At 71.0% G+C, this 57671-nt stretch carries 48 protein-coding genes (2 of these 48 only partly in view); 21 read left to right on the top strand and 27 right to left on the bottom strand.

The genetic code is table 11. The features are described 5' to 3' along the window. Positions 1–7544, top strand: the 3' portion of a protein-coding gene (locus tag B4N89_RS42045) for a type I polyketide synthase (RefSeq protein WP_078981897.1). 61 nt of this gene lie to the left of the window's left edge; the window shows 7544 of its 7605 coding nt (coding positions 62–7605); its start codon lies off the left edge, out of view; it ends in the stop codon at positions 7542–7544. After that, positions 7541–8854 carry a WS/DGAT domain-containing protein gene (locus tag B4N89_RS42040; RefSeq protein ID WP_078981896.1) on the top strand — a complete coding sequence of 438 codons (1314 nt, stop codon included), beginning with the start codon at positions 7541–7543 and terminating at the stop codon, positions 8852–8854. Before B4N89_RS42045 ends, B4N89_RS42040 begins: the two co-directional genes overlap by 4 nt. On the opposite strand, the gene B4N89_RS42035 is transcribed toward B4N89_RS42040, so the two are convergent. Both B4N89_RS42035 and B4N89_RS42030 read right to left on the bottom strand, forming a co-directional pair. After that, entirely contained in the window at positions 8802–10328 is a 1527-nt protein-coding gene (locus B4N89_RS42035; RefSeq protein ID WP_143658285.1) for a peptide ligase PGM1-related protein, read from the bottom strand. The two genes, B4N89_RS42040 and B4N89_RS42035, sit on opposite strands and share 53 nt — an antisense overlap. A gap of 49 nt (positions 10329–10377) precedes the next feature. Beyond that, positions 10378–11376, bottom strand: coding sequence for a serine O-acetyltransferase (locus tag B4N89_RS42030; protein ID WP_161501006.1), 999 nt, complete (start codon positions 11374–11376; stop codon positions 10378–10380). 195 nt (positions 11377–11571) lie between these two features. On the opposite strand from B4N89_RS42030, the gene B4N89_RS42025 reads away from it, so the two are divergent. After that, a complete protein-coding gene (locus B4N89_RS42025; RefSeq protein ID WP_078981893.1) occupies positions 11572–12030 on the top strand; it encodes a ribonuclease domain-containing protein in 459 nt (152 codons plus the stop codon). Positions 12031–12500: 470 nt separating this feature from the next. Here the strand turns inward: B4N89_RS42025 and B4N89_RS42015 are convergent, their stop codons facing one another. The 3 genes from B4N89_RS42015 to B4N89_RS42005 all read right to left on the bottom strand — a co-directional run bounded on the left by B4N89_RS42015 (position 12501) and on the right by B4N89_RS42005 (position 15762). Continuing rightward, positions 12501–13370, bottom strand: a complete 870-nt coding sequence (locus B4N89_RS42015) for a LysR family transcriptional regulator (protein WP_078981891.1) — start codon at positions 13368–13370, stop codon at positions 12501–12503. A 175-nt stretch (positions 13371–13545) separates the two neighbouring features. Next, positions 13546–14940 (bottom strand): serine/threonine-protein kinase, encoded by a 1395-nt coding sequence (locus B4N89_RS42010; protein ID WP_235619299.1) that lies wholly within the window; start codon positions 14938–14940, stop codon positions 13546–13548. Positions 14941–15039: 99 nt separating this feature from the next. Next, positions 15040–15762, bottom strand: coding sequence for a neocarzinostatin apoprotein domain-containing protein (locus B4N89_RS42005; protein WP_078981889.1), 723 nt, complete (start codon positions 15760–15762; stop codon positions 15040–15042). 266 nt (positions 15763–16028) lie between these two features. On the opposite strand from B4N89_RS42005, the gene B4N89_RS42000 reads away from it, so the two are divergent. The 4 genes from B4N89_RS42000 (at position 16029) to B4N89_RS41985 (ending at position 19182) form a co-directional block, all read left to right on the top strand. Then, the gene (locus B4N89_RS42000; RefSeq protein WP_078981888.1) at positions 16029–16571 is read left to right on the top strand and encodes a DUF2231 domain-containing protein; all 543 of its coding nucleotides are present in this window, start codon (positions 16029–16031) and stop codon (positions 16569–16571) included. Between the two features lie 161 nt (positions 16572–16732). After that, the gene (locus B4N89_RS41995; RefSeq protein WP_161501005.1) at positions 16733–17179 is read left to right on the top strand and encodes a DUF1360 domain-containing protein; all 447 of its coding nucleotides are present in this window, start codon (positions 16733–16735) and stop codon (positions 17177–17179) included. A gap of 114 nt (positions 17180–17293) precedes the next feature. Continuing rightward, positions 17294–17881: a hemerythrin domain-containing protein gene (locus B4N89_RS41990; protein WP_078981886.1), complete on the top strand. Its 588-nt coding sequence runs from the start codon at positions 17294–17296 to the stop codon at positions 17879–17881. Positions 17882–17976: 95 nt separating this feature from the next. Further along, the gene (locus B4N89_RS41985) at positions 17977–19182 is read left to right on the top strand and encodes a hypothetical protein (RefSeq protein ID WP_078982371.1); all 1206 of its coding nucleotides are present in this window, start codon (positions 17977–17979) and stop codon (positions 19180–19182) included. A gap of 177 nt (positions 19183–19359) precedes the next feature. On the opposite strand, the gene B4N89_RS52275 is transcribed toward B4N89_RS41985, so the two are convergent. Then, on the bottom strand, positions 19360–20259 hold the full coding sequence (locus B4N89_RS52275; RefSeq protein WP_235619298.1) for a TetR/AcrR family transcriptional regulator: 900 nt from the start codon (positions 20257–20259) through the stop codon (positions 19360–19362). Here B4N89_RS52275 and B4N89_RS41970 point away from each other — a divergent pair. Further along, complete coding sequence (locus B4N89_RS41970) at positions 20225–21142, top strand: endonuclease/exonuclease/phosphatase family protein (protein ID WP_078981885.1); 918 nt, start codon at positions 20225–20227, stop codon at positions 21140–21142. The two genes, B4N89_RS52275 and B4N89_RS41970, sit on opposite strands and share 35 nt — an antisense overlap. A gap of 468 nt (positions 21143–21610) precedes the next feature. Here the strand turns inward: B4N89_RS41970 and B4N89_RS41960 are convergent, their stop codons facing one another. The 4 genes from B4N89_RS41960 to B4N89_RS41945 form a co-directional block, all read right to left on the bottom strand. Beyond that, entirely contained in the window at positions 21611–21967 is a 357-nt protein-coding gene (locus B4N89_RS41960) for a hypothetical protein (RefSeq protein WP_143658283.1), read from the bottom strand. 1142 nt (positions 21968–23109) lie between these two features. Continuing rightward, entirely contained in the window at positions 23110–23982 is an 873-nt protein-coding gene (locus B4N89_RS41955; protein WP_414646472.1) for a helix-turn-helix transcriptional regulator, read from the bottom strand. A gap of 161 nt (positions 23983–24143) precedes the next feature. Beyond that, positions 24144–24728, bottom strand: coding sequence for a DinB family protein (locus B4N89_RS41950; RefSeq protein WP_078981881.1), 585 nt, complete (start codon positions 24726–24728; stop codon positions 24144–24146). 99 nt (positions 24729–24827) lie between these two features. Further along, on the bottom strand, positions 24828–25121 hold the full coding sequence (locus tag B4N89_RS41945) for a DUF1330 domain-containing protein (RefSeq protein WP_078981880.1): 294 nt from the start codon (positions 25119–25121) through the stop codon (positions 24828–24830). Between the two features lie 188 nt (positions 25122–25309). On the opposite strand from B4N89_RS41945, the gene B4N89_RS41940 reads away from it, so the two are divergent. Further along, on the top strand, positions 25310–26212 hold the full coding sequence (locus B4N89_RS41940; protein ID WP_078981879.1) for a LysR family transcriptional regulator: 903 nt from the start codon (positions 25310–25312) through the stop codon (positions 26210–26212). 307 nt (positions 26213–26519) lie between these two features. Here the strand turns inward: B4N89_RS41940 and B4N89_RS41935 are convergent, their stop codons facing one another. Continuing rightward, positions 26520–27485 (bottom strand): methyltransferase domain-containing protein, encoded by a 966-nt coding sequence (locus B4N89_RS41935; protein ID WP_078981878.1) that lies wholly within the window; start codon positions 27483–27485, stop codon positions 26520–26522. A 28-nt stretch (positions 27486–27513) separates the two neighbouring features. On the opposite strand from B4N89_RS41935, the gene B4N89_RS41930 reads away from it, so the two are divergent. Continuing rightward, a complete protein-coding gene (locus B4N89_RS41930) occupies positions 27514–29040 on the top strand; it encodes a PLP-dependent aminotransferase family protein (protein WP_078981877.1) in 1527 nt (508 codons plus the stop codon). Positions 29041–29191: 151 nt separating this feature from the next. Here B4N89_RS41930 and B4N89_RS41925 read toward each other — a convergent pair whose 3' ends face one another. Further along, complete coding sequence (locus B4N89_RS41925; protein WP_078981876.1) at positions 29192–30100, bottom strand: DMT family transporter; 909 nt, start codon at positions 30098–30100, stop codon at positions 29192–29194. On the opposite strand from B4N89_RS41925, the gene B4N89_RS41920 reads away from it, so the two are divergent. After that, on the top strand, positions 30099–31529 hold the full coding sequence (locus tag B4N89_RS41920; RefSeq protein WP_078981875.1) for a PLP-dependent aminotransferase family protein: 1431 nt from the start codon (positions 30099–30101) through the stop codon (positions 31527–31529). The two genes, B4N89_RS41925 and B4N89_RS41920, sit on opposite strands and share 2 nt — an antisense overlap. A 163-nt stretch (positions 31530–31692) precedes the next feature. Here B4N89_RS41920 and B4N89_RS41915 read toward each other — a convergent pair whose 3' ends face one another. The 5 genes from B4N89_RS41915 to B4N89_RS51000 form a co-directional block, all read right to left on the bottom strand. Next, positions 31693–32808, bottom strand: a complete 1116-nt coding sequence (locus B4N89_RS41915; RefSeq protein WP_235619297.1) for a bile acid:sodium symporter family protein — start codon at positions 32806–32808, stop codon at positions 31693–31695. A 96-nt stretch (positions 32809–32904) separates the two neighbouring features. Continuing rightward, positions 32905–33171, bottom strand: coding sequence for a hypothetical protein (locus B4N89_RS49280; protein ID WP_143658282.1), 267 nt, complete (start codon positions 33169–33171; stop codon positions 32905–32907). Between the two features lie 85 nt (positions 33172–33256). Continuing rightward, positions 33257–34120, bottom strand: a complete 864-nt coding sequence (locus tag B4N89_RS41910; protein WP_078981874.1) for an isocitrate lyase/PEP mutase family protein — start codon at positions 34118–34120, stop codon at positions 33257–33259. A gap of 340 nt (positions 34121–34460) precedes the next feature. Beyond that, positions 34461–35645 carry a serine/threonine-protein kinase gene (locus B4N89_RS41905; protein ID WP_078981873.1) on the bottom strand — a complete coding sequence of 395 codons (1185 nt, stop codon included), beginning with the start codon at positions 35643–35645 and terminating at the stop codon, positions 34461–34463. Positions 35646–35761: 116 nt separating this feature from the next. After that, on the bottom strand, positions 35762–37423 hold the full coding sequence (locus tag B4N89_RS51000) for a serine/threonine-protein kinase (RefSeq protein ID WP_201261157.1): 1662 nt from the start codon (positions 37421–37423) through the stop codon (positions 35762–35764). Between the two features lie 351 nt (positions 37424–37774). Here B4N89_RS51000 and B4N89_RS41895 point away from each other — a divergent pair, with 351 nt between their 5' ends. Continuing rightward, a complete protein-coding gene (locus tag B4N89_RS41895) occupies positions 37775–38356 on the top strand; it encodes a GNAT family N-acetyltransferase (RefSeq protein WP_078981872.1) in 582 nt (193 codons plus the stop codon). A 256-nt stretch (positions 38357–38612) separates the two neighbouring features. Here the strand turns inward: B4N89_RS41895 and B4N89_RS41890 are convergent, their stop codons facing one another. From B4N89_RS41890 to B4N89_RS53210, 7 genes are all read right to left on the bottom strand, one after another. Then, complete coding sequence (locus tag B4N89_RS41890; protein ID WP_143658281.1) at positions 38613–39497, bottom strand: hypothetical protein; 885 nt, start codon at positions 39495–39497, stop codon at positions 38613–38615. A gap of 47 nt (positions 39498–39544) precedes the next feature. After that, a complete protein-coding gene (locus B4N89_RS41885; protein WP_078981870.1) occupies positions 39545–40075 on the bottom strand; it encodes a SigE family RNA polymerase sigma factor in 531 nt (176 codons plus the stop codon). Positions 40076–40375: 300 nt separating this feature from the next. Further along, positions 40376–41308, bottom strand: a complete 933-nt coding sequence (locus B4N89_RS41880) for a hypothetical protein (protein WP_143658280.1) — start codon at positions 41306–41308, stop codon at positions 40376–40378. Between the two features lie 9 nt (positions 41309–41317). Then, on the bottom strand, positions 41318–42544 hold the full coding sequence (locus B4N89_RS41875) for a PP2C family protein-serine/threonine phosphatase (protein WP_235619296.1): 1227 nt from the start codon (positions 42542–42544) through the stop codon (positions 41318–41320). 501 nt (positions 42545–43045) lie between these two features. After that, positions 43046–45157, bottom strand: a complete 2112-nt coding sequence (locus B4N89_RS41870; RefSeq protein WP_078981868.1) for a trehalose-6-phosphate synthase — start codon at positions 45155–45157, stop codon at positions 43046–43048. A 551-nt stretch (positions 45158–45708) separates the two neighbouring features. Beyond that, positions 45709–45945: a hypothetical protein gene (locus tag B4N89_RS48430; protein WP_101897534.1), complete on the bottom strand. Its 237-nt coding sequence runs from the start codon at positions 45943–45945 to the stop codon at positions 45709–45711. A 1048-nt stretch (positions 45946–46993) separates the two neighbouring features. Beyond that, positions 46994–47911 (bottom strand): TetR/AcrR family transcriptional regulator, encoded by a 918-nt coding sequence (locus B4N89_RS53210; protein ID WP_201261156.1) that lies wholly within the window; start codon positions 47909–47911, stop codon positions 46994–46996. A 128-nt stretch (positions 47912–48039) separates the two neighbouring features. Between B4N89_RS53210 and B4N89_RS41850 the strand changes: the two genes are divergently transcribed. After that, the gene (locus tag B4N89_RS41850; protein ID WP_161501004.1) at positions 48040–48750 is read left to right on the top strand and encodes a siderophore-interacting protein; all 711 of its coding nucleotides are present in this window, start codon (positions 48040–48042) and stop codon (positions 48748–48750) included. Further along, complete coding sequence (locus B4N89_RS41845) at positions 48747–50018, top strand: MFS transporter (protein WP_078981864.1); 1272 nt, start codon at positions 48747–48749, stop codon at positions 50016–50018. The genes B4N89_RS41850 and B4N89_RS41845 overlap by 4 nt, the downstream gene beginning before the upstream one ends. Positions 50019–50135: 117 nt before the next feature. On the opposite strand, the gene B4N89_RS52870 is transcribed toward B4N89_RS41845, so the two are convergent. Together B4N89_RS52870 and B4N89_RS41840 are read right to left on the bottom strand one after the other, a co-directional pair. Next, on the bottom strand, positions 50136–50405 hold the full coding sequence (locus tag B4N89_RS52870; protein WP_107504212.1) for an RICIN domain-containing protein: 270 nt from the start codon (positions 50403–50405) through the stop codon (positions 50136–50138). Positions 50406–50562: 157 nt separating this feature from the next. Further along, on the bottom strand, positions 50563–51468 hold the full coding sequence (locus B4N89_RS41840) for a PhzF family phenazine biosynthesis protein (RefSeq protein ID WP_078981863.1): 906 nt from the start codon (positions 51466–51468) through the stop codon (positions 50563–50565). 252 nt (positions 51469–51720) lie between these two features. Between B4N89_RS41840 and B4N89_RS41835 the strand changes: the two genes are divergently transcribed. Continuing rightward, positions 51721–52278, top strand: a complete 558-nt coding sequence (locus tag B4N89_RS41835; RefSeq protein ID WP_078982368.1) for an SMI1/KNR4 family protein — start codon at positions 51721–51723, stop codon at positions 52276–52278. A 210-nt stretch (positions 52279–52488) separates the two neighbouring features. On the opposite strand, the gene B4N89_RS41830 is transcribed toward B4N89_RS41835, so the two are convergent. Continuing rightward, positions 52489–53421, bottom strand: coding sequence for a hypothetical protein (locus B4N89_RS41830; RefSeq protein ID WP_078981862.1), 933 nt, complete (start codon positions 53419–53421; stop codon positions 52489–52491). A 335-nt stretch (positions 53422–53756) separates the two neighbouring features. Here B4N89_RS41830 and B4N89_RS41825 point away from each other — a divergent pair, with 335 nt between their 5' ends. The 6 genes from B4N89_RS41825 to B4N89_RS41805 form a co-directional block, all read left to right on the top strand. Continuing rightward, positions 53757–54704, top strand: coding sequence for an alpha/beta hydrolase (locus B4N89_RS41825; RefSeq protein ID WP_078981861.1), 948 nt, complete (start codon positions 53757–53759; stop codon positions 54702–54704). Further along, positions 54701–55267 (top strand): hypothetical protein, encoded by a 567-nt coding sequence (locus tag B4N89_RS50350; protein WP_078981860.1) that lies wholly within the window; start codon positions 54701–54703, stop codon positions 55265–55267. The genes B4N89_RS41825 and B4N89_RS50350 overlap by 4 nt, the downstream gene beginning before the upstream one ends. Before the next feature lie 152 nt (positions 55268–55419). Continuing rightward, positions 55420–55617 (top strand): linaridin-like RiPP, encoded by a 198-nt coding sequence (locus B4N89_RS50345; RefSeq protein WP_161501002.1) that lies wholly within the window; start codon positions 55420–55422, stop codon positions 55615–55617. Between the two features lie 243 nt (positions 55618–55860). After that, entirely contained in the window at positions 55861–56742 is an 882-nt protein-coding gene (locus B4N89_RS41815; protein WP_235619295.1) for a hypothetical protein, read from the top strand. Positions 56743–56824: 82 nt separating this feature from the next. After that, a complete protein-coding gene (locus B4N89_RS41810; protein ID WP_078982366.1) occupies positions 56825–57580 on the top strand; it encodes a class I SAM-dependent methyltransferase in 756 nt (251 codons plus the stop codon). Continuing rightward, positions 57577–57671, top strand: the start of a protein-coding gene (locus B4N89_RS41805) for an ABC transporter ATP-binding protein (RefSeq protein WP_078981859.1). 1639 nt of this gene lie beyond the right edge of the window; only the first 95 of its 1734 coding nucleotides appear in the window; the start codon lies at positions 57577–57579; the stop codon falls past the right edge of the window. The genes B4N89_RS41810 and B4N89_RS41805 overlap by 4 nt, the downstream gene beginning before the upstream one ends.

Genomic DNA, 57671 nt, shown 5'->3' with positions numbered 1-57671 from the left:
TGCCCGGCGGGCTCGTGGACCTGGACGGTCTGTGGAGCGCGCTGGAACAGGGTCGGGACCTGGTCGGCACCGTGCCCGCCGACCGCTTCGACCCCGGCCGGTTCGTCGACGCCACCCGCCCTCGGCCGGGCAAGAGCCGTACCGCGGCCGGGGGTTTCCTGGACGACATCACCTCCTTCGACGCCGCCTACTTCGCGATCTCCCCCAAGGAGGCGGGCCAGATCGACCCCCAGCAGCGCCTGCTGCTGGAACTGACCGCCGAGGCCCTGGACGACGCGGCGCTGGCCCCCGAGTCGCTGGCCGGATCGGACACCGCGGTCTGTGTGGGCATCTGCGACAACTCGTACGGCTTCATGCAACTGAAGTCGGTGCGCCGGATCAACGCCTACACCATGACCGGCGCCTCCGCCGCGATCGCCGCCAACCGCCTCTCGTACACCTACGACCTGCGCGGCCCGAGCATGGCGATCGACACCGCGTGTTCGTCGTCGATGGTCGCCCTGGACCGCGCCTGCGAGACGTTGTGGAACGGGGTCAGCCGCACCGCGCTGTGCGGCGGCGCGAACCTGTTGTTGTCGCCCTACCAGTACATCGGCTTCTCCCAGGCCTCGATGCTCTCGCCGAACGGCCGATGCGCCTCCTTCTCCGCCGACGCCGACGGTTTCGTCCGCGCCGAGGGGGGCGTGGTCGTCGTCCTGAAGACCCTCCGGGACGCGCTGCGCGACGGTGATCGTGTGCACGGCGTGATCCTGGGCACCGCGACCAACAGCGACGGACGGACCCTGGGCCTGGCACTGCCCAACCCCCAGGCGCAGGAGGACCTGCTGCGCGGTCTGTACGCGCGGGCGGAGGTGGGACCCGACGAACTGGTCTACTTCGAGGCGCACGGCACCGGCACTCCCGTGGGCGATCCGGCCGAGGCCACGGCGGTGGGCCGGGCCCTGGGAATCCGGCGCGTCACCGGCGAGTTGCCGATCGGGTCGGTCAAGAGCAACCTGGGCCACCTGGAGCCGGTGTCGGGGCTGGTCGGGTTGTGCAAGGCGCTGCTGGTCCTCGAGCACCGGATGGTGCCCGCGTCGCTGCACTGCGAACGGCCGCACCCGGACATCGACTTCGCCGGTCTCGGCCTGCGCGTGCAGACCCACAACCTGGCGCTGCCCGAGACCGGGCGCCCCGTCGTGGGCGTCAACTCGTTCGGGTTCGGCGGAGCCAACGCGCACGCCGTCCTCACCGCCGCCCCCACCGTCGTCGAACCGGCCGCGCCCCCCATGCCGCCCGAGGGGCTGCCGATCATGGTCAGCGCGCGCACCGAGGCGGCACTGACCGCGGCCGCGACCGCCATGGCCGAGCGCGTGATCGCCGCTCCGCCGGACGAATTCCGCGCCATCGCCTACACCGCCTGCCGGCGCCGAGGCCGGCACGCGCATCGCGCGGTCGTGCTGGCGTCCGGGGGCGCCGACGCCGCCCACGGCTTCACCCGGCTCGCCGGCGCGGAACCGGAGGACGCGACCCGCGAAGCAGCGGCCGGTCGTCCGCCGGCCCACGGAGCCGGCCGGGCGGTGGCCGTCCCGCAGGGCCGCGTGGCGTTCGTCTTCGCCGGCAACGGAGCCCCATGGGCCGGCATGGGCGCGGACCTGGCACGCGAAGACCCGGCGTTCGCCCGCGCCGTGGCCCGCGTCGACGCCGAACTGACCCCGCTGCTGGGCTGGTCGGTGGCACACACACTGGCCGCGCCGGCCGACACCTGGGACCTGGACGCCACGGAGGTGGCCCAACCCCTGCTGTTCACCATCCAGGTCGCGCTCGTCGACGCCCTGGCCGATCGGGGCGTCGAACCCGACATGGTGCTCGGACACAGCGTCGGCGAGGTCGCCGCCGCCTACTGCTCCCGAGCCTTGACCCTCGCCCAGGCGGCGCGCGTGATCGTCGAGCGCAGCAGGGCGCAGGCCACCGCGCGCGGTCGCGGCCGGATGGCCGCCGTCGCACTGTCACCACAACAGGCCCGCGACGAAATCGCCGCCTACCAGGGTCGTCTGGAGATCGCGGCGCTCAACTCGCCGCACGACGTCACGGTCACCGGCGAGGCCGCGGCCCTGGCCGAGCTCCTCGCCGAACTCACCGCGCGCGGGGTGTTCGTACGCGACCTCGCCCTCGACTACGCCTTCCACAGTCGTTCCATGGACGACCTGGAACACCCCATCCTGACCGCACTGGCGGACCTGACGCCCGAGCAGCCCGCGATCCCGTTCCACTCCGCCGTCACCGGCACCGGGATCCGCGGCGCCGAACTCGACGCGCGGTACTGGTGGCACAACGTACGCCGGCCCGTGCTGTTCTCGGCCGCCGTCGAACGAGCCGTCGACGACGGTGCCGACATCCTCGTGGAGATCGGCCCGCACCCCGTGCTCGGGACCTACCTGCGCCGCGTCGCCGCCCGGCCCCCGCACACCGACACCGCCGTGCTGTCGACCCTGTCCCGCGACACCGACGGGCCGAGCGCCCTCGCCGACACGCACGCGACGCTGATCGCCGCCGGCGCCGACGTCGACTGGAGCAGGTACTTTCCCACCCCCGGCCGGGTCACCCACCTGCCCGCCTACCCGTGGCAGCGCGAACGCCACTGGAGCGGCACCGGCGAGGACTGGATCAGCTCCAGCGGCGACGCGGTGCTCCGCCACCCGCTCCTCGGCGAACGACTGCCCTCGCCGCAACCCCTGTGGCTCAACACCCTCGAACCCGCCCGGCTCCCGTGGCTGGAGGACCACAAGGTGGCCGGTTCGGTCCTGCTGCCCGCGACCGGATTCGTGGAAATGGCCGCCGCCGCCCACCAGGCTCTCGAACCGGGCCCCGTCGAACTCCACCACCTGCGCATCGACACCGCCCTCGTGATCCCCTGGGACGACCCCGCCCGCGTCCGCACCCAGGTGGGCGTGGACCCCGGCACCGGCATCGTGACCGTGACCAGCACCGAGGACCACGACGGCGAACCGCGCCGACACGCCCGCGCCCGGGCACGAACCCTCCTGGAGCCCCGCCCCGCCCCCCAGGATCCGACGGCACTGCGCGAGCGCTGCCCGCACACCGTCGACGCCGGCGAGCACTACCGCGCGTGCGCCGAAGCCGGCCTCGACTACGGGCCCTCGTTCCGGGGCCTGCGCGAGATGCACACGGGCGAACGCGACGTCCTCGCCCGCTACCACCACGACGCCCCCGGCACCCCCTACACCGCCCACCCCGCGCTCCTCGACGCCGCCCTGCAGGCGGGAGCCCCCCTGCTGCGCGCCCGGGGCCGCGACGCGGAGGCATTCCTGCCCGCGTCCATCGGCGCGGTGCGCATCTGGGACACCCCCGCCCCCACCGGCCACGTGTGGGTGCACGAACACTCTCGCGGCGACGACGAGGTGTGCTGGGACGTCACGGTCACCGACGACCACGGCACCGTCGCGATCCGACTGGACCGATGCCGCCTGCGCCGATTCGCCGCCCCCCGCGGCACCGCGTTGACCGTGCACCACACGGTGCTGCGCGCGGCACCGCGCCCGACCGCGCCCGCCGCCCCCTGCCCGCTGCCCCCCTCGCGGGACCTGGCGAAGACCGCCGCACCCCGCCTCGACGCGCTGCGCGTCGCCTGGCGACACTCGGGCTACGAGCACCTGGTGAACGCGTACAAGGACTACACCGCCCGCACGTTCGGCAACGTCCTGGCCGGACTGCTCACCGATCCCGCCGAACCCTTCGACGTCGACGACCTGGTCGACGCCGGCATGCTCGCGCGCCACCGCCGACTGATCACCATGCTCGCCCCCCAACTGGAACACCACGGGGTCCTCGCCGGCGAATCCGACGGCCGGTGGCGGCTGACCGCGCCGCGCTTCCCGGTCGAAACACTCGCCCGCGACACCGCCGCGAGCCTGCCCCACTTCGTCGTCGACAGCGCGTTGGGCATCCATCAGGCCGCGCACCGCGACCGCGTGCTGCGCGGCGCCCAGGACCCGCTCGATCTGCTCGTCTCGGACCCGGTGACCACCGTCCTGGAACAGTTCTACGACACCGCACCGGTGTGCCGCTTCCACAACCGCCTCGCCCAGGCACTCCTGCGCGAGATGGTGCGCCACTGGCCCGAGGACCGTCCGCTGCGCGTGCTGGAGGTGGGCGCCGGCACCGGCGGCACGACCGCCGCGCTGCTGCCGATCCTGCCCGCCGACCGCACCACGTACCGCTTCACCGACGTGTCCCCGACGTTCTTCTCCCGCGCCGCCACCCGCTTCCGGGCCTACGACTTCGTCGACTACCAGGTCCTCGACCTGAACGCCGACCCGGTCGAACAGGGCCACCCCGCACACGGGTTCGACCTCGTGGTCGCCGTCAACGCGCTGCACACCGCCGAGGACCTCCACGCGTCGCTGCGCCTGCTCACCCGCCTGCTCGCCCCCGGCGGCCGGCTCCTGGCCGGCGAGTCGCACGACCCGCAGATGCTCGCCCCCCTCTTCGGGACCCTCGAGAGCTTCCACGCCCACACCGACACCGCGCTGCGCCCGCTGTCCCCGCTGCTGCCGCGCGAGCGGTGGCCGGCGCTGCTGGAGCGCTGCGGCTACACCGACATCGTCCACACCGGAGACGACACCGCGCCCACCCGCGACCACCACTCCGTGCTCCTGGCCACCGCGCCGGAGGTCGCGGTCGCACCGGCGAGCACCCCCGCCCGCTCCGACACGCTCTTCCTCGTCGTCGCGCACACCCCCGACCGGGAAGAGGTCGCCCACGCCCTCGCGGAGCGACTGCGCGTCAGCGGCGCGGCCCGGGCACGCGTGGTGCCCGCCGAACCGGATCCGGCCGCGTGGGAACACCTGCTGCGATCGCCGACGACGCCGGCCCCGCGTCCGGCCCCGGACGTTCCCGCCCCGGCCGCCACAGAGCTGCCGGAGGCCGTCGACGTCGTCGTACTCCTGGGCGGCCCCGACACCGACGACCCCCGCGACGCGCTCGCCCACGCCACCGCGCAGACCCTGCTCCTGCGCGCCGTCGCCGCGGCCCTCGACGGTGTGCCGCGCACCACACCCACCCGGCTGTGGTTGGTCGCCCGACCCTGCGGCGCCGTGCCCACGTTCGCCGCCGTCACCCATCCCCTGGACGCCGCGGCCTGGGCGACGGCACGGTGCGTCGCCAACGAACACCCCGACCTGGACGGGCGCCGCGTGTGCCTGGAGCCCGGCCCGGACCCGCTCGACGACGCCCGGCGCCTGGCGGACGAACTCCTCGAACCCACCGACGAGGACGAGATCGTCCTCACCCCCCGCGGCCGGTTCGTCCCCCGCGAGCGGCACCTCGGCGAACCCGCCGTCCCCGGCACGGGCCGACCCTTCGCGCTGCGCGTGCGCGACAAGGGCCTGGGCTACCGTCTCGGCTGGCACGAGATCGACCCCCCGAGGCCGGGCCCCGGCCAGGTCGCGATCGAGGTCCACGCCGCCGCCCTGAACTACCGCGACGTGATGCAGGTGACCGGACTGCTGCCCGCCGACGTCAGCGGCCCCACCCTCGGCCCCGGCTTCGAATGCGCCGGCGTCGTCACCGCATGCGGCCCCGGCGTCACGAACCTGCGACCCGGCGACCGCGTTGCCGGCACCGCGCCCGCCGCACTGACCACGCACACCATCGCGCACGCCTCCACGATGTGGCCCATCCCGGACGACATCACCTACACCCAGGCCGCCACCGTCCCGGTCGCCTACGCCACCGTCGTCTACAGCCTGGGCCGGCTCGCCCGGATCCAACCCGGGGAGACCGTCCTGGTCCACGGCGCCGCCGGGGCGGTGGGCCTGGCCGCGATCCAATACGCCCGCGCCCACGGGGCACACGTCATCGCCACCGCCGGCACCGACCTCAAACGCGTCTACCTCGAGGCGATGGGCGTCGAACACGTCCTGGACTCCCGCACCCTGGACTTCGCCCACCACGTGCGCGAACTCACCCACGGCAAGGGCGTCGACATCGTCCTCAACTCCCTCGCCGGCGAAGCGATCCCCCGCAGCCTGGAACTCCTGCGCCCGGGAGGCCGATTCCTCGAACTGGGCAAGCGCGACATCTACGCGAACAAGTCGCTGTCGCTACGGCCCTTCGCCGACAACCTCGCCTTCTTCGGAGTGGACCTCACCGCCCTCCTGGACGATCCGCAACGCATCGGCCCGCTCCTGACCGAAGTCGGCGATCTCATCCGCGAGCGCGTGTGCCATCCCCTCGCGCACAGCGTCTTCCCCGCGGCCCGAGTCACCGACGCCTTCCGCCTGATCCAGCACTCGCGCCACCTCGGCAAGGTCGTGGTCGCCTTCGACCCCCTGGACGAACCCGCCACGATCGAACCGGCCACCGAGCCCCTCGCCGTGGACCCCGAAGCGGTCCATCTGATCACCGGCGGCCTCGGCGGCCTCGGCGCCGCCACCGCCCACTGGCTGGCCGACCTCGGCGCCCGCCACCTCGCCCTGGTGGGCCGCCGCGGCGCCGACACCCCCGGAGCGGACGAACTCCTGCGCGCCCTCCGCGCGCGTGGCGTCACCGCCCGCGCGCACGCCGTCGACGCCACCGACTGGGACGCCATGCGCGCCCTCGTCGAGGGATACGACGCCGCCGGGCGACGCCTGGGCGGCGTCGTCCACTGCGCGATGCACCTCGACGACGCCCCGCTGACCGACCTGGACGCCGAACGCATCACCGCCGTCCTCGCCCCCAAGATCGCCGCGGCGATGGTCCTGGACCGCCTCACCCGCGACCGCGACTGCGACCTGTTCCTCCTCTACTCCTCGGGCACCGCGACCATCGGAAACCTCACCCAGGCCCCCTACGCCGCGGGAAACCTCTTCCTCGAAGCCCTGGCCCGCCGGCGCCGACAACACGGACGCCCCGCCCTCGCCACCGCCTGGGGCGCCATCGGCGGCACCGGGTACGTCGCCCGCAACGACCTGACCGCCAGCCTGCACGGCCTGGGCATCGAAACGCTCACCCCCGCCGAGGCGTTCACCACCGCCGAACGCCTCCTGCGCACGCCGTTGGCCGCCGCCGGAGCCGGCCGCTACAACTGGGACCGGATCGCCGCGATCATGCAGTCGGCGACCCGCCCGCGCATGGCCGCCATGATCCCCGCCGGTGCCGGCTCCGCCGGTGCCACACGCCGCGACACCCTCGAAACGCTGTCCGCCGCGGACGCCCTGGCCGCGCTGACCGCAAGCGTCACCGCCATGCTCGCCGACATCCTGCACACCGACCCCGAACGGCTCGACCCCGCCCGGCGACTGGACGAATACGGCGTCGACTCGCTCATGGGCGCCGAACTCCTCATCGCCCTCCAACAGCGCCACGGCGTCGAGATCCCACCCATGGAACTCCTGCGCAGTCACGGCACGATCGCCGACATCGCCCGCATCACCCACACCCGCCTCGGCCTGGACCGGCCCACCCCCGTCGACGTGCCCTCCAGCAGACACCCCGACCACGACGGCGCCGCACCCGCCCACCCACACCCCGCACCCTCGACGACCGCCGCCCCCCGATGACCCCCACGACCACCCCCACCACCGACGTCGACCCGTGGACGGCCGGGCTGGACCGCTACCAACGCCGCCGCCCGAACCAGACCCTGGTGTTCGGCTGCGCCTTCCTGTGCAGCGGACCACTGCCCACCCGGCAGGAGGCACGCGCCCTGGCGAACCTGGTCCTGGACCGCCTCGCCCGGCCGGGAGACGGCGAGCCGTCCGTCGAACGGGAGACGGCCCGAGCGGACCGGCACCTCTTCGAGGTCACGGCGCCGGCCCGCTCGGGCGAACCGGGCCTGCGCGCGGCCCTCGACGACATCTCCACCCACCCGCTGCCCGACACCGGCGTGGGCCTGTGGATCGTCCACGGCCACGCCCGCGGACAGTTCGCCCTCGTCGCGCGCGTCCACCACCGGCTCATGGACGGCGTATCGGGCAGCACCATGGTCGACCACATCGCCGCGGTACTGGCGGGGGACCAAACCCCCGCCCCCGACGCACCCGCGACCGCCCCTCCACCCCCGACGCCCTGGCACCGGACACTGCGAACACCACAGGCCACCGCACGCGCGATCACGGCACTGCTCACGCCCGCGTTCGCCGTCCCCTCGGCGGCACGCCTACAGGCCCTCCCGCCACGAACCGCCACCACACCCCAGCGCCACGCGTGGACCCGGGTACCCCTCGAACGACTGCGCGCCGCGACCACCCACGGCCGAACCAGCGTCAACGACGTGCACCTCGCGGCCCTCACCGGCGCCCTGCGCACCTGGTACACCCAGCGCGGACACCCGCTCCCCGCCGACGTCGTGGCCCTGATCCCCGTCCACATCCACCGGCACCACCACACCACCGTCGGCAACCGCTTCGCCGCCACCCGCGCACGCCTGCCCGTCGACGAACCGGACCCACGCCGCCGCCTGTCCCTGATCGCGGACCGCATGCGTCGCGTCCGCCGCGCCTTCGCCCACCCCTGCGTGGAAACCGTGTTGCGCGTGTGCCCGCGCGCGGTGATCGCCTGGGTCATGCTGCGCGGTTTCCGCCCTCGCTCGTTCACCGTCATGGTCACCAACGTGCCCGGACCCGCCCGGCGCCTGCGTCCGCTCGGACGGGTCGTGGACGGCGTCGTCCCGCTGAACTTCCTCCCCGCCGACCACGTCCTGTCCGTCGTGCTGATGACCTACGAGGACGCCGCGTGCGTGTCCTTCACCGCCCACCCCGACCTCGACGGCATCGACGACCTGCCCCGCCTGTGGGCCGCCGCCCTGCACGACCTGCTCACCCCCGCGCCGCCGGCGCACACCCGGCCATGCCGTCCAGCAGATCGGTGAATTCCCGCTGGAGGACATCGCACTCTTCCCGCGAGGTGCCGATGAACGTGGCGCCGATCTTCCCGTAGGGCCGCAACGCGGTCCAGAAGTGAGGTACGACGCCACGTCCGGACGTCGCGTCGAAGGCCAGGCCGGGCCGATGCCGCAACTCCTCGATCAGGGAGTCCGGTGTGAGGCCCCGGTAGGCGGGGGAGATCAGCCCGTCGGTTCCCGTGTAGTGGACGACGGAGCCCCGGTGCGTCAAGAGTCCGTCCTCGGGCCACGTGCCCGGCAGGAGGGCGCGCACGGTTCGATGCGGATGTGTCGTACCGGTCTGGCGCAGGTTCAGTTCGATCGCGTGGACGTCCCACCGGCCGTCGGCCGCCTTGCGGGCGATGAAGTCGATGCCGACATGTCCGCGGACACCCACCGAGCCCAGTTCCTTGCCGACCGTGAGGGACATGTCGACGAGGGTGCCGCGGTACTCGTGCGAGGCGGGAAAGCGGCATCCGAGGTATTGCAGGTCCGCTCCCAAAACCTGTTCGTGCGTTCCGAGGAACTGTAGGTCGAAGCCGCCGTCGGCGCTGTGGTGAAGGTACAGCAGGGTGCTCGGCGAGCGTTTCTCACCGCGGGGCGGGGTCGGAAGATACTGCTCGATGATCGCCCCTTCGGCGGTGAGGCTTTCGAGGAACCGGTCGCGCGAGATGTTTTCGGTCAGTGGCTGCAACTGCCGCAGGGCGGTGAGCACTGTGCGATACCGAGCGTCGGCGGGGGTGAAGGCGGCGAGACCGTGGCCCGAGCCGTAGCCGTCGTTGATCTTCACCAGCCACCGCTTCGTCCCGTGTACGCGTACGAGTTCGGTCGCCTGCCGGGCGAGGGCGGCCATGTCGTGGACGGGTTCGTAACCGCCCGGGGCGTGGGCCAGACCGCCGGCACGAAACACTTTGCGGCCACCGGCTTTCGAGCCCCACGTCAAGGTCCTGCTCGGCGTCTCACCGCGTTCCACGCCGATCCGCTCGGCCACCTCGTCCATGCGGGTGCTCGCCTGGTAGCACGACAACGGCTCCACCACCTGCCCGCGCGCGCGTGCCCGGGAGATCAGCGCCCCGACCCGGTCCAGGAGTTCGGGCCGTTCCAGCAGTTTCTCGCTCAGGTGTCGGTCGGAAGCGTCCGGCAAACCGATCAGGGCGTGCCGAAGAAGCCGGTCGGCCACGGAGTTCCGGCCCTCCGCCGGTCGCAGCGCCAGGAGGTACCGTTCGACGGACGCGGGCACCGGAGGCGCTTGGAACATGAGCATGGCCAGGTCCGGCCGGGAGGCGACGCCCAGCGACTCCCACAGGCCCCGCACACAGGACAGCCAGCGTCCCAGACCCTGTTGCATCTCGAGTTCGGAGAACTCCTGGGAGGGGCAGGCGACCCGTAGCCGCAGGCCGGGCCGACTCGCCACATGGGCTTCGAAACGGTCGATGCGGCGGATGAGAGGGTCTTGGGGCATGGCGACGGCCCTTCCTGCCGATGCGGCGGCGCCGCTGGAACCGGGATGGCTACTCGAGTGGGGACACGGGCCGGCCGGTCGGCCGCTCGCCTGCCGTGAGCGCGTCCAGCAGGTGGGCGGCCGGTTCCATGGAGCAGACCAGCCGGCCGTCGCGGAGAAGCCCCAGGGCGGCAGGACGCACGGGGCACCGCTCGGTCGGCGTGCAGTGAATCTCCGTGGCGCTCGCCGTGGCGACGGTGAGGGCCGCCCGAGGTGTGTGCTCCGCGTCGAGGACCACCGGAACCAGCCCGTCCAGCCGCGACCCGGAGATCACGATGTGCTCACCCACGCGCGCCAATCCGTGTACGACGGGCGCCGGTTCTGACACGCTGACCTGGATCGTGGTGATGACGCGCACCCGAGAGCCGGCCGGAATGTCGGTGGTGATGCGCGCGCCCGCATCGATCAGACAGTCGTCACCCACGTGCACGGGCCCGAAGACGTGGACGTTGCCCCCGATCTGCACGCGGCTGCCGACACGCGGATGCCTCCTGGGCTGCGGTCGCCCGTTCGCCTTCGAGATGATGTCCCGCGCACCCAGCACCACGTTCTGTACGAAGTAGCAATCGTCCCCGACTTCCGCCTCTTCACCGATGAGCGTTCCGGAACCGTGGTCGATCACGAATCGGCGGCCGATTTTGGCACCGGGGTGGATCTCGACGCCGGTGGTGAGGCGGAAGTGCTCGGAGATGCGACGTGCCTGGGTCGCGAACCGATGGGGCAGGCCGTCCGGCAGGCGCGTCTCCCACAGCGCGTGCGCGAGACGATAGGCCATCACCGCCCGAAAGCTGAGATAGCCCGAATAGATGTAGGACTGATCGCCTCGAGCCGCAGCATCGCGCAGCGAGAATACGGACAAATCCTCGGCCACCTGGGCGGTGACCTCGCACAACAACCTGTGGGCGGCAGGGGGCGGCACGGCGGAACCGTGCCCGTCTGTTCCCACCCGCCGCAAGGTGGCGGACAGGTCCTCGGCAATGGTTCGCATATCGACCTCGGTGGGCAACACGGCCATCCTCCTGCCGTTGAAGATCCCCTGCCGGGCACACGACGCAACTCAAAGTCTCCGCCACCCCGCCCCCACGCCCCACCGGACATGGGCCGAACGAGTGGAACGCCGAAACGCGCGACGCGAACGACGACGGGAAGGCCCGAGACGGATGCGGGGGCGTGTCCGAAGGTGGTGTTCGGGCGTTGGGAGGGTATGACCGCTCTCGCTCGCCTGCGCCCTGTCGCCGTCGCCGCGTTGTTCCTGACGTCCCTGCTGGCCCCGACCGTGCCCTCGGCGGTCGCGGCGACACCCGCCCACGTGTCCCACGCGCCGCTGTCGATCCTGGATCCCCCGCTGCCCGTCGAGGCGTTTCCCGGACAGGTCAAGGAGGCCTGCGCCATCTGGAGGGGCCTGCACTGGCCCACCGCGGCGCGCCCCACCGATTACCCGGTGCCCGACACCGCCCTGGTCATCCGCGGCAGCAACGTCTACGGCAACCGCAGCGGCGACCTCCCCGCCGACGGCCACTACCGCGAGTACGACGTCAACCCCCGCACCCCCGGCCAACACCGCGACGCCGAACGCCTGGTCCGCGACCCGGCCACCCACGTCGTCTGGTACACCGACGACCACTACGCCAACTTCCGCGAGATCTCCTCGGGCTGCTCCTGACCCCCGCACCGCCGACCGATCGAAACCCTTGTCCGCAGGGGCCTTTCCCGGGGTGGGCGGGCCCGCGCCGATGCGGGAGCAACCCGGCGGCTGTTTCGGCATCGGCCGCGGTCCGCGTCTTCTCGCCGTCGGCAGCGCGGGTGGTTCCACGATCCGCTACCGCCTCCGCCACCGCCGCATCCGCGGGCGAGGGCGCCTGATGCATCGCCGTCTGCCCGAGGCGGGTCCCCTGTGGCGGCCCCGGGCAGACGGTCACGCCCGCTGAGGGTCACTTTGGTGTCGCTGCCCTGGTCAGTTCTTCGGAGACCCGGCCCGACCCGGATCGCCCGGCCCGCCCGGATCGGCAAATGCGGGACTGCTCGGCCTCGTACGCCCAACGACCGCACAGGGAGTCGGTCTCGTGCACTCGATGTCGGCCGAGTGCTCGGCGCGCGGTGGGACTGCCGCGACCGTCCCGGCCGCGGGGCGATTCACTCGGCGGCGGCCACCGCACGGCGCAGGATGCGTTCCAGGGCGACGAGGGCGTCGTCCGTGTCCGTGTCGGCTCGGCGGGAGATGGCGATGTCGACTGCCGGGGCGTGCGGGAGGTTGTGCTGTGCGCCGAGCCGCACGGCGCCCGCGGGCAGGTTCTCCGCCAGCAGGGCACCGACGCCGATCCCGGCGGAGATCGCCGCCTGTACGGCGGGCAGGCTGGTGCTTTGGAAGGCGATCCGCCATCGGCGGCCGTGCCTGCTCAGCGTGTCGAGTGCCGGCTGCCGCCATTGGCAGGGCTGGGAGAAGAGAACCAGCGGCAGCGGGTCGGCCCGTGGATCGAAACCGGGAGCACAGGTCCAGGTCAGCGGCACCCGACGGTGCCAGCGCAGGGCGGCCTCGCCCATGACGCTCGGGTCGCCGAACACGAGGTCGAGTCCGCCGCGTTCGGCGTGTCGGCGCAACTCCCTCGCCGGGCCGATGAGCACTTCGAGGTCGATGCGCGGGTAGAGCACGGCGAAGTCGGCGAGTGCGGTCGGCAGCGTGGTGATCGCGAGGTCTTCGAGGAGGCCGATGGTGCGTCGGCCGGTGGGTATCGCGCCGCGATGCCCGATCGACGCGCGGGCCTCCTCGTGGAGGGCGAGGATGCGTTCGGCGTAGGCCAGGAGCGACTCACCGGTTTCGGTGAGTCGCACGCCGCGCGTGTCCCGGATCATGAGGTGTGTGCCGGCGGCTCGTTCCAGGCGCTGGATTCGCTGACTGATCGCCGGCTGACTCGACTCCAGCGCGACTGCGGCCTTGGTGAGACTGCCCGCCCGCACCGCCGCGGCGAAGGCGCGCAGGTCGGAGATCTGAAAATCGTTTCCCATGACGATCGATTATGTCGAGCACAGGGATATTGCTGTTCCCGATGATCAGGGCCGTACCTGGGTCGGCTACCACGATTCCGGTTCCATGGGAGAAGGCGGTAAAGGGAGTGGGTCCCCACCGGTCGGCGCGGTGGTTCCACTTCCCGGTGCGCGGATCGTGCACCGTGGCCGGCGGCTACCGGCCCACGCTGACCCGGACGGAGAGCCGATTGTCCTTGGTCTGGATTTCGGCGCCTCGAAGGGTCGGGTCCTTGTACGACGGCACCTGCACGATCGAGATGGGGCAGCCGTGCTCGTCGTCGAGGCAGCCGCCGAGTTCGGCCCCGAGGCTGTCGACCCGCGCCACGCCCGGCTGCCGCGCCATCCACTCCGCGGCCAGGCGGACCTGGTCGATGCACTGGTTGACGCACGAGTCAGGCCACGTGTAAGTCACTTGTGCCCGGTTTTCGTGGACGTGGGTCGTGGTCGACCGTGAGAAGCCCGCAGGGACGGTCAGGGCTTCGGCCGCCTTCCGGTTGGCCTCGTACCGGCCGTTGTCGCCGGCCCCATGGGAAATGATGTACGCGGCACCCGACACCATCGCGACCACCACCGCCGACACGCCCAGTTTGGCCCACCGTGGGAAGGGCCGGTGCGGTTCGGGCTCCGGCCCGGGAATGGGTCTCGTCGCAGTCTGCGTCCGCCGTACGGCGGGACCTCGCGCCGGCGTCGTGGGAAGTACGAACGTGTTGCGGTCCGTCGCCGGGGGAGTCGGCGCCGCGACGCCGTTCAGCCGGGTTTGCAACTGACTCATGGTCAGGCGCGCGGCCGGATCCTTGTGCAGCAGCCCCTCGATCACGGGGCCGAGCGCACCCGCCCGTACGGCCGGGATCGGTGGTTCCGTCGCGACGGCGATCAGGACCGCGCTCGGGGCCGTCCCACCGAACGGGGCGTGGCCCTCCACGGCGGCGTACAGCGTCGCGCCCAGGGACCACAGGTCGGACTCGGCCGTCGCGGGCAGGCCCCGGACCTGCTCGGGCGCCATGAACGCGGGCGTGCCCATGATCATGCCGGTGGCGGTGAGGGTGGCGTCTCCCTCGAGGGCGGCGATGCCGAAGTCGGTCAGGACGACCCGGTCCCGTTCGAGGAGGATGTTCGCGGGCTTGATGTCCCGGTGGGTGATCCCCATCCGGTGCGCGGCATCGAGCGCGGCGGCCACCTGCCGTCCGACGTCGGCGGCCCGCTCGGGCGTGAGCGCGCCCTGTGCCCGGATGAGGTCGGACAGGGACCCGCCGTCCACCAACTCCATGACGATCCACGGCCGTCCGTCGGGACCGGATATCCGGTCGTGGACGGTGATGATCCCCGGATGCTTCAGTCGTGCGGCGGCACGCGCCTCGCGGTCGAGCCGGGCGATCCAGTTCTGCCGTTCGGACTCCTCCAGATGCGCGGGCAGCCGCAACTCCTTGACGGCGACGTCCCGCCCCAATTGTTCGTCGTGGGCCTGCCAGACGGCTCCCATGCCACCTTGGCCGAGAAGTCGGCTCAACCGGTAACGGCCCGACAGGAGTTGCCCGTGATCGTCGTCCACGCATGGAATATAGCCGGGCCGCCCACGTCGGGCGTCGGCCGCGGAGTCCGACGCGTGGAGGCCGTGCGTCGCGGGGGACGTGGTCGAGCGCGCGTGGGGTCATTTGTCGCCGGAGCCTCGTCCGGTGCCGGCTTGGCGACGGTTTCGGAGCACGAATACCACGATCACCGCGATGACCGCGATCACGCCGACCATGACGGCCGGGAGCACCCAGGGATTCCTGTGCGCGTCGTTGTCCTGCGCGGTGGAGGTCGCCGAGTCGACGGAGGACGAGGGGCTCGCCGTCCGGGGCGACGCGGGGGAGGATCCCTCGCCGCCGGGGGTGGTCGCCGGCGCGGGAGCCCAGGTTGCCGGCAGTCCGGGGGTTTCACCCCGGAACCCGATCGGCAGGTAGGCGTCCCGCCCACGGGCGCCGGCGCCGTCGACTTCGGTGGCGGCCACGGCGCAGCGGGTGCGCAGGCAATCGACCGGCCCGAACGCGGCCCGCAGGCGCAATTGCCGGGCGAAGGAACCGTCGGGGCCGGCCCGTACGCCGTCTTCGGCGCGTTCGGAGTCGCAGGCCTTGCCCGGTTCCTGGGCGGGGTCGCACGCCGTCACCCGTACCTGGGTCCCGGGCCGGAAACCGTGGCCCGTCACGGTGATCCGGTCGTCGGCGGGATCCAGGGCGTCCGCGCGGTCGGCCGTCAGGGTCGGGCGGCCGTCGTCCGCCGGGCCGGGGGAGGGCTGCGCGATCGCCGGCGAGGCGGCGAGCGTCCCCAGCAGGGCGGGCGTGGCGAGCATCAGGGCCAACCGGGGGAGCCGGTGGGCGAAGGGTACGTCCATGATTCGTTTCAACCGTTCCGTACGTCGGTCCGCGCTTCGGGGTCCAGTGGTCGACCCGAAAGGTCCAGTGTTCGACTGTTCGACCCGAAAGCTCAGGGCCTGCCGCAGACGCTGCGAATTCTGCCTCTACCCGTTCGGCCTCGGGTCATCCGCGGCGGCGCCGGACGCAGGCCGACGCGAGACCCGGCTGCTGGGGCGGGCCTCCGCCGAGAGGGCTGTGTGTAGGGGCAACGGCAACGGGCAACGGGGGGAGCGTCGGGCCGGCTGTGGCCCGGATCGAGTTCCAGGAGGCCCCCGTGTACAGCAAGGCGCGTGTTGCCGGACATCCGCTTCATCCGATGCTCGTCGCTTTTCCGATCGCCGGGTACACCGGAACCCTGGTGGGCCTCATCGTCTATGCCGTGCGAGACGGCCAGTTCTGGTTGAACTTCTCGATCCTGATGAACGTCGTCGGAGTCGCGGGCGCCGTACTGGCCGCGTTGCCGGGTCTGGTGGACCTGGCCGCGGGTATCCCGAAGGGACATCCGGCCAAGCGTGTGGGTATGAGGCACGCCGCGTTGAACGTGTTGTCGTTGGCCCTGTTCGCGATCGTCCTGGGCGTGTACGCGTCCCACTGGAACGGGCCCGCGCGAAGCGCGACCCTGGGCATCACGTTGGCGGCGATCGGTGTCGCGTCCATGCTCGCCGCCGGCTTCCTGGGCTGGTCCCTCGTCCAGGACCACCACGTGGGCGTCCGTTCCGACGCGGAACGTGGGGGAACCGAATGGAGCGCCGACGTGCACGGCGCCCACCAGTCCCATCGCCGTTGACCGAACACCGGGTGGGCACCGGGCAGGCTTCCGGTGCCCATCGGTGTGTGCTCCCGAGCGCTTCTGTCCCCGAGCGTTTCGCGGCCCGGGTCCGAGCGAGGCGCGGGGAGACCTTGCGGTGGGTCACGTTTGGTGCCCCGCGTGGGGGTAATCGGTGGGCCATGGAAGACGAGGCGAACGACACGACGCGCTACATGACGACCCTGGCCGTGTTCGGAGCGGCCGTGGGTGGCACCTTCTTTGTCGGCGGCCGTAAAGGTGCGCGCCTCCCGGACGAGTTGGCCGCCAAGGACCTGATCCTCGGTGGGTTGGCGGCCCACAAACTCTCCCGGCTGATCAGCCGCGAAGCCGTCACCTCCCCGCTGCGGGCACCGTTCACGTCGCCGACCACCCACGAGCCCGCGGCGGAGAGCTCCGGGGCCAGACGTACCGTGGGGGAACTGTTCACCTGCCCGTTCTGCCTGGGGATGTGGGCTGCCACCGGCATCACGGCGGGATTGGTGCTCGCCCCCCGCGTGACCCGCCTGGCCACCTCCACACTGGCCATGCTGGCCCTTTCGGACTTCCTCCAGTACGCACACACCGCCTGCGCCCGACACGCGGATTGACCACGCCACCATCGCGACGCCGAAGTCGCCGGATCGGACGAGGATCCGCCCGCATGCCGAGTCCGTGCTCGGGTAGCGGGACGTACCCAAAGACAGTCGACCCGAGGGATCGTCATGAGTGAGCGTCGCCGACCCGACGACACGGGCCCGGATGTGATCGACCTGATTCGTCGCCAACACGCGGCCGTACGAGACCTGTTCGACGAGGTGGACGCGGCGCGCGGTGCGGAGCGCCGAGCGGCGTTCGATCGGCTCGTGCGGCTGCTCGCCGTGCACGAGACGGGCGAAGAGGAGATCATCCACCCCTTGGCCCGGACCGCGACCGCGGGCGGTTCGGGGTTGGTCGACGCCCGGTTGGCCGAGGAGTACGTCGCGAAGCAGCAGTTGAGCGACCTGGAGCGGCTCGGCACGGACGATCCCGCGTTCCCGGCGGCTTTGGACGCCCTGCGGTTGAACGTGCTCAAGCACGCTCGCAGCGAGGAACGCTACGAACTCCCCAAACTGCAACGCGAGGCCCCCACCGCATTGAAGGCGGCGGGTCCGCCCATGCGCGCCGCCATGGCCATGGCCCCCACCCATCCGCACCCCGGTGCCGAGTCGGCGGCCGCCAATATGCTCGCCGGCCCGGTCCTGGCCCTCACCGACCGCGTGCGCGACGCGATCCGCAAGGTGCGAGGCGAGAACACCGCGGGCAACGCCTGAGCCACAGACACCTTTCGACGGCGTACGACCCCGGCGTACGACCGCGGCACAGGACAACGGCGTACGACAACCGCATACGACAGTTGGGAATCACCGTGACCTTCAATCCCCTCGATCACAAGGGCATCCCGCTGGACGGCCAGTTGCGCAACTGGCGCGAGTTGGACGTGGAGCCGATCGATCCGGACAAGGCCGACCCGTACACCCGATGCCGGATCATCACCATGAACGGGATCGAGACCGAGGCGATCCTGTTCAGCCACAACTTCTCCCGGCACTGCCCCGACCCCGAGGTGCGCCGCAAGCTCGCCGAGGTCCGCTACTTCGAACAGCAGCAGCAGAAGGTCGTCAACTGGCTCCTGCCCGGACTCAACTCCGTCCTGGAGACGACGATCGCCTACGAGCAGGTCGCCGTCGACCTGACCTCGTGGGTGGCCCGGATGGAACCCGACCCCTACCTGACCCAGTGCTACCGGTTCGGGCTGCTGGAGGACTTCGACCACCTGTACCGGTACGCCAACCTGTACGAGATCATCGAACACCGCAAGGCCGAGAAGATCGTCGACGGCCTCACCGAGATCATGCCCGGTCGCCCGACCCGCCTGCACCACCGCCACCCGGTGGACAATCTGCGCACCCCCTACGACCGGGGCACGGTCGACCCGCTGTCCAAGCTGCACGCGCTGACGATCATGTCGGCCGAGCAGCAGACGATGAACTACTACATGAACGTCGGCCCCCTGGCCATCGAACCGATCGCGCGACGTCTCTACCAGGAGATCGCGATGGTGGAGGAGGAACACGTCACCCACTACGAGTCGTTGGTCGACCAGGGCGAGTCGTGGTGGGAGCAGTTGGTCACGCACGAGTACAACGAGTGCTACCTCTACCACTCGTTCATGCAGACCGAGCCCGACCCGCGGATCAAGGCGATCTGGGAACTGCACCTGAACATGGAACTGGGCCACCTGCAGATCGCCGCCGATCTCATGCGCCGTCACGACGGACGCGACCCCGCCGAGATCCTCGCCCCCGCACTGCCCGCGCCCGTCACCTTCGAGCCCAACAAGGAATACGTCCGCGAGGCGTTGGCCACCGAGATCGACCTCACCACCCTCGGCGAAGGATTCGTCGCCGAGGCCCACGAACGCTTCACCAAGATGCAGGAAGCCCTCAACGGCCCCGGATACATCCCGAGCGAGGACGTCATCGACGCCCATCGTGAACACTTCGACGGTGACGAGTACCGTCTCGAAACCGAAGGCGAACACCCCACACCCGCTCTCCGCCGGCAAGGATGAGGTGGGCGCAGCAGCTACCGAAGTCGGGTAGCACGGCGCACGGTTGACCCTCGAAGGTGCCGGGCGGTCCGGATTCGCGGGCGTTCGGGCGACGACCGAGCGCTACGCGGGAACGCGGGAACGCCTCGGTAGTTTGCCGGCGCGCCGAACCAGCGGGTGCCGGCCTGCGTGAACGCCTCATGTCGGGGGGCGTGTTCGCTCGCTTGCCCATGCCACGACGCCGTCGGGCGGACGAGCAGGGCGGTGAAGCCGAGGTCGTTGTGGACCGGTTCCGCGGCGTACCGGGTCCGGCTGCCGTTCTCGAAGCGGAAGTCGGGCGCGGTGCGCCGACGAGCGGCTGGTCGTCGGCCGGGTCGTACCGATTGAACAGTCCCGACGTCCTGCGGTAGACGTGCGTGGCGCCGTCGGGGTGCTCTTCAGATCGCGGATCAGCCGGCGCAGGGCCGGGGCGTTGGGCCCCGGCTTCATCGTCGCCACTTGGGCGCGGGACCAGTCGAGGACGGCGGCGCCGACGGGGTGGCGCTCGCCGGTGTAGGTGTCGAACAGGTCGTTCGGCGCGGTGCCGTGCACGGTGGCGCCCGCGGTGACGGCCGTTTCCGTTGCCGTCTCCAGCAGTTCGTCCCGGTTGCCCACGTGGTAGTAGATCGCCCCGGACCCGGTGGCCAGGCGCTCGGTCTGCGTCCGCATCGTCGGTGCGCTCTCGCCGCCTGCGTCGAGCAGTTCGACGGTGGTGGCGGTGATTTGCTCCCGGGAGAGCACCTGGTTACGCCGTCGGGGGGACCGGCCGCTTGTGTTGCCATGGCTTGATGCCGGCACATTTGCATCGATGAACCCGCACGCGTTGGGGTTGAGGGCTTCGACGCGGCGGTGGTTGATATGCCTGGATTGTCTGCGGTGCGCCTCGAACGTTTTGGAGCGTCGTCGTGTGATGATCACATGGATTCGGTGTCTCGTTGACCGCCGACATCGACCCGACCGCCGCGGCGTGAACTTCGCCTGCCCGGAGAAGGTTTGCCCGTCATTCCACCCTCGGGGATCGTACGTGCGTACCAGATCGTTCCTGTCCGTCGTGTCCACCCTCGTCCTGGCGTTCGGACTCACCGCGGGTTCGGCGGCGGGTTCCGCCGCGAGCGATCCACCCGTGCTGCACTTTCTCCAGTACAACATCTGCGGTGGCTGGGGTGGTTGCACCGTGGACCCGTCGATGGCGGGAGAGGTCACCCGCCGGGTCGCGAAGGTCGAACGGGAGATCACCACGTGGAGCGCCGACACGGTGTTCCTCAGCGAGGTGTGCGGCGTGCAGTTCCGGGCGCTGTTGGACGACCTCGCCCCGCTCGGCTACACCGGGGTCTTCCACAGCCAGTTGCAGGAGGGCTCGGGCTGCCGGCCGGACACCGACGGCACCGCCCCCGAGGGCATCGCGGTGCTCGTCAAGGGCCGGGTCGGCGTCGGCGTGTTCCACGATCTGACCACTCCGAACACCACGGTCGAACACTTCGGCCTGTTGTGCACGGACACCGAACTCCAGGGCCGCCGGGTCCACGTGTGCAGCGGACATCCCACTCCCGACGAGGCCGGTGTGGAACAGAATCGACGACTCGCCGCGATCGTGGACGACGTCGTGCGGTCGGGTACGCCGGTGATCGTCGGCGGGGACTTCAACCTGACACCCGAGCATCCGGGCCTGGACGGCATGTACTCCCATTCGGGGGGCCACGGGCGCTTCGTCGAGGTCGACGACACGAACAAGGCGTACTTCACCCCGGCCTGCCCTCCGCCGGCCGCACAATGCCGCAGCGGTGCGCCGACGTTCGGCACGGGCGGACCCACGCCCGTCAAGCTGGACCACGTGTTCCTGAGCGCGGCGCACTTCGTCGATCGCGCAGCCTCCGTCGGCGGCCACGACCTCGCGGTCACCGACCACGACGTCCTGCGCGGCCAAGCCGCATGGGCGCCATGATCGCGGTGGCGGCGGATCTCGCGCAGGCGATGTACCGGCCGGGCCCCGGGTCGCCCGGCCGCCCGAGCGCAGCACACGGCCGGAGCCGCGCACGGACTTCTCGACGCCGCGCCTCCCGATCCCTCGGGGAGACAATGGTTCTTCGTGCGACGCGCTCGACCTGACCGCGTGGGTCGTCCCATCGGGGGAGGTGGCCCGGGTGCGGATCCGAGCCGAACCGGCCCTGGAGGCGCATGTCATGACGTACCGGCGAGATCTCCCCGGGCCCGCACCGGGTCGCGTCCAACTGTGCCAGGCGCTGGAGTGCGCGGAACTCGACCTGCGGGGAATCGCCGTATCGCGACGAGCCGAGGAGGCGGACGAGTCCGGCCGTCCGGGTGGGCCGGAGCACGCGCCGCGCGTCGCGTCACAACAGGGTGAACGTTGCCGGATGCGGCGGTAGCCGGCGGATCTCGGCAGCACCGGAGGTTACGATTCCGGGAGTTTCCCTCGCTCGGTGATCAAGGACATCCACGCCTCGAGGGTGGCGATGAACTCGTGGAGGTCGGGGGTGGTGTGGGAAGCCCGTATCTGCTCCCAGCCGGGATCGAGGACGACGACTCGGAAGCCCTGGCCGCCATACCAGCCGGCGTCCATGTTGATCTCCCGGGTCTCCAGGCCGTTCATAGCCGCCACCTCGCCCGCTGTCCGCCACGGCGGTGGTGCGGTACGCGCCCAGTACAGGTCCTCGGAGTCGTTGGCCTCGATTCTTCCGTCCGACAGGCGTCGGGCCGAGACGCCGTTGTAGATGACGTTCCAACCGGCCGGGACACGCAGCGGGATCAAACCCCAGTCCTCGGAAACGGCGGCAGCGAGCGGGGACCCGGGCGGAAGCCGGAAGATCGGGCGCATAGGCCGACAGGGTAGTGGCGGATGCGATCCACAGCGTCGACGGAAACCCCATTGAACGCCCGCCTGTTGCCGTTGTCCGCGCCTGTCCGCCCCAACCACCGCAGCCACGCCGAGCGGAACGCCCCCATCACCGGCTACGTCTGCCGGCACAACATTCGACCACGGCCCAAGGTCGACTTCGCCACTGATTCACCGACCCGAACCCGGAACGATCACCCGACCAAGCCCGCGTGGCGAGCCACTACTGAGGTTTGCGCTCGTGGTTGCGGGCCGGTTGGAGCGGGGTCCGTCCGAGTCGGTGGCGGGCCGCCGCCGGCGTTCGGGGCTCCGAGACGGAGGTCTCCCGACGAGGCGTGCGTGTTGCTCGGCGAAAACCGGCCGGCAGCGGGGGCGGGGAGGCGGGTCAGGTCGAGTCCTCCGGGGAGGGTTCCCGAGTGGGTCGGGGCGTTTCGGGGGCGTTTGGAGGGGATTGGGGTTCGAAACCGGATCGCGATGGGTGGTTGTGGGCTCCGGGCTTCGGTGACCTGCGGTTTTGTGGCGTCGGGGTGGAAAGTCGGGCGTCGAGTGCCGGTTTCGTGTGCTCGGGCCTCCTCGAACCGGCGAGAAGACCCAAACTGCCCGATCGGGATCGGCCTCGGACGCTGCACTTTCCATAGGCCGTCGAAGAGATCGGAAGTGTCCAGCAGGGTCCGAAACCGGATCCCGAGGCACCAGGAGTAGCCGCCCTCCACGCTGAACTGCGGTTTTCCCGTACGCCAAGGCTCCGGGACCCCACCCAATCCGGGTTCATGAACCTTCGTCACCCACATGCCATCACCCGCCGGAAACGCCCGACCCACTCCAGAAGGCTCCCCGGAGGACTCGACCCGACCCGCCTCCCCGCCCCCGCTGCCGGCCGGTTTTCGCCGACCAACACGTCCGCCTCGCCGGGAACTTCGAGTCTCGGAGCCCCGAACGCCGGCGGCGGCCCACCACCGACTCGGACCAACCCCGCACCGGCCACCCGCAACCACAAGCGCAAACCCCAGTACCCGATGATGCAGTGCCATTCAGCGCAGCAGTTTCCGTGATGGCGATTACCGACACGACGTTGGGTGGTGGGTGGCGGCCCACGATGCCAGGAGTGCCAGGTTGTCGGCGGTCGGTGTGCCCGCGGGTGCGGTGTAGACGGTGAGGTACAGGCCGGGGTCGGCCGGTAGTTCCAGGGATTCGACGTCCAGGTCGAGCCGGCCCACGATCGGATGGTGTACACGCTTGCGCCCGGAGCGGTGCAGTCGCACGTCCTGGGATGCCCACCGTTGTCGGAACAGCTCACTGCCCGTCGACAGTTCGCCGACCAGGGCGATCAGCTTCTCGTCGTGCGGATCGCGGCCGGCTTCCATGCGTAGCTTCGCGGCCACGGCGGCGGCGATCTGGTCGTAGTCGACGAAGAAATCTTTGGCCGTCTCCGAGTTCAGGTAGATGAACCGCGCTGTGTTCGCGGGCCGTCGCGGGTCGGCCGGCATCGGTGAATACAGCGCGCGGGCGAGTTGATTCATGGCGAGCACGTCATAACGGCCGTTACCGATCCACGCCGGCGCATCGGAGATCGCGTCGAGCACCTGTTGCAGCGTCGAGCGCACCGTCACGGCGGGGCTGTGCCGGCGGCGTGGGCCACCGGGCGCCCGGCGCGCGAGGTGGAACAGGTGGTCGCGTTCGGCCTCGTCGAGTTGCAGGGCGGAGGCCAACGCGTCGAGCACGCCATCGGAGACACCGGCGAGGCTGCCGCGCTCCATGCGCACGTAGTAGTCGACCGATACCCCCGCCAGTAGCGCCACCTCCTCGCGACGCAGACCCTTGACCCGGCGATTGCCGCCGTAAGCGGGCAGGCCCGCCTGCTCGGGTGCGATGCGGGCGCGACGCGAGCTGAGAAACTCTCGGATATCGGTGCGTGGATCCATCCTGGCCATCTCCTCACCGTAAGCCCGTTCCGCAATCCAAGGGAGGCACTGCGGGTACCCCGACGACGACCGCGTACGCCATGGCTTCGAACACCGCTCCCTTGTCGCGCGGAGCGGTCCCGCCACCTTGCGGTCGAGCCTCGACCTTCGAGTCACATCGCACAGAACCTCTATGCGACGGCCGATGCGGCGGATCGGGCGGCCTGCTCGATTGTCGCGCAGTAGGCGGCGCGGGCTTCCTCATCTATCTGCGTCTCGTGTTCGGGGCGCATCCCGGTTCGGCCGTCGATGCCTTCGCGCAGGATGTCGGCGTGCCCGGCATGCCGGTTGGTCTCGCCGAGGACGTGGACCATGACGGCGAACAGGTTCGTGTCGGAGTGGGGATCCGGCCACCAGGGCACGTGGCCGGGGGTGTCGAGGGGAAGCTCGTTGATCGTCGCGTCCGAGTGTTCCCACGTGCGCCGGTAGAACTGGATGATTCGATCGCGGGTCTCGTCCTCGGTCGCCCACAGATCGCTGCCGTCGTGGTCCTGCCACCGGGGCAGCGGTTTCGGGAAAGGGCGATCGAAGACTTCGCCGAAGTACCTGGCCTCGACGCCGGCCACGTGTTTGACCAGGCCGAGGAGGTTGCTCCCGGTCACTGTCAATGGTCGGCGGGCGTCGTATTCGGACAAGCCGTCGAGCTTCCAGAGCAGCGCCTCGCGGTCCCGCCGCAGTCTCCCGTGCAGGTTGTCCTTCGCGAATTCGTCGATCATGCGGCATGAGCGTGCCATGGGCCACTCGCGGCCTCAAGGTCTCGTACGTGGACTGCGACGACCGGAAGAGCCGAAGTCCGGCCATGGCCGGCCCGCCGGTCAGTCGATGCCTTCGATGATGCGGAAGTCGCGCTGGAAGCCGTGGGGGAGGGCCGTCAGCGCCTGCCGGTATGCCTCGCTCTCGTATGCCGCGACGGCCTGTTCGAAGGTGTCGAACTCGATCAGAACGACGCGTTCCGCGATTCCGGCCTCGTGGGCGACGACTCGACCGAAGTTGGACAGGACGCGCCCGCCCCCGGCCCGGACGGCCGGGCCCGCCAGTTTGTTGTAGGCGGTCAGCTCCTCGGGGTCGGAAATGGCGGGGTAGACACTGACCCAGTAGCCCTTGGCCATGGAGACCTCCTGTGTTCGGCCGGACACGTCCGACTTCGAATCGACGCTCGGATCGATCGATTCCGGCGACGGGTACCGCCGTCGGTTGGATCGTCGTATGCGCAGGTTAGGGCTTGATGCGCGGACGAGGGAAAGACCGGTACGGGATAGACTCAGAACGGATCGTTATCAATCGCCAAGGGGGGCGTGTGGCGCCGGACACGGTGAGCCTGCGGTACTTCCTGGTGCTGGCGCAGGAGTTGAACTTCACCCGCGCGGCCGCACGGATCGGTATCGCACAGCCCGCGCTCAGCGCCCGGATGCGCCGATTGGAGGCGGAACTCGGCACGGCTCTGCTGGTCCGCAACACACGCAGCGTCGCATTGACCACGGCCGGTGCGGCGTTGGCGGAGTCCGCGCCGCCCGCGCTGGCGGCGCTGGACCGGGCGTGGGACACCGCCCGCAGCGCGGCGGCCGGTGAACTGGGCACGCTGCGCATGGGATACAGCCTCAGCACCGGGGCCGAGACGGTACCGGCCCTGGTGGACAGGCTGATGCGCGGCAACAGCGGGCTCCGGGTCGGCGCGGTCCCGATGGCGACACCGGAGATCTCCCCCGCGGTCGCCGACGGCCGCATCGATGCCGGGATCACCCGCGGTGAACAGCCGGGCCGTGGCGTGCGCCGGTATCTGCTGCGACGTCAGCGCATCGGGGTCCAGTTGGCGCGGCACCATCCGCTGGCCGAGCACCCGGAGATCGAGATCGCCGACGCGGCCGCGTATCCGCTGCGGCTTCCGGATCGTGCGGCCAACCCCGTGATCCACGATCAGCTGTCCGCGCTGTTTCGAGACACCCGGCCGCGCCCCCGATTCCATACGCCCGCGGTCTCTTTCGACATGTCCCAGCGCGACCTGCTCGACGGAAACACTCTCGCCCCGGCCGGAGAAGCCGCGGTCACGACGCAACCGGCCGGTCTCACCTGGCGACCGCTGCGCGGCGCGCCCGGCCTGACGATCCACCTGGTCCTCCCACGCGAGCAGTCGCCGCTACACCGCCGCATCCGTGCCGTCGCCAAAACCCTGGCGCGCGAGCTGCACTGGCCGGCGGACTGACGCGCGAGAGGTCAAGCGCGACGAATGTCTGTGGTGGCGAGGCCGAAGCCGTTGCGCCGGCGGACTACGTGGTGGTGACGGTGGTGGTGGTGACGTCGAATGTCCGACACGACCTCGACCGCAACCTCGACGGCTGCGGGTGGGTGGCGGTTCGTGGGATGCGATGTCGCGGCCGGCTGGGATACGGGTGGTGGGGGTGTCGCGGTGGGTACCCGCAGTCCGTAGGCCGTATCACGGCTGTCGCGTACGCCGCGTCCGGTAGCCGAGGCGACGCCGATGAGCGCGATCGCCGCGAGGAAGCCGAGTGTCACCCACATGAGGCGGTCCTCGAACGCGACGCGGCGGCTTGCGCGTCGGTGGGCGAGCCCGGATTCACGGCGACCGCCTTGAAGAACGTGTAGTGGAAGGTCCCGCCGGGCTCCGCCGTGCGGTACAGGTCGACGATGCCGCGGTCCCATTCGGTCCGCGTGGTGAGACCCGCCGTCAGGGCGTTGTCGCGGACGGCCTCGATCATGGCGATGAAGGTGTTGCGGGTGAATCCTTCGACCAACCCGGGCCGGGACCGGTCGGCGTAGAGCGTGCACGGGCGGACCGCGACATCGGTGAACCCGACCGCGGACAGCAGGGGCTCCAGCCGTCGGCCGATCAGCGCGTTTCCGCCGGCTGCGGATTGCAGTTGGATCTGGCGGTCGATCGCCGCGCGGGCGTAGGCGCTGTCGGGGTGGAAGAACGCCGATCCGTGGTCGCCTTCGATGACGGTGACGGTGCCGCCGGGTCGCAGTACGCGCCGCAATTCCTCCAACGCGCCCTCGGGGTCCTTCAGGTGTTCCAGCACGAAGCACACGAACGCGTGGTCGAACGTCGCGTCTGGGAAGGGCAGTTCGTACAGATCGGCACACCGCCACCGCACTCGGGCCCCGGGCGCCTGGGCCGCCAGGCGGGCGCGGGCCTGCGCGAGCGAGTCCTCGGAGACGTCCACCGCCGTGATGTGCGCCCCTGGGCTGCCCGATGCCAGGTGCGCGGTCTGGGCCCCCACCCCACATCCGGCCTCGAGGACGCGACTGCCGGCCGGGTAGACGGTGCCGGCGTGCAGCAGGGCCGCCAGGGTATCCGCCTGATCGTTCAGTCGGCGGGCCTCGACCGGCGAGTATCCGTGCACGTAGCCGGGCTTCGGCACGTCCCGCTCCCACACGTCGTGCGCCTGCGTGGCGAGATGGTGCGATGGGGACCGTGCGTCGACGGTGGGAGGGGCGGTGGCCGGATCGATGTTCATGACTTCACCCTCGCGTTACATTGGTCCGATGAACAGGTCCAATGGCGACGTTGCCGACCGGTCCAAAACATCGGGGTCGGACTTCCTTCAGTTGAACGTCGGCGACGCGCCGGCGGGCGGGCTGTCCGATTGGCTGGCGCGGCGACTGCGGCTCGCGATCTCTGACGGCCGGCTGCCGGTCGGAAGCAGGTTGCCGGCCACTCGGGTCCTGGCCGGCGAACTCCGCGTCTCCCGTGGCGTGGTCACCGAGGCGTACCACCGGCTGATCGAGGACGGACACGTCGCCGGGCGCGGACGTGGCGGAACGGTCGTGGTGGCCGCTCCCGTGTCGGCGCCGGCGGCAGGGGGGCCGCGCGAGACCGTCGACCCACCGTCGACGAGCGCACTGTTCGTCGCCGCTCCGGGCGCGGACGTCTACGACGCGTTGCGCGCGGCGCCGGCTCGCATCGACCTGACACCCGGTATGCCCGACCTGGCGGCGTTTCCGCGAACGGCGTGGCTGCGTGCCGAACGCACCGTGGTCGGCGGCCTCGCGCCGTCCGACTTCGGATACGGGGACCCTCGCGGCACACCGGCGCTGCGGCACGCCGTCGCGAACTGGCTGGCCCGCAATCGTGGGATCCGGGCGGACCCGGACCAGGTCGTCATCGTCGCCGGAACCGCCCAGGCCTTCGGCCTGCTCGCCCAGGTGCTCCGCGACGACGGGATCCGCGAAGTCGCCGTCGAGGACCCCGGATCGCTCGGAGCCCGCCAACATCTGAACCACTGGCACCTGGAGGCTCCGCCGATCCCCGTCGACGCCGACGGAATCCGGGTCGACGCGCTGCGCGCCCAGGGCGCTCCGGTCGTCCTCCTGACCCCCGCCCATCAGTTCCCGACCGGAGTGGTGCTCGGCGGTGAACGACGCCGCGACCTGATGCGCTGGGCCGACACGGAGGGCGGACTGATCATCGAGGACGACTACGACGCCGAACACCGCTACGACCGGCCTCCCGTTCCCGCCCTGCGGTCGATGCTCGCGGAGCACGTCTGCTACGCGGGCAGCGTGTCCAAACTGCTCGCCCCCGCGCTGCGGGTGGGATGGGTGCTCGCACCCCCGAAGTACCGGGACGCCCTCGTGGACGCCAAACGCTTCGCCGACCTCGGCAACGCCGTACTGCCCCAACTGGTCCTGGCCGAACTGATGGAATCGGGCGGCATGGAACGCCAGTTGCGGTTCCTCCGCCCCCGGCACCGCCGCCGCCGGGACGCCATGATCGACGCGATCGGAACCCACCTCCCGGGCGCCGCCGTCCACGGCGCGGCGGCCGGCCTGCACCTGACGATCACCTTCGATGCCGGGTTCGCCGACGTCGACCTCGCCGCCGCGGCACTCGCGTGCGGCGTGAAGGTGCAGCCGCTGTCCTGGCACAGCCAACGCCCGACCCGACCGGGCCTGGTCCTCGGCTACGCCGCGCGTACGCCCACCGAAATCGGCGAGGGCATCGCGACCATCGGCGATGCGCTGCGACGCCTGTCCCGATCACGGCATTTGACCGACGACACCCGCCGGTAGTTTGCCTGTCCCGGAGAAACGAAGCGTGCGAACCACTCCCCGATGCCGGTGGTCGCCCGAGGAGGTTTCGCGTGGCAAGCCGCATGTCGCTGTCCGGCGGCCACCTCCGCCGAACTCACCCCTCCTGAAGCGGGGTTCGTGTCGACACGGGTCAGGTTCGGGTGGGTGCCGACCTGGTGCGCTGGGTCAGCACGATGCAGCCGAGCACGGCGAATGCGGCGATCGGCATCGCGGGCGACAACGTCTCGCCCAGGATCAGCACCGCCCAGACCAACGTCAACAGCGGCTGGCCCAACTGCAGTTGGCTGGCCGCCGATACGCCGATCACCGCCATCCCCCGATACCAACCGACGAAGCCCAGGAACTGGGACACCGCCGCCAGATAGACCAGCCCGCCCGCACTTCGGGCATCGAGGTGGACCGGCTCGGTGGCCAGTCCCAGTACCGAGATCAGCGCGGTGGCCGGCGCCGCGAGCACCACGCCCCAGGCGATCACCTGCCATCCGGGCATGTGCCGAGCCAGTCGGCCGCCCTCGGCGTAGCCGGCAGCACACAACACCAGTGCGCCGAACAGGTATACGTCCGCGAGGCCGACACCACCGCTGCTCTGTTGCACGGCGAACGCGAACACCGCGGCGGCGCCCGCGACCGACGCCGCCCAGAAGGTCCGACTCGGCCGTTCACCGGTGCGCAGCACCGCGCAGACCGTGGTGGCCAGGGGCAGCAGACCGACCACCACCGCCGAGTGCGCCGTGGACGAAGTCTGCAGCGCGAGCGTGGTGAGCAGCGGCCAGCCGAGTACGCAGCCCACGGCGATCACGGCCAACCCGGGCCGGTCCGCCCGCGCGGGCAGCGGAGCCCGCACCGCCAGCAGGCCCGCTCCGGCGAACAGCGCCGCGAGCAGCCCGCGCAGCCCGGTGACGGTCCAGGGGCCGAAGCCGTCCAAGGCCCACACGGTCGCCGGGAAGCTGAGCGAGAAGGTCACGATCGCGAGCGCGGCGAGGGCGGTGCCGCCGATCGCTATCGGCACCGGCCGAATAGCGCTATCTTGTGCTGTCATGAACCAGAGTAGCGGCCCCGTCGATCTTGTGGCCATCCTGCGTCGGGAGCTGAACCGCTACTCACCCGGCGAAAAGCTGCCGTCCAGTCGCTTCCTGGTGGAGCACCATCGAGTCAGCCCGGTGACGGTGTCCCGCGCGATCGCCGCGCTCGCCGCCGAGGGACTCGTGGTCTCCCGCCCCGGCGCCGGCGTCTACCGCGCCGCGCCGAGCCGTCCGCTCGCGCCGACCGGCGACACCTCGTGGCAGGAGGTCGCGCTCAGTGCGGAACCGGGCCTGCCGCCGCAGCGCAGCCCGGACGCATCCGGCGTCCTGTCCTCGCTCGTCGTGGCCCCGGCCGAGGTCGTCGACCTCAACAGCGGCTACCTTCACGCCTCCCTCCAACCCGAACGCGCGCTCGCCGCCGCCCTCGCGCGCGCCGGCCGCCGCCCGGGCGCGTGGGAGCGTCCGCCGCTGGAGGGCCTGCCGGAACTGCGCGCGTGGTTCGCCCGCGACATCGGCGGCACGGTGGCCACGTCGGATGTGCTGATCACCGCCGGCGGCCAGAACGCCCTGACCACGGCGCTGCGTTCGCTCGTCGCACCCGGCTCGCCGGTGCTGGTCGAATCGCCGACCTACCCCGGCGTACTGGCCGTTGCCCAGGCCGCCGGGCTGCGCCCGGTGCCGGTGCCGATGGACGGCGACGGCGTACGCACCGACCTGCTCGCCGACGCGTTCGCGGCCACCCGGGCCCGGGCGTTCGTCTGCCAGCCGGTGTTCCAGAACCCGACCGGCACGGTGCTGTCCGTCGCCCGCCGCGCCGAGGTGCGGCACATCGCGCACACGGCGGGCGCGTTCGTGGTGGAGGACGACTTCTCCCGCCGACTCGTGCACGCGGACGCGCCGCCGCTGCCCGCGCCGCTGGCCGCAGACGATCCCAACGGCGTGGTGGTGCACATCCGTTCGCTGACCAAGCCCACCTCACCCAGCCTGCGCGTCGCCGCCCTGACCGCACACGGCCCGGCCTTCGAGCGGCTGCGCGCCGTCCAGACGGTGGACAGCTTCTTCGTTCCGCGCCCCCTCCAAGAGGCCGCCCTGCAACTGGTCGGCGCGCCGGCCTGGCCGCAACACCTGCGCACGCTGAGCGCGGCGCTGCGCGATCGGCGCCGAGTGCTGGCGGGCGCGCTGGAGCGGCGGCTGCCGGAACTGCTACCGGACCGACTGCCCTACGGCGGCTACCACTTCTGGTTGCGGCTGCCCCACGGGCAGGACGTGACGGCGTTGACCTCCGCCGCGCTGCGCGCCGGTGTCGCGGTGACGCCGGGACCGGCGTACTTCACCGCAGAGCCGCCGGCTCCGTATCTGCGCGTCGCCTACTCCTACCCCGAGGGCCCGGAGCAATTGGTCGAGGGCGTCGAGCGGTTGCACCGGGCGTTCACCGGGCAGGGCTGACCCTACGGCCGTCATCCTGCGACACCGCCTGCGATACGGCATCTCCCATGGCATGCTGCCGGCGACGCCACCGACACGGATGTCGGTGGCAGGCCCACAGGGGACCCCCGTGGGTCTGACCGACGTGTGGGCCGGCTCTCGAGAAGGGGCTCGGCGATGGGGCTCAGGGGTGTTCGGGCGCGAGATCGCCGGCTCGAGGCCGGTTGTCGTCCCCGACGGGAACCGCGGTCGCCTCGGCGGCGCAGGGCGTCGGCGGGGCCGGGACGTGGCCGAAGTCGCGGACGTCGTCCGGGCGTTGTGCCCAGCGGCCCGAGAGTACGGAGCAGACGATCAGTTGCAGTTGGTGATACAGCATCAGCGGCAGGATCGTCGTCCCGGCGTGGGCGCCGAACAGGACCGCCGCCATCGGCAGGCCCGCGGCCAGGCTCTTGGTGGCGCCGCCGAATACGATGGCGATCCGGTCCTCGACCGCGAAGCCCAGGCGTCGGGACAATGTCGCCGTCAAGCCGAGCGTGGCGCCCAGCAGCGCGGCGGTCACCGCGAACAGTGCCGCCAGCCGTGCCGGCGTGACCTGCTGCCAGACGCCTTGGACCATTCCGGCACTGAACGCGCAGTACACGACGAGCAGAATCGAACCGCGGTCGACGAGCCCGAGCCACCTCTTGTGACGAGTGACGAACGCGCCCAGCCAGGGGCGCAGAAGTTGACCGGCAAGGAACGGCGCGAGCAGTTGCGTGCCGATGGAGATCAGTCCGGAGGCGGAGACGTCCACGCGCGAGCCGATCAACCACGCGGCGAGCAACGGCGTCGCGAGCATGCCGAGCAGGCTGGAGTACGTACCGGCGCAGATCGCCGCCGGCACGTTTCCGCGCGCGACGGACGTCAGCGCGATCGAGGACTGCACGGTGGACGGGACGACACACAGGAACAGCAGTCCGACGTACAGGTCCCGGGTGAGAACCTGTGGAACCAGACCCGAGGCGGCCAGCCCGAAAGCGGGAAAGACGACGAACGTGCAGCAGACGATGGTGAGATGGAGCCGCCAGTGGCGGAGTCCGGCCACCGCTTCGCCGGTGGACAGTCGTGCGCCGTAGAGGAAGAAGAGGAGCCCGACGGCCACGTCCGCGCCGACGCCGAATGTCGAGGCCGCGTGACCCCGAGCGGGCAGGACCGCGGCCAGGGCGACGGTGCCGAGGAGGGCCGCGATGTAGGGATCGATCGGCAGTCGCCGCATTGCCCCGAGGAGCCGGGAACGGTGGCCGGGCGTGTCGTCCTGCATGGCTTCCTTCGGTGCTGTGGTGGGGCGTGGGTGGTACGGGGGTCGGGCCGGAGGCGGCGGCCGAGTCGGGAGCGAACCGCTCGACCGCCGCCGGACTCAGTCCCCTCCTTCGAGGTCGCTGCCGACGACGCCGCCGGTCGCCGCGTCGAGTGATCGATCGATCTCCAGCACCGAATCGGGTTTGAACGTGCCGACCGGCAACACCGCCACGGTGGGCGCGAGTTGCACGACCGGGGCGGACGGGGCCGCGGGTGCGGTCGCCGGTCCTCCCGCGATGGCGGCCGCAGCCGATGCCCCTGGACTTGCCGCGTACAGCAGGCCGGCCGCGAGTGTGGTGACGGTGAGAGTGTTCAGAGCTCGCACGTGCTTGGGGCTCCTCGTCGGGGGAGAGGCAGCCGGCGGTGGTGGCCGTGGGTGGTCGCACGGGTGGGCGACCAGATCGGCACGGTCACACCGAAACCGCGTCCCGGGCCGAGTGGTGGCGGCTGATGTTCTTCTCCAACAGCTCGGTCGACTCGCGGACACCGATGCCGGCACCCTCGTTCACCTGCGGGAGCCGCCCGTCGGCGAAGGCGAGGTCGGCGAGCGCGGCGTCGATGGCGCTGTGCGCCGCGAACAGGCACGGCGTGCTGTAGATCGCGACGTCCACGTCCAGTTCGGTCAGCTCGGTCAGCGAGAGCCGTGGTGACTTGCCGCCCGCGATCTGGTTGAACAACAACGGTTTGTCGCCGATCACGGCCCGGATTCGGCTGATCCACTCGATGCTGCGGACCCCGTCCACCAAAACCACGTCGGCATCGGTCTCCGCGAGCGCGGCGGCGCGGCGCAGGATCTCCTTCTCCTCCGTCGCGTCCGTACGTGCCACGACGAGCAGGTCGGTACGCGATTCGAGAACCAAATTCAGTTTCGTCAAGTAGTCGTCCAGCGGCAGCACTTGCTTGCCGTCCGCGTGACCGCAACGGCGCGGACGTTGCTGATCCTCCAGGATGACTCCGGAAGCGCCGGCCCGTTCGAGCTGCTGGACGACGTGGCAGGCGACCTCGGGATCGACGTAACCGTCGTCGATGTCCACGAGCAGGTGGTGCCGAGGGAAGGCCAGCCGTAGGCGCTCGGCGAAGTGCACCATGTCGGGCCAGGCGATGAAACCGATGTCGGGCAACCCGTAGTGGGACGCGGCGAAGCCGAAACCGGAGACGAAGAAGCCTCCGTAGTGCTGCGCCGCAATGGATGCGGAGTACATGTCGTAGATGCCGATGAGAGGCGTCGTTCGGGGACGGGAGATCTCTTCGCGCAGGGCGCTGCCGTAAGTCACGGTTCCTCCGAAATCGAGAGCGAGTCCTTCCGCCGCGACGGGTACGCGAGAGCGTGCAGTCGAGGCCTTCGGCCCGGCGCGACACGGCCCACGCCGAGACGGACGACGTGACATGCCGGCAGGCGAAAACCTTGTCAACTACTACATGTGACGGAAGGACTTCGCTCCGTAGTATGTGGAGGTGGGCAAGTCTCTGTCAAGATTCAACCAACTCGCTGTTCGAATCCCTTTGATGACCCCTTGACAAGACCCACCACGCCATCCGTCATCCGGCAACCGATCGCACGCCATCCCGGGGGCTTGGGCAGACCGCCGTGGCGGCGCCGGCCCTCCTCCGGCCTCAGTCGCGGGCGACCGCGACGACGATGACGACCACCACGGCCAGGACCGCCAGCAGCAGGAGGGCGTAGACCACGAGCACCGTCAACGCGGTACCGGCCCTTGCCGCGGCCCGCCACCCGCTCGCGGACAGGCCCGCGATCCTGCGTGGGCTGTCGACGGACGGTTGCGCCGGTATGGTCGGCCGCGGCGGTGCCGTGACGACCGTGGGGTGGGCGAAGTGCGGGTCGACCGCGGCGAGTTGCCGGCCCTCGTGTGCGTACGCGTCGATCAGTACGCGCCAGCCGTCGGGGATCCGCAGGTCGGCGGCGTTCGGCAGACTGCGCGACCACCCCGGTTCGGTGAACGCGCCGAGCAGATCCGCGGTCCGTGGCCGGCGGTTCGGTTCGAGGGCCAGGCAGGGGAGGGCCAGCTCCCGGAGTCCGGCGGGAAGATCGGTGAGGTCCACCTGGGCGCGGGCGACCAGGGCCAGCAGCCGCAGGTCGTTTCCCGTTTCCGGGTACGGCGGCCGCCCGACGGCGAGGTGGAAGAGCGTGGCCCCGAGCGAGTAGACGTCCGACGCCGCGGTGGACGGCTCGCCCCGGGCCTGTTCGGGGGAGGTGAACGCGATGGTGCCCAGGGTCAGATGGGTCCGGGTGACGTCCGCGGCGTGCGAGATGCCGAAGTCGATCAACCGCAGCCCCGCGCTCGGCAGCAGCATGTTCTGCGGCTTGAGGTCACGATGCACGATGCCCCCCTCGTGCAGATCCAGCAATACCGCGGCACAACTCGCGCCCAACCGACGCACGCACGCCTCGTCGGCGGGGCCCCGGGAGGCGACGAGTTCGGCCAACGAGGGGGCCGGGATGTACCGGATCGCCATCCACGGACGGGCCGCCTCGGGGTCGGCGGCCAGGACCCGCGCCGTGTGCTCGCCGCGTACGCGCTGCGCAAGCCCGACCTCGCGCGCGAAGCGGCGACGCTCGACCGCACCGATCCCGTCCCGGGCGAGCAGCGTCTTGACGGCGGCCAGACTGCCGTCCGCGGTCGACCGACCCAGGTACAGGCGACCCATACCGCCGGAGGCGAGTCGGCCGATCAGGCGGTAGTCGCCGAGGCGGTCGGGGTCGTCGCGGCTCAGCGGGTCGAGTCGGATCGTCGTGAGGATTGGGGTGTCGGGGGCGTTCGGGGTGCTCGGGGTGTTCATCGGGTGCCGTTCATCGGGTGCCGTTCATCGGGTGCCGCTTATCGGAGGCCGTTCGTCGAGGCCGTGCCCTGGGGGATATCGGTCGGCGAGTGGGGTCGCCGGTCGGCGGCAGTCGCTCACAACCGAACCAGACACGCGTCCTCACCGGTCCGGACCACATAGCGGACGTAGGCGCCGGAATCCGCCGTATCCCGGTCGCCTCTGCCGCACTGTCGCCCGGTTGCCGGATATTCGGTGATTCTGAGCAACTCGGTGTAGCCGGGCGGAAGTTGTGTCGTCCGGCAATCCCAGACCTCGTGCACCTGCACATCGGTGATGTCTTGCCCTTCGCGTTTGCCCACGGTGCACTGACCGACCCGGTACAGGCGTTCCGCGCACAACACGAAGGTGGCCGACCGGGGAAACGTGCGCAACCAGGCGAGGGTTTCGGGGCGGCTCGGGCAGGATCCGCCGTTCACGCCGGGAACGGAGGTGACCCGTGCGTAGGCGTTCGGCAGACCGCAGTCGACCACGCTCGGAGCACGCTTCGTCCACTCGCCGGCGACCGGCGTCGAACCCAGACAATCGCCCGGGGCCAGTGCCTGGAAGGCACGATCGGTGGCACTGAGCTTCTTGGCCTGCTCGTTCTGCCAGTACCCGATCCCGAAGAAGCCGACGATGGCGACGAGGATGGACACCATGAGCAGCCGGGGCGTTCGAACGAGAACCCGGGCCCGCCTTCCGGGCGGAGGCTCCGGCGGGTCGGTAGCGGTAGGGGTGGTGGCGGAGTTGGTGGTGACGGCGGCGTCTGTGGTGACGGCGGCACTGCCGGTATCGGCGTGGGTGGCGTCCCCGTACCCGTCCCCGTCCCCGTCCCCGTCCCACGACCACGCAGCCAAGTCCCTTCCGTGCCGGGCGTATTCCGCCACCAACGCGGACCATTCCGGCGGCAACCAACCAACGATCCGCTCTGCCGTGGGTGCCTCCGCGAGGTCTACCGCCACCCTCGACAGCACCTCCGCCGAGGTGGGTCGATCACCCGGCTCCAGCGCCAGGCACGGTGCGATCACCGGCGCCAACTCGGCCGGCAGACCGGTGAGATCCACATCCGCCTCGGCCACCCGGGCGAGCAGCCGCATCATGTCCTCGCCCACGGGATAGGGCGCACGGCCCACCGCGAGGTGGAAGAGCGTGGCCCCCAGCGAGTAGACGTCGGACGCGGCGGTGGACTCCTCGCCGCGGGCCTGTTCGGGGGAGGTGAACGCGACGGTCCCGAGCGAGAGCGACGTCCGGGTCAGGTCCTGGGCGTGCGAGATCCCGAAGTCGATCAGGCACGGCCCCTCGGCGGGCAGCAGCAGGTTCTGCGGCTTGACGTCCCGATGCACGATGCCCTGGCGGTGCAGGCCGACCAGCGCCTCCACGGTGCCGCGGGCCACCCAGCGCACCGCCGAACCCGTCAACGTCCCGGCATGCCGCACCAGTTCGGCGAGCGACGGGGCAGGGACGTACTCGGTGGCCATCCACGGGCGCTCGGCGTCCGGGTCGGCGGCCAGGACGCGCGCCGTGTGCTCCGCGCGCACCTGCTGGGCGACCTTGACCTCACGGGCGAACCGACGCCGATTCACCGCGCCCACCTCACCGTCGGTGAGCAGCGTTTTGAGCGCGGCGAGATCACCATCGGCGCCGCGACCGAGATAGATCCGGCCCATCCCGCCCGAAGCGATCCGGCCGAGTAGCCGATAGGGCCCGAGCCACGTCGGATCATCGTCGTGCAACGGCTCGATGCCCGGTCCGGACACGCCTGCCCCCTTCCCCCGGATGAACCGCCGGCAGTGTATCCGAGACCCAACCACCGGGCGGAAGCGCCGAGTTCGATCCACGTCGGTGGAACACAGGGCTGTCCGACCGCTATAGCCCGGAGGTGGCGGTGGGCGGAGGTCGGGCACGGATGGGTCGGACGACGGCCGCCGATGGGAGATCGCCACGCCGGCGAATCGAAGAACCGCCCGGCTCAGCGGTTCGGGCATCGGCGTGGACTCCATGTCCCGCAGGCCGAAGACGCCGCCCGGGTCGATGGGCGGTGTCCTCGCTCGTGCGGGGCCCGGTGAAATGCGTTGGACCGGCGGGCGGTTGTCGCCGATGATCCGTTGATGACCAACCCCGATGATGCCGCTCGGCCCGGATCCGCCGCTTCCGTGCGGCAGGTGCGCTGGGTCCCGTTGACGGGCCGACCGCTGACCTGCCTGGTGGCCGGCGATCTGGCCGGGGCCCGTGCGCGGACCGGCCTGGACCTGCCCGAGTTCTTCGTGTCCGAACAAGCGCGTCGTCTGTGGCGCCGCCGCTTCGACCAGGTGACGGCCGACCCGGCGAGCGCGCCGTGGGTGGTTCGGGCCGCGGTCTCCGAGCCGGACGGCGCGGTGGTCGGCTACGCCGGCTACCACGGTCCGCCGGACGCGGACGGCGTGGTCGAGATCGGCTACACCGTGGTGCCGGAGGCACGCCGCCGAGGCTACGCCAGGGCGATGCTGCGCTCGCTTCTCCTGCGCGCCGCCGAGGAGCCCGGGGTGAACGTCGTCAGGGTCACCATCTCTCCCGACAACGTCGCGTCGCTCGCGACCATCCGGGGCTTCGGGTTCGTCGAGATGGGCGAGGAGATGGACGAGGAGGACGGCCTCGGAATCATCCACGAGGTGCCGGCCGACCGCATCGTGGGGGACCGCCCGCCGCCGTAGGTGCCTGGGACAGGACGCCGGAGTGGAGCCGGCCCCTTCCCGAACCGGGCGTTCGGCTTGTCGCCGCCGCTCCCGGCTCTCCAGTGCCGTTCTTCGTGGGCCGTTGCCGGCGTTCGGGGTTCCGAAGCCCGGGGTTTCGGGCGAGACGGGCGTGTTGCTCGGCGAAAACCGGCGGCAACCGGGGCGGGCGCCTGCGGCAGATCGCGGGGCGCCCCGGCCGGGACCGGCGGGGGCACCCTCGGTGTGGGCGGGTCGGTCAGGGCCGCCCTGCCGGGCTGAGCGGGGTGGTCGGAAACCGCGTCGGGCCCGGGGAGGGTAGCGCGGCGGGCGGCGGCACGTAGGCGGCCAGGATCGGTGCCCAGGCCGGGTTCTTCAGAATGGACAGGGCCTGCTCGTCGGTCAGCGGCAAGGTGCTGCGGGTGGGCTTGCCGTTGTCCGACAGTTCGCCGTTTCCGTAGGACAGTTCGACCATGGTCTCGCCGATGACGTAGTTGACGGCTTTCCAGGCGATGCCCTTGTCCGGGAAGGGCTTCTCGAAGGTGCCGAGCAGCGTTCCGTCGGGTGCGTTGCGGCACCCGCCGAAGTTGTTCTCCTTGGGCTTCGGTTTGCCGTCGGTCATGGTGCACCCGAAGAACCGCTTGCCCACCATGTTGAACGTCACTTCGACCACGCCCTGGCCGGTGTCCCAGGTGACCTTCGCGTAGAGGCCGCCGTCGATGGCGGTGTTGGTCGTGACGTCCTTCGTGCCCCCCGGCAGCAGGGTCTTGATGATCGGACCGAGCCGCTCGGCGAGGGGATTGGGCGCCACCGGCTGCGTCGGCAGTTCAGGGTTCAGGCCGCCGAGTTCGCCGTCGATCGAGGACGGCGACGGATCCGCCGCGGGGCCCGCCGTGGCAGCCGGACTCGGCCCCAGTTGTGCCGCGCCCAGTATGCCCGCCGCGATCACTCCCACCGCCAGGGTCGCGCCGACGGCCTGCCCCAACGCGCGCCGCCGGGCCCGGCGGCGGCCGCCCTCGGCTGCCCGGGCGGCCAGCCCCGCGCCCGGCGGGATCACCAACTCGTCCAATTGGGCGCGCAGTTCGTTGCGAAACAGGTCTTCGGTCTCCACTGCCTGCGCTTCCACGACGTCGGTTCCCCTCATGTGTGTCGTTGTGTCCGCCACCCGCCATCTCGCCGTGCGCCGTTCCCTCACGGCCGTCCCTCCGCCGCGGCCTTGCGAGTCAGCTCCGGCACGCGCTCGCGCAGCCTGGCGAGTGCGCGCATCGCGCCGGTCTTCACCGCGGACCCGCCCATGCCCAGCCGCCGTGCGGTCTCCTCGACGCTCAGGTCCTCCCAGTACCGCAGCACCAGCAGGGCGCGGTCGCGTGGTTCGAGGGTGTGCAGGGCGTCGACGAGGGTGAGCCGCAGTTCGGGATCGCCATGGGCAGGGGCGGGGGTGCGGGCCAGCGCGTCGGCATCTATGCCCGTCATCTCACCGCTGCTCTTGAGGCGGCGCCCGTCCAGGAACGTGTTGATCAGGATGCGCTTGGCGTACGCCTCCGGGTGCTCCTGCCGCTCGAGCTTCGGCCACGCGACGTAGACCTTCTCCAGCGCGGTCTGCGCGAGGTCCTCGGCCGAATGCCAGTCGCCGCAGAGCAGGTAGGCGGTGCGGCGCAGCCCGGTCTGGTTCGCCTCGGCGAATTCGACGAATCCGGTGCGCTCCCTGTGGAACCAACCCATCCCGCTCCCCGCTCCGTCGACGACCCCGCAGAGTCTTGACGTGTCGAACCGCCGGTTCGGTTACACCCCTCCTCCACATTGCCGGCGGGCGACGGCGTCGACGCCGTGCGCGTTGCTACCGGCCGAAGGGGAAGCCCGGCTACGGTGGTTACCGGACGAGCGCCTCGGCTCGCCGACCGGCCGACCGTGCTCTTCCACGGTGCGGCACGAAGCCGGCGAGCGAGTGGCGTCACCCTGTGCGGCCACGCCGGAGCGGCGTACGGCGAGGGCGCCGAGCACCACCGGCGCCGCAGCTTCGGTTCAGCCTGCGGCGGGGGTCTCGCCGGTCAGGGCGGGCAGGTTGACCGTGGTTTCCGGACCGGGCGCGGTGACGGTCACCGGCTTGTTGTGTTCGCTCCAGTCGATCGTTCCACCGTCGGTGGGGTTCTTGTTCTCCAGGCGAACCGGAGCGGGATCACCCTTCGCCGGAATGTACAGAAGGGTCTCGCCGTCCTGCGGATCGTTGTCCGCGAAAACGATCATCCGCTTGCCGTTCACCTCTGCTTCCGGTCGGCGCTGGACGGTGGGGCCCCAGTCGCTCACGGCCGATTTGATGTCGCCCAGTTCGGCGATCGCGGTGATGTTCTTGAACCTGGGGTCGTCGGCCTTGAGCTTGACGTGCTTGTCCTGGAGCAGAGCGACCACATTCGGGTCGTTCACCTTCGCGTCCTTCGTCCAGAAGTCGGCGCCGGCCTTGAGGTACATGTCCGGCCCCAGTCGCATCACTTCGACGACCCGGCCCGAGGCGGTCAACGTTCCCGCGTAGTTTTTCGTGACGTTGTCCACGTGCAGGTCCAACCGGGTCTCCCCCTTCTGGCCGCGCACGGTGCCCACGGTGTGCACCGTCTTGGTCGCGCCCGCGGACGCCTGGACCTTCGTGCGCAGCGCCGCGTCGTCCAGCTTGGAGTTGTCGCCCTCGTCCGAGCCCGAGTTCTTTCCGGTATCGGTGCTCGACGCGCCGGGCAACGGCGCGGCCGTATCACCCGCCGGGACGGTCTTCTTGTCGTCCTTCGCGTCGTCACCACAGCCGGCGAGCAGCAGAAGCCCCGCGACGGAGGCCACCGCGAGACCACGGGTCCGAACATTGATATTCGTGCTCATCTCATCCCCCAGATCGATCGCATCTGATCGCAAGTAACCCTTTGCTGCCCGCAGTTCGAGGATGCATGCCGACTGGCGGCGGTCGCGTGGCACCGTCGACGGTCAGCTTCGGCCATAGGAGGACCGGGACGAATCCGGGTGCCGGCTCTCCCGGCCGGGGCCGGGTTGGGGGCCGTGCCAGTCCAGGCACAGGACCGTGGCGTCGTCTTTGGGCGGTTTGCCGTCGTAGGCGTCGGCGACGGCGGCGACCAGGGTGCTTACGACCTCGCGCGGGTGCTCGGCTGCGGTCTTGCGGACGAGGCCGGGCAGGTCGACGGTGTGCGCTTGGCGTTCCTGCATGCCGTCGGTGTGGAGCAGTAGGCGGTCGCCGGGGCGCAGGTCGAGTTCCTGTACGCGGTACGCGCCCTGCCCGACGACGCCGAAGGGCAGGTTCACCGCCAGGCGCAGTGTTTCGACCGTTCCGTCGCGCAGTCGCAGGGGCCAGGGGTGGCCGGCGTTGACGAGTTGGGCGCTGCTTCCGTCGAGGGCGATGCGCAGGAGTTGGCCGGTGGCGAAGGTCTGCCGGCCGTGGTCGAGGAGGGCCTGGTGGGTCTGGCGGGCCTGTTCGGCGAGATCGGCCCCGGCTCGGCGGGCGCCTCGGGAGGCGTTGACCAGCAGGGTGGCCATGAGGGAGGCGTCGACGTCGTGGCCCATGGCGTCGGTGACGGACAGGTGCACGGTGTCGTGGTCGACGGAGTAGTCGTAGGTGTCGCCGGCGATGTCGGAGGCGGGGACCAGCGCGCCCGCGAGGGTGAATTCGGGGGCTTCGCAGGTGGGGGCGGAGGGCAGGAGTTGGCGTTGGATCTCCGCGGCCAGGCTGACGGTGGTGGTGCGGTTGCCCCAGTGATAGAGGTCGGTGAAGCGGCGGTCGGTGACGATGATGTACGCCAGCGCGTGAGCGGCCTCGTCGACCTGGGCCAGCACGTCCGCGGTGACGTGGGTGAGGAACAGCTCCAGGACACCGATGGTGTCGCCGCGGTTGGTGACGGGGGTGAGCACCCGCTGCCCCTGCTCACCCTGGGGTGTCACGACCGGTTTCTGGGTGCGCAGGACCTCGTCGTAGACGGTGCTGCCGGCGACGGGGACCTGTTCGGTGTGGTGCTCGTGGTCGGTGTCGGGGGCCTCGTTGACCCGCAGCAGTCGTCGTCCGACGATGTCGACGAACAGGAAGGACACATATCGCGCGTCGAAACGCTCGCGCAGGTTGCGTGCCACGACGTCGAGGGAACGCACCGGCGCGGCACCTTCCGCCGCCGCCAACACCTCGGCCAGTCCAATTCGTTCGTTCACCGGATCACTCCCCGGGCCACCGGCACTCCTCCGTGCCGAAACGACAACAGCCACAACCGCGACGCATCGCGGCGGGAACCCGTCCCCGCCGACCCCGGAAAGTCGGGATCGAACCCTGAAACGGCGAGTGGGTCTCGCCTGCCTGCGAGGCCGGTGTGGTGCGTTTCCCGGGGGTGAGTGTGCCCCGCTCAAGGTCATGTATTGCCGGGACTCGCGACCACGGCGGATCGCCCGCTCGTGCCCGACGCCGACCACGCGTAGCCGATGGTGGCTTCCCGGCGCTCGTCTCGAACCCGGTGAGTGGCCCCGAGACGAGCCGGTGCGGCGCACTGTGACATGGTCCGCCGACCGCCGATACATGCGCAGTGGCACGCCGGCGACGAGTCGGCCGGCTCCGTCGCGCACTCCGTGCCCTGTACGGCCGTCCGCAACGGCTTGCCGGTACGCGGCCGTTTTCCGTCCCACAAGGCAAGCTCGGCCGGCAGGCCGCGCCGGCGCGCGTCAGGCGGTGCCCGTGGCCGAGGTCACGACGGGTGGCGGGCCCGGGTCGGGGGCGCCGCCCTCGATGGCGGCGATGATCGCGGCCGCCCAGTGTCGGGGGTGCTCGCGCCCGAGGGCGGCGGACAGCCGCGTCATCCGGGCACCTCGTTCGCGCCGGGGCATCCGCAACGCCCGCCGCAGGACTCGCACGAGGTCGATCGGCGAGCACGGATCCGTCAGCAGCGCGCCGCCGCCGAGTTGCACGGCCGCTCCGGCGTGGCGCGACAGCACCAGCACTCCGGAGCCGCCCGCTGCCGACTGCGCCGCCACGAACTCCTTCGCCGTGAGGTTCATCCCGTCCTGGAGCGAGGTTACCCAGAACACGTCCGCGGCGAGGTATTCGTCGACAACCTCGACGAAGGAGAGGTTGTGCGGGAGGTACTCCACCGGTTGCCAGGTCGCGGTGCCGTACCGATCGTTCACGTCGGCGATGCGGTGTTCGAGGGCCACGCGGGTCGAGTCGTAGGCGGTGATGCCCGGTTCGGGTGGCGGGCAGACGAGTCGGAACCGAAGGCGGCCGTGCAGGGCCGGGTCGGCCGCGAGGAGGGCGGCGACGGCGGCGACCTTGCGCTCGGGGGCTTTCACGTAGTCCAGGCGCTCGACCGAAAGCACCAGACTCCCCGTGCCGGAGCCCGCATGCGAGCCTCGGGCCCGCACCAGCGCGTCGATGGCCTCACGGTCGACGCCCAGCGGATGCACGCCCACCCGCGGCGCCACATCGGTCCCGCCCAGGGCGGCCCGGAAGTTGGCGGCGAACCCCTCGGTATGGAACCCGGCCCAGTCCAGCGCCGTCAGGGAGGCTCGCACCTCCGCCGCGACCGGCAGCGCATCGAAGACCCGCACCGGCGGGAAGGGCGTGTGATGAAACAGTCCCACGCGCAGATCCGGCCGCGCGGAACGGAGCAGTCCCGGTACCAGCCACAGGTTGTAGTCGTGCAGCCAGACGGTCGCCCCTTCGGCGGCTCGGTCCGCGATGTGTTCGGCGAAGCGGCGGTTCACGGTGCGGTACGCGGACCAGGCCGCGCCGTCGAAGCGCATGCGCTCCGGCTGCGACATCAGCGCCGGCCACAACGTCTCCTTGCAGGCTCGGTGGAAGTACGCCGACCAGGCGGCGCCCTCGAACCGTTGCAGCGACATCGCGGGGCGAAGATCGTGGTCCCCGATGTCCGGATCGGACAGCTCGTCGTCGACCACCGCTCCCGCGACCCACAGGGCCGAGGCCGCGCGGTCGTCCCCGCGCTCGGCGCCCAGAACCGCACCCAGCGTCGGCAGAATTCCGTTCGGGCTGGTCGGAGCGCGCCAACCGGTCGACGTCCACACCCGTGGCGGCCGGTGGTAACCCACGACCAAGGCGTGTTCCGGCTCCACCCAGCCCAGGTTCCGCAAACCGGCGGCGATTCCCGCCGCGCCGTGCCGCTCGGTGCGGTACACCCTCTCGTCCCCGGCCACCGCCCGATCGAGGGCGGGTTCGGCGCCACCGACCACCACGCCGTGTGCGCCGATTCCGAACATCGACAGATCGTTCAGCGAGTCGCCGGCGACCAGCACGTCCGTGAGCGCCCAACCCTGCGCGTGGGCCAGGGCCCGCACCGCGGCACCCTTGCCCGCCCTCGGCGGCAGTACGTCGAAGAACCGATCGGCCGAGTACGCCCACGAGCACCCCAACGCGGCGACAGCGGCGACGAGTTCGCCGGTCAGGTCGCCCGGACGCAGGTGAAAGGAACACCGTCCGTCCTGCGCCACCCCTTCCTGATACATCAGGGTGGGAAATCCGGAGAGTGCGTCACGCACCCGGGTCGCGCCGGGCCAACCCTCGCGCAACCGGGACTGTACGTGCGTGACGGTACTCAGGTCCCTGCCGTCGGCCACGCTGGATCCGACGTCGGCAATGATCCACCGTGGTCCGGGCACGAGCGGATCGGCGAGCACTTCGCGCAGCGAGGCCAAACCGCGACCGGTTGCGAAGACCACCGTGATCTGCGGATGACGAGACAGAAGGCCGTGCAATCGACGGCGTTCGGCGTCCGTGCCGCCCAGGAGCGTGCCGTCCAGATCGGTGACCAGGACCCCCATCGCGCATCCCCCCGACGGACCGGATTCGCATGCCTCGACACCGCGCCCACGAGATGGCGTCGGCCGACGCACGCGAAACGCCCTCCGCCCGATGGGCCGGAGAGCATGGCCGACCGACGATCAGCGAACGCTAACACGTGCGGGAAACCGTGGGGAGTCTGGTGACTACCAAAGGTGAGACGCGGATCCGCGCGCTCTCGCGCGGCACCACCCCGAAGACCCGCGTAACCACGCACCCGGCGCGAACCACACATCGGCCCTGCGCCCACCGCGCACGCGACCCGCCCCGACCGATCGCCCGTCGTTCCGGGTGTCGCCGGCTGCCCCGTCGCCGATAGAGAGGCGACGGGATCGGCGTCCGTGTTCGGGCCGGTCGGGGGCGAATGGGCCCCGTGGGCGGGCCCGGTGTGCCCTCCGGGGCGATCACGCGCGCGCCTCGCCGCGTCTCGGATCGGAGGACGCCGTACGTCGCCACCGACGACCGCGGTGGGTCGCTCCACCGCCGACGAGTGGCACGACCACGGGTCTCGACCGGGGCCGACGGCGGGCCGCTACGGTTCGTCCGCCCGGGGAGCGATCGGAAGGACCGTCCCCGGCTCGGCGTCCTCACGCAGCGCCGCCACCCGCCGAGGCGGGGGCCCCACGGCCTGGGAGAAGTTCGCGAACGGCTCCGCGGCCGCGATCAACGCGTCCAACACCGCGGAGGTCTCGGCGTCCGGGTGCTCTGCGAGTACCTCACGCGCGTGGATGATCGCCGCGCGTAGCGCCTCGTGGCGGCTGGTGGGCATCGGCGGTCACCTCCGGGTCGAAACGCTCGTCACCCCGGCATTGTCCCGGTTCCGCGTCGTCGTTCGATACCGCAGTCCGGGTGGGATCGGCGAAGCGCCGCAGTGGGGGCGCCGCGCGGCTGCCGGAGCGTACCGATCGCGCCCGCATACCGCCAGGGTTTACCCGGTTCTCCTGCGCTCGTTGGATGCCGAGTGTGGAGCGGGGCGTCTAGCGTGCCGTGGTCGGGGCCGCTCGCGTGCAGGGTGGCGGACGGCGCCCGGCGCCGAACGGAACCGTGATTTCCTGGAGTTCAGTGTGTCCGAAGGCCCGCGCGACGTACCCGACCCGCCTCGACCCGCACACGCCCCGCCGCCTCCTGTGGCTCCGCCCACTCCGGCGTCTCCGCCCTTTCCGCCTCCGGTCGGGCCGGGGGAGGTCGGTGCGCGGGAGCGCTCCGGCGCGTTTGCGGGTGGTCCGGCCGGTTGGGTCGCACTGGTCGCGGCCGGCATCGTATCGACCGTGGTCGCCGCCTTGTTGATCAACGGCTCGGACGGGGGCGGCGGACACGATCGCAAGCCGTTCCAGGATCCCGCCGGGGCGGGGCCACCCGCGGCCGCGGGGCAACAGCCGATGCCACTCGTCCCGTCGATCGACACCACGGGCCGGATGCCGACAGCGAGCGCGAAGCCGGTGCGCACCGCCGATGTCCGGCCCTCGGCGCCGCCCGCGCCCGCGAAGGACGGCAGATTCACGGCTCGATCCGAGGACCCGACCACGTGGCCGGACGCGTGCGACATCGTCACCGCCACCGACGTCCGGGAGGTCTTTCCCGATGTACGCGGCGTCGAAGTCGTCGGCACCGCCGACGCCCGCGGATTCCTCAAGAGCAAGGGGCCCGCGCTGCGCAGTACGACGTGCAAACTCACGCTGGACACGCCTCGGGTGATCGACGCGTACAGCACGATCAGCCTCACCGTGGACATCGTGTCGATCGCCACCGGTGCCGAGATGACCCACGACTGGGACTTCAGCACCTCCGGCCCGCGCCGGCTCGCCGACTACCGGGAACTACCGCCCTCGGCAGGCGCGGATGCCGGCTACAGCGCGCAGGGAAGCGTGCAGTTTCGCAAGGACGAGTTCATCGTCCGGATCACCCCTCTCGGCCACCTGTCCACGCCGGACGGATACCCCCAACGCGGCTGGGAGGCCGACCTGTTGCCGCGACTCGTCCCCAAGGCCGCCGCCCGCCTGTGACCGGCGGGGGCGACGGTGGGCAATGGCGGGCGGCTTGCCCGTCCGCGCTCGCAACGTCGGGGCGCGACGGCGCGGAGCCCGCGTCGCACGGGCGGGAGGCGGTTGCGACAGGGCCGCCTTCGCACGACGGCGGCGCTCAGGTGGTGGGGGCGGTTGTCCACGCGGTGAGCAGGAGCTTCGCGTGGTGGACGAGCAGGGCGGGGGTAGGGGGTCGCCGGTTTCCAGGATGGCGGCGAGGACGGGGCCGGCGAGTTGGGCGGCGGCCAGCGGCTGAGGGGGCATGCCGGGGGCGGTTGGGCGTACTCGGGTGAGCACGGCGTTGGCGGCGGTGCCGACGAGATCGGCGGTGCGGACCAAGTCGCGTACTGCGATGTCGTGTTGGGCTTCGCCGAGCAGGGCGCGATAGGCGAGGCCGGCCGGGGAGACGGTGAGGAAGGCGGTCAGCGCCCGCAGGAAGGCGACGAGGTCGTCGGCGGGACGGGGCCTCGGCTCGGTGGCCAGTTCGTGGGCGGCGTCGGAGATGCTCGCCTCCAACAGGATCTCCGCCTTGGTGGACCACCACCGGTAGACGGTCTGGCGCCCGACGCCGGCGCGCTCGGCGATGCCCTTCATGGTCATCGCCGCGTACCCCTGCTCGACGAGCATGTCGTCGACGGCGTGGAGCACGGCGATCCGCGCCGCTTCGCTGCGTGGGCGTCCGGGCGAGGTCTGCTCGTGGGGGGTGTGCGACATGGGGCCAGCTTAACAAGACACGATGCCTCGTAATGGTGCTAGTCTCCTTTCCGAGTCACCATGCCTCGAAAAGGATGCGGACGGCCGGCGACATGCCCGGTCGACCCCCGGATGTCAGGGGAAGCCCCATGAAGAAACCGAAGACGATTCATCGCTGTACGGTGCTCGCCCGGCGTGACCTCACCCCGCGCATGGTCAGGCTGACCTTGGCCGGCCCGAGCCTGGTCGGACTCGTTCCCCGCCCGGCGCAGGACATCGAGGTGCTGCTCGCCGACGCCGGCGGCAACCGGGTCAAGCGCCGGTACACCATCCGGAACGCCCGCCCGCAGGTGGGCGAGTGGGACGTGGACGCGTTCCTGCACGCGGACGGCGGGCCGGGCAGCGCATGGGCGGCGAGCGCCCGGCCCGGCTCCGACGTGGAGTTGGTCGGCCCCAGAGGGAAGTTGGAACTGCGCGCGGCCGACGGCCACCTGTTCGTCGGCGACGAGGCCGCACTGCCGGCGATCGCAGCCCTGGCCGAAGCCCTGCCGGCCGGCCAGGAGGCCACCGCCGTCGTGGAGACGGGGTCGCCCGCCGACCGGGTTCCGATCGGTGCCGCCTCGGTGCGCTGGCTCGAGCGCGGCGACCGCCTGCCCGGCGACCCGGAGTCGCTGCTCGCCGCGGTCGCCCGGGAGTTGCGGGCGCGGGACTTCGAACAGGTCTACATCCTCGCCGAGGCCCACATCACCGGGGCGATCCGCAACCTGGTGCACGGCGCGGGCATCGGACCCGACCACGTCTTCGCCAAGGGCTACTGGACCGCCGACCTGCGCCCCGCGACCTCGGGCAACCCCGCGTGACGGGCGCGGTTCCCGGGACGCGCGACGCGGCGACCGCGCGGCGGGTCACGTCCGCCTTCCGCGGGCTCTTGGCCGTGCGGCTGCTCGGCGCTCTGGCAAGCGGCGTCATGCTGCCCTTCGTGATTCTGTGGGCTCACCGGGTCGGCGGGCTCAGCGGGGCGGCGGCGGGCGCGCTCTTCCTCGTCCAGGCCGCCGGTGAGTTCGTCGGCGGCCTTGCCGGGGGCGCCGTGGCCGACCGCATCGGACACCGCCGCATGCTGCTGCTCTCCACCACGGGGATGGCCCTGGGCTACGGCAGCCTCGTCCTGGTCCACCACCCGGTACTCGCCCTCGGTCTGTTCCTCACCGCAGGGCTCTTCGAATCCGCCTTCCACCCCACCATCGCGGCGCTCATCGGCGACCTGCACGCCGAGGAGGAACTCCACCGCGCCTACGGGACGACCCGCGTGGTGGCCAGTATCGGCGGCGTGATCGGCCCGATCCTGGGCGCCGCGGCCGTCACCCTGTCGCTGTCGAGCGTGTTCGCCGTGGCAGGCGTCCTGCTGATCGGCGCCGTCCTGGCGGTGTTCGTCGCCGTTCCCTCCGACCGTGCCATCGGCCCGGAGACAACCCGGGCCGACATCGGAGAGGAGGCCAAGGAGGTGTACGGGGCGCTCACCCGGATTCTGCGCGACCGCCGATTGGCGCTCCTCGTCCTCGGCGGCAGCCTGCTGAGCATCACGTTCACCTGGTGGGAAGCCGACGGCCTGGTCCTGCTGAACCGCATCGACTCCCTCGGCACCACCGCCTACGCGGCGCTGTTCGCCGTCGACGCCCTCGCCATCATCCTGTTCCAGATACCCGTCAGCCGCTGGGCCGGCCGCCGGGACACCGGCCGCCTGCTCTTCCTGGGCGCGGCCCTGCAAGGCGTGGGCCTCGCGGGATTCGCCGCCGCCGGAATCGGCTACCCGGCCCTGCTCGCGGCCGTCCTCGTCACCTCCTTCGGCATGATGATCACCGGCCCCACCACCTCGGCGTTCGTCAGCCGCCACGCCCCGCCGGGACACAGCGCCACCTACCAGGCCGCCCTGTCCACGTCACAGGACATCGGCACCGCGATCGGCCCGACCTCCGGACTCGCTCTCGCCCGGATCGGACCGCCGACGCTGGTGTGGCTCTCGGCGCTCCCACTGGGTCTCATCGCGGGGCTCGCCACGGCACGAGCGACCCGGCTGCCGGACCGGGGGGCGGGCGCCATCGCGAAAGGCCGAGGCGCCCGACCTTCGTGAGACAGGGGGGCCGGGTCGCTGCCGATCGTCGCCCGCACGGCTCCATGTGCGGTGCGGCGAGGGAGTGTTCGCATGGCTGTCCGCGATCCGTGCGGGTGTGGAGGGACGGATCCGGCGCTACACCCTGGACCACTGCTGGTTGTAGCCGCCGTTCCGGGGCCACTGGATCGCCACGGTGCCGGACCGGTCCGAACCACCCTGTATATCCAGCACGTAGCCACTCCTCCCGTTCTGGAACGCCGAGCCGTACCGGCGTCCAGGCTTCCTTTGGGGACGTCCAGGAGTGCGGACACGGAGATGCCGATCGCGGCGGCGGCCCAGCCGGCGTGCGCGTCGGCGGCGAACCAGGCGCGCAGCGTCAACCGCGCTCGGTGCGTCGGGGGGCATGAGGGCACCCCGAAGGACGTCCTCGGCCCATTGCCGCGCGGCCGGCGAGTGCGGCAGGGCGTCGAGCGACCCGTTTCGAGCAGGTCCGCGAGCCCGACGGCGTGCCGCATGGACGCGGCGGGGAAGACCTCCGGGGCCGGCCGCGTGCCCGCCGGGGTCACGGCCGCCCCTCGGCCGGGAGAGCGTGCAGCGTACCGGTGCCCACCGGCGTCACCGTGCCGCCCACGATGACCCGTTCGACCTCGTCGGGCCGACCGTACGCGGTGATCGTGATCGTGCTGGGCCTGCCCACGAACCGCCCCTGGCCGAGCGCCGATGGACGGCCGTGGCACGCGTGCCCGTGGCGCATCAGGTACGCCGCCACGCAGCCTGCGGCGCTTCCGGTGGCGACGTCCTCCCGGACGCCGTCGTTGTTCCAGTGCCTGCCCTGAAGCGAGTCGACGTCGAGGACGTAGACGAACTCCGCCCCGAGGGCGGCGAGAAAGGCATCGAAGTCCGCGCGGCGAATGTGCGCTCTGCCGAGCACGTCGGCGTCGCGCACCGGCACGATCAGGTAGCGCAGGCCGGTGGAGTGCACCTCCGTCGGCAGGTCCTCTCGGAGTTCGTCCGGGCTCAGACCCAGCGAGGCGGCGACCGCCACCCGGTCGATGGCGTCTGCGCGGGCGACCAGTTCGGGACGGCCCTGGTCGAGCAGGGCGAACACGCGGCCCGCGTCGTCGCCGCTGGTGGTGACCCGTACGGTCCGCGCGGGCAGTTCGAACGTCCATCGGAGTTCTTCGCCCGAGGCGACCGCGCTCCGCAGGTGAAGCACTGCGGCGGCGCCCATGACGGGGTGCCCGGCGAAGCCGAGTTCCTCGATCAGGTCGAACACACGCGCGTGGATCACGTTGTCCGTTCGACGGCCCACGAAGATCGACTCGAAGTGCCGAAGCTCCCGGGTGATCCGGAGCATCCGATCGACCGACAGCGTCGGCGGATCGACGAACACGGCCAAGCTGTTGCCGGTGTAGGGCAGTTCGGCGAACACGTCCACGTGGTGGTATCCGACGGAAGGAGGGGCCATGGGGCCAGCGTAGATACGGCTCCGATCATCGGGAACCGCAATATCTGCGTGCTCGACATAATGGATCGTTATGAAGCGATCCGGATCCCCACCGCGTGCCTTCGCCGCGTCGATGAGGCACGAGACCGGATGCGCCCCACCGGCGTCCGCTTCGAAGGCGACGAGCACGGGCGGTCTTTCGGTCTCCTGGCGCTACGGCGACACCGTGCGCGTACCGTCAGGACGTCGGTAGGGGCCGGCAGCATCACGGCCATGACGGACATCGATGACCTTGTGCGGCGCGTCGCCATCCGGGCCGCATCCGACAACCGCGTCCTTCCCGCTCGGGTCGGCCCTCGGCAGATCGCGGAGGCCGAGGCGCGACTGGGGTTCGCGCTGCACCCGCTGCTTGCGCGCCTGTATCGCGAGGTCGCCGACGGCGGCTTCGGCCCCGATTACCAACTGTTGCCACTGCTCGGTCCGGGCACCGGCGTCGTTGGCGAGTATCTCGCGCGACGGGAGGAATCCGCTGGAGAGGAGCATCCGGACTGGCCCGAAGGTGTCGTGCCGATCATGACCTGGGGCTGTGCCATGTATGCAGGTGTGGACTGTTTCGATGAGGATGGTCAAGTCCTGCTCTTCGAGCCGAACCCCTATGGCGGCGGGTCGTGGGAGGAGTGCTGGTTCCTCGATTCCGCCGGCCTGGCCGCGTGGCTGGAGACATGGCTCGCGGGAACGGGTTGGTTCGAGGAGGGCGCCTGCGACAGGGACGACGTGGTCGAGCCGCAGCCGTGGGATCAAGCTGCAAGCCGCCTGTCCTCCAGCGGCTAGCGACACATCGCCGCTGCACCCCGTGGGCGCGGGCCACTTCACCGCGGGCGCGATCCGAGCTCGCTTCACAACGTCGGCGTCGGCCTTGGCCTCGCGCCACGTATTGCCGTGGGTGATGGCGAATTGCTCCCGTCGGGCAGGCCGGAACGGTGACGAGCCACGTGCGCCCTACCCGGGGGCGTTGACGTGATCGATGCCGCCGGCGTTCGGTCATGCCCGAATGTGGACCCAGGCGTCGCCGGCTCGGAGCCGGAGTGTGCCGTCTCGACCTTGTCCGCAGTGCATGACGACGCGGTCGGGGACGGTGATCCTGCGCTCGTCGGTGATGACCCATGTGTCGCCGTCGAGTTCGGCTCGGGTGACGTTCGTCGATCGCTGATTGTGGTTGCGGCGGGTCAGGACGGCCCGCCCGTCCCGTACGGCGAAGCCGTCCGGGACGCGTACCGGGCTCGGCCAACTGGCGACTTCGCCGGTGGACGAGGTGATGCGCGTGAGGAAGGTGCCGCCGTGGCGGGTGCCGGAGTACCACACGAGCCAGACGTCGTCGCCGTCGGTGGCCGCGGTACAGCCTTGCAGGGGCAAGTCGGGAAGTCGTCCCTCCGGCGCCCAGACTGCTTGTCCGGTGGAGCTCCAGCCCGCAAGCCCTGCCGTGGACTCGGGGTGGCCGCCGTAGATGCCCTCGTCGCCGTAGGCCGTCCAGACTCGTCCGCTGCGGTCGGTGGTCAGCACGGGGATGTCGTCGCCGAGGCAGAAGCTGTGCTCGGGCTCGCCTTCCGGGGAGTAGACGACGGTGTTCGGCTCCCAGACTCCCGCTTCGCTGCGAGGTGCACGGCCGCCGGCCACGAGCAGTCGGGCGTCGGGAAGGAGCGCGATGTGGCTGGGGCGTATCGGCACGTCTTCGAGCGGTAGGCGGTCGACGGAGCCGTCGGACCGGCGGGTCACCAGGACGCCGTCGAACGGGGGCTTCGGGACCCACCCCACCCAGCCCTTGATGTAACCCATGTGCTCCAGGTGCCGTCGGTGGACCAGGAGAACGGCCAAGTCACCTGTCGGTCCGACGGTCCAGCACAGGGCGCGGTGCTCGGGGTCCGCGTCGAAGGCGGTCGGAACCTCGACGCGCGTCGTCTTGATCGAATCCCGCATGAATCCCCCTTGGCTCGGCTCGAACCACGGTTCGTGGCGCTCAGGAGAGCCTATTGATCGTCGACCCGTTCGAACGCGCCTCCAGGGATGCCCTTCGCGATGGTGTCGCCGTGACGTGCGGTGCAATGCCCGCGCGTTCAGGCGCCGGGCGTGTTCGTGAGGTGTCCCGGACATGTCCCGCACCGATCCGGACATGTCCCGGACGGCGGTGCCGCTTGCCCGCCCGACACCCGGTGGCCCAGGTTCGAAGGGCGCACCGGGGCGGGGACGATGCGCCTTCGGGGCCGTCGGCCCGGGGTGAGGCCCGGCTCCGAGATCACACAGGAGGAGAGCAGATGGGCGCGCGGACAGTGGGAATGATGTCCATGGAGCGGAAGGTGGCCGTCGGCGTGGCGGCCTTGTGCGTCGGCGGTTGGGCGGTCGGTGCGCGGACGCGGCTTCTCGGCAGCCGGCGGCGGAGGGCGGCGTTCTCCACGATGGCCCGCGCCGACGGCCGCGTGGTCGAGGTCGACCACCTGCGCCCGTCCGGCGCGGAGTTCGGGGTGATCTTCTTCAACGGCCTCGGTCTTCCGCACGAACAATGGGCCCGGGTACGCGAGCACCTGCCCGAGAACGCGGCCTGCGTGGGCTACAACCGGCCCGGTCACGGGCTCAGCAGTCCGCTGCCGGACATCGGCTTGGCGGAACAGTTCCGCATCGTCGACGAGTTGCGCGGGCACTATCTCGACGGCCTGCCGCTGGTCCTGGTGGGGCACTCGATCGGCGGCTACATGGCCGCCGCGTACGCCGCCTCGCGGACCGACGCGAATCTGTCCCACGTGGTGATGGTCGACCCCACGATCATCGCCGACCTGCAGGCCAGTCTCGGCCTGTTGCCCGACTGGTGGACGCGCCAGCGGCTGCTGATGGAATGCCTGTGGGCCGCCTCCGGGCTCAACGTCCTACGCCCGATGACACCGGTTCGCGAACACTACGCCGAGGACGTCAAGGAGAGTCTCACCGCGTACCACGCCCGGCCGCGGGTGTGGGCCACCGCGTACCGGGAGTACATGGCGGCGCGCACCTACCCGCCCGTCGGGAAGGTGGCCGTCCCGCTGCACGTGGTGACGGCGTTGAAGGGCACGCGCGGTGTCGCGCACCGCGCGTCGCAGGAACGGATGCTGGAGCTGTCGGATGTGTCCTCGCATCACGTGCGGGAGGACGCCGACCACATGGGGGTCGTCGCGGAGGAGACCCCCGCGAAGACCATCGCCGAACTGATCGTCCCCGGGGGCAGGGCATGAACGGGCAACGCGTCGTCTACTCGGCGGTATCCACCGGGCTCGCGGCATGGCTGGTCAGCACCGTCGCCGGCCAGCTTCCCGACCAGCGATTCGACCGTCTTCTGGCAAGAGGCCCCTTTCGCCTCCTTCCGGCGCCCAACTGGCGGTTCTTCGGCCCCAATCCCGGCGTGGACGACGCACACCTGCTCTACCGGGACATCACCGCGGGCACGGCGGCTCCCTGGAAGGAAATCGAGGTGACCCCGGACCGGCCGTGGTATGCCCTGGCCTGGAACGCGGGCAACCGCGCCCCCAAGGTCCTCCTCGACACGCTCCAGGTCATCATCAAGGTGTCCAACGATTCGTGCGCCGACATGGTCCGGATCACCTCCAGCCCCGGCTACCTGATCCTTCGGGACTACCTGACCACCCGGATCCCGCACGACCCGGGCGCCGACCACACGCAGTTCATGCTGCTGCGGGGTCACCCCGAACGCGGGCAACCGTACGCGGTGGAACCCTTGTTCGCCTCTCGGCACATCCCGCTGCGCCCCGATTCGTCGGCAGCCGCAGCCGCGCGGTAGACCGCGTCGGCCGGGAGCCTCGCCCTCACGCCGAATCACCCACACCCGCACGTGAGAGCGGGACCCCCAGCCGAGACGGGCCTCGTGCCCCGCTGGGGAGCAGTCACCGCACCGTCGGAGATCCACCGAAGGATCACTATGAAAGGGAACACATGTCGCCAGTAGCCCAATTCGCCAACGCATCCCTGACCGATGTCTCCCCGGGGATGCTCTCGGGAATCGACGCCGCCCGCCTGGACAGCCCCGCCGACCCCGTGATGGCCACCCCGCTCATCACGGCCGTCTTCGCGGTCGCAACGGACATGCTGGCGCAGAACATCGCCAACTACGTCAACCGAAACGCTCACTGACGGTCGGCGCCGAACCCGGTGTCGCGGGCGGGGACCCGGCCGGGACCACCGGCGGCCGGTGACCGTACCGGCCGTGCCTCGCAGGCGCCGGGGCCGCCGACGTTCCCAACGGCGGCGCGCTGCTCGTGCGCGCCGCGCGATGTTCGGCGTACGGCGAACCGCCCCGCGCCGCCCGACACCGTCACAGCCGGGGACAGGTGCCCTTCCTGTCCCCGGCCCCCACCCTCACCGGAAGGAGACTCCGTGTTCCGTCGCCTGACCCGGGCGGCCTCGTCCCTGGCCCCGTCGCGTCCGTCCATCGCGGTGCGCCGCCTCGCCTCCGCCGGCACGTTCGTGGCGGCGTTGGAGACGCTCAGCCAACACAAACGATTCGTGAAGGGCGATCTGCTGGGAAGCCAGGTCGAGAGCTTCCATCCGAGACTCGCGCAGAGATTCCCCCGCGTGAATCGCGCGCTGGCGTCGAGGGCGTTCCCCTACACGCTCTACGGCACGCAGGCCGCCGTGTCGGCGGCCACCTTCCTGTGGCCCGGAAACCGGCCGCTGCGGATCGCCGGCGGCCTGACGCTGGCCGTCCTACAGAGCGCGCAATCCGCCTTCATTCCGTTCGGGCGCGACGGCGCCGACCAGTTGCAGCAGGTCATCAACGTCACGATGGCCTCCACCGGGCTGATCCGAGACCTCGAACAGGCCGACGATCTGGCGATGCGGACACTGGCACTGGAGACCTCGCTCTCCTACGTCGCCTCCGGGGTGGTGAAAGCCGTCTCCCCGGTCTGGCTCAAGGGTGACGCCGTTGCCGGGGTGATGCGGACGAAGAGTTACGGTGATCCGCGCGCGCATCGCCTGATCACCCGCTACCCGGTCATCTCCACGGCACTGTCCTGGGGCACCATCGTCATCGAATGCGGCTTCCCCCTCATCTACGTGCTCCCCAAACCCGCGGCTCGCGCCTACCTCGCCACGATGTTGGTGTTCCACGTCGGCATCGGCGAGTTCATGGGACTCAACCGCTTCGTTCTCGCGTTCGGCGCCACGCATCCGGCGATCCACTACGTGCTGTCCCAGCGCCGCCGCGAATCGACCGCCGCGACCCGGCTCGCTCCCTGCCTCGCCCTCGCTCCGTGAGCCGCTCGGACGCGTCGGCTGCGGATCGACGCGGGCGCGGCGGCGTCTCATGCCGAGCTCCTTCCACGGAAACGGAGAACCCATGACGATCGAAGACATCGGCTACGGAGGGCAGTTCCGCGGCTGGTACGACCGCGTCTTCCCGAGCGCCGCCGCCACCCGCGCCACCGTCGACGCCCTGGCACGATTCCACCCGGACCCGGCCCGGGGCACGCTGGAGTTCGGGGTCGGGACCGGCCGTATCGCGCTGCCGCTGTCCCACCGTGTCGGCCCGGTCGTCGGCGTGGACTCCTCGCCGGAGATGTTGGCAGCTCTCGAAGAGAAGGCCGACGAGGGCGAGGTGATCGCCGAACTCGGCGATATCCGGACCTACCGCGGCGACCGACGGTACGGCCTCGTCTACTGCGTCTGCTCCACGCTCTCCCTGATCCTCGACCCCGAGGGGCAGCGGGACGCCGTCGCCCGCGCGGCCGAACACCTGCGGCCCGGCGGCAGATTGCTGGTCGAGACGCACAACCAACCCGGCATCGTGAACCTGCATCAGGGGCTGGTCCGCACCACCTTGTTCGTGCCGTACCCGGAGCGCGACACCGGCCTTCAACTGCACGCCACTCTCCTGGCCGACGACCGGATCTGGCAGGTCTCCACCGTGTTGTTCGAGAGCGACGGCACGCACCGGATCGGGACCGAGACCGCGCGGCTGCTCACGCCCGACGAGGTCGACGGCTATGCCCGGGACTGCGGACTGCGGCCCGAGGGCCACTACGGCAACTGGCAGCGGGCCGATTACACACTCGACGCCGGCCTGTTCGTCGCGTCCTACACCAAGCCCGCATGAACCTGCGAGAAATCGTCCGCCGCCATCGAATCCTGCTGATCTGCGGTCTGGTCCTGGGCCTGGCCGGTGCGGCGGCCAAGCTCGCTCAGCC

Origin of the sequence: Embleya scabrispora (assembly GCF_002024165.1) — a bacterium.
Classification (GTDB): Bacteria; Actinomycetota; Actinomycetes; order Streptomycetales; family Streptomycetaceae; genus Embleya; species Embleya scabrispora_A.
Note: the sequence above shows the minus strand (reverse complement) of the source record. Positions and strands in the feature narration are given on the sequence as shown.

Bases quoted from the DNA above. Each gene is read 5' to 3' on its own strand.
- B4N89_RS41920 (WP_078981875.1), top strand. From the start codon at position 30,099: ATGAACCAGAGTAGCGGCCCCGTCGATCTTGTGGCCATCCTGCGTCGG.
- B4N89_RS41895 (WP_078981872.1), top strand. From the start codon at position 37,775: ATGACCAACCCCGATGATGCCGCTCGGCCCGGATCCGCCGCTTCCGTG.
- B4N89_RS41890 (WP_143658281.1), bottom strand. From the start codon at position 39,497: ATGAGGGGAACCGACGTCGTGGAAGCGCAGGCAGTGGAGACCGAAGAC.
- B4N89_RS41955 (WP_414646472.1), bottom strand. From the start codon at position 23,982: ATGGCCAGGATGGATCCACGCACCGATATCCGAGAGTTTCTCAGCTCG.
- B4N89_RS41935 (WP_078981878.1), bottom strand. From the start codon at position 27,485: ATGAACATCGATCCGGCCACCGCCCCTCCCACCGTCGACGCACGGTCC.
- B4N89_RS41990 (WP_078981886.1), top strand. From the start codon at position 17,294: ATGAGTGAGCGTCGCCGACCCGACGACACGGGCCCGGATGTGATCGAC.
- B4N89_RS41930 (WP_078981877.1), top strand. From the start codon at position 27,514: ATGAACAGGTCCAATGGCGACGTTGCCGACCGGTCCAAAACATCGGGG.
- B4N89_RS41885 (WP_078981870.1), bottom strand. From the start codon at position 40,075: ATGGGTTGGTTCCACAGGGAGCGCACCGGATTCGTCGAATTCGCCGAG.
- B4N89_RS41945 (WP_078981880.1), bottom strand. From the start codon at position 25,121: ATGGCCAAGGGCTACTGGGTCAGTGTCTACCCCGCCATTTCCGACCCC.
- B4N89_RS50345 (WP_161501002.1), top strand. From the start codon at position 55,420: ATGTCGCCAGTAGCCCAATTCGCCAACGCATCCCTGACCGATGTCTCC.
- B4N89_RS41995 (WP_161501005.1), top strand. From the start codon at position 16,733: ATGGAAGACGAGGCGAACGACACGACGCGCTACATGACGACCCTGGCC.
- B4N89_RS41810 (WP_078982366.1), top strand. From the start codon at position 56,825: ATGACGATCGAAGACATCGGCTACGGAGGGCAGTTCCGCGGCTGGTAC.
- B4N89_RS53210 (WP_201261156.1), bottom strand. From the start codon at position 47,911: ATGTCGCACACCCCCCACGAGCAGACCTCGCCCGGACGCCCACGCAGC.
- B4N89_RS48430 (WP_101897534.1), bottom strand. From the start codon at position 45,945: ATGCCCACCAGCCGCCACGAGGCGCTACGCGCGGCGATCATCCACGCG.
- B4N89_RS42015 (WP_078981891.1), bottom strand. From the start codon at position 13,370: ATGGGAAACGATTTTCAGATCTCCGACCTGCGCGCCTTCGCCGCGGCG.
- B4N89_RS41825 (WP_078981861.1), top strand. From the start codon at position 53,757: ATGGGCGCGCGGACAGTGGGAATGATGTCCATGGAGCGGAAGGTGGCC.
- B4N89_RS42035 (WP_143658285.1), bottom strand. From the start codon at position 10,328: ATGCCCCAAGACCCTCTCATCCGCCGCATCGACCGTTTCGAAGCCCAT.
- B4N89_RS41925 (WP_078981876.1), bottom strand. From the start codon at position 30,100: ATGACAGCACAAGATAGCGCTATTCGGCCGGTGCCGATAGCGATCGGC.
- B4N89_RS41850 (WP_161501004.1), top strand. From the start codon at position 48,040: ATGAAGAAACCGAAGACGATTCATCGCTGTACGGTGCTCGCCCGGCGT.
- B4N89_RS42025 (WP_078981893.1), top strand. From the start codon at position 11,572: ATGACCGCTCTCGCTCGCCTGCGCCCTGTCGCCGTCGCCGCGTTGTTC.
- B4N89_RS42005 (WP_078981889.1), bottom strand. From the start codon at position 15,762: ATGGACGTACCCTTCGCCCACCGGCTCCCCCGGTTGGCCCTGATGCTC.
- B4N89_RS41905 (WP_078981873.1), bottom strand. From the start codon at position 35,645: ATGAACACCCCGAGCACCCCGAACGCCCCCGACACCCCAATCCTCACG.
- B4N89_RS41870 (WP_078981868.1), bottom strand. From the start codon at position 45,157: ATGGGGGTCCTGGTCACCGATCTGGACGGCACGCTCCTGGGCGGCACG.
- B4N89_RS41950 (WP_078981881.1), bottom strand. From the start codon at position 24,728: ATGATCGACGAATTCGCGAAGGACAACCTGCACGGGAGACTGCGGCGG.
- B4N89_RS41830 (WP_078981862.1), bottom strand. From the start codon at position 53,421: ATGCGGGATTCGATCAAGACGACGCGCGTCGAGGTTCCGACCGCCTTC.
- B4N89_RS41915 (WP_235619297.1), bottom strand. From the start codon at position 32,808: ATGCAGGACGACACGCCCGGCCACCGTTCCCGGCTCCTCGGGGCAATG.
- B4N89_RS50350 (WP_078981860.1), top strand. From the start codon at position 54,701: ATGAACGGGCAACGCGTCGTCTACTCGGCGGTATCCACCGGGCTCGCG.
- B4N89_RS52870 (WP_107504212.1), bottom strand. From the start codon at position 50,405: ATGCCCCCCGACGCACCGAGCGCGGTTGACGCTGCGCGCCTGGTTCGC.
- B4N89_RS41840 (WP_078981863.1), bottom strand. From the start codon at position 51,468: ATGGCCCCTCCTTCCGTCGGATACCACCACGTGGACGTGTTCGCCGAA.
- B4N89_RS42040 (WP_078981896.1), top strand. From the start codon at position 7,541: ATGACCCCCACGACCACCCCCACCACCGACGTCGACCCGTGGACGGCC.
- B4N89_RS41835 (WP_078982368.1), top strand. From the start codon at position 51,721: ATGACGGACATCGATGACCTTGTGCGGCGCGTCGCCATCCGGGCCGCA.